Here is a 57,390-nt window from a genome sequence, read left to right on the forward strand (position 1 = left end):
CATGGGCCGGCGAGAACGATGCTCGGATGAGCTCGATCGTCTGAGCGTATGTCGACCGAAGAGCGCAAAGCCCAACGGCCTCATCCGACCGAACCTCATTTCGCAATAAGCGATTCCTTTATGAAAAACTGCAGGTAGAATAGCTGTATGACGAAAAGGGGAAGGAGCGTTCGAATGTGCGAAGAGTGCTATGTCGATGAGAGCAGGGCGACCCCGCTGCTGAATCCGCGGGACTGTCTGGAGAACCACACGCAGTACATCTGCGGGACGTGCGGCAGGTGCATATGCATCGAGCACGATCCTCATCGCGGACTGCAGCGGTGGAACTTCCCTTTCAAATCGCTTGAGATCGCGAAGCTGTACCTGCGCACCGCCGACTACAGCATGAAGAAACCGTGCGGCATTTACGAGATAGCGGGGGAGCGCGGCAGGCTTTCGTACAAGATCTTCGCGGACATCGAGGATCTGCGGTCGTACCTGAAGAAGAGCAAAGGGAAGTCGTGCGCGTCCCTGTCGCCTGCCTTCATCATGGATGAATACCGGGAATATGCGGGCACGCAGGTGCGGAGGCTCGCACCCGACGAGGTCGAGAGGTATATGTCGGAACGGTAGGCCGGGTTTTCGATTCCGGCATCAAAGAATCAGTTGAGAGCGGTTCCTTCGCCGAGATCGGAATTCGTTATCGTTGCCAAGAGCTAGAAAAAAAGAGTGACGAAATGGCCGCTGCCGTTGAAGAGTCGATCGTGCCTGCATTCATCCTCGTGTAATCCATTGCGATTCCTCTTCTAACCTGGATATCAACGCAGTCCATTTACCGGCTTTCCGCGAGACAGCTCAGGGAATCATAGCAGGTTCGCCCTCATGCATCCTGTCGATGGAGACCCAGTGCATCCAGGCAGCGGCCTCAAGGGAATCGGAATGGGCTTCCTGAAGAATTCTGAAACCGGGTCCCGATAGAGGCGCTGGCGGCGAAAGTCGGGATATCATGCCGGAAAACAATGCTCGCAAACTCTGATCAGGAGAACCCATGGAAACCGGCATCATAGGCGCGACGTTCGTCGCAGGACTGCTGTCCTTCTTCTCACCCTGCATACTGCCCCTGCTTCCTGTCTACATCGGACTGCTCACGTCCGATGCGAACGACCAGGAACTCGGCGGCGTGCAACGCGCGACGCGGACGGTCGCGTTCGTGCTGGGCATCTCGGCCACGTTCCTCGTCCTCGGACTGGGGGCCGGCGCCGTAGGGCACGCGCTCAGCAACGGCTACGTCGCCATCGCCTGCGGCGTCGTCATCTTCATCTTCGGCCTGCACCTTTCCGGATTGATCCAGATTCCTCTGTTGCAGCGGGAGAAACGCTTCGACACCAGCAAGCTGAACGTCCGCACGGTCGCAGGCGCCTTTCTGCTGGGACTCGGCTTCTCGTTCGGCTGGACGCCCTGCATAGGCCCTATCCTAGGCTCCGTCCTGGCGCTGGCGGCGCAGCAGGGCACCGCTGCGGCGGGCGCCGCGCTCACGCTGGTGTATTCGCTCGGCATGAGCATCCCGTTTTTGATCATCACCCTCGCTTCGAACGCGCTCATCGGCCGCGTGCGTTCGCTGAACCGCTACCTTCCCACCATCCAGCGCATCGGCGGCGCACTTATCGCCATCATGGGTCTCTGGATGATCTTCACCCAGGTGCACGATCTTTCCGCGCGCTCCACCTCCATGGATGACGCCGCGCAGGAACAGTCCGCCGACGAGGGGATGGACGATATGAAATCCGATACCGCCTCGAAAGACGACGCCATGACCGAGACCGGCTCTGGAGCCAAGAGCGATCAGCAGGCCGGCAAGGACGGCTGGCGCCATGTCAAGCTCCAGGATGCGCACGGAGAAACGCATGAGCTTGCCGACTACGCAGGCAAGCCCGTCTACCTTAAGTTCTGGGCCAGCTGGTGCCCGACCTGCGTAAGCGGCCTCGATAATCTGAAGGCCCTGGCCGCGCAGCATGAAGAGGCCGGAGACGTGCATGTCGTCACGGTCGTGGCCCCGGGGCTGTCGGGAGAGATGAGCCAAGACGAGTTCGCGCGCTGGGCTCAGGAACAGGGTCTGGACTTCGATATCCTGATGGACGGCCAGGCGCAGCTGTTCAGCGCATTCGGCGTGCGGGCGCTGCCCACTTCGGTGTTCCTGGACAGCCAGGGCAATGTGGTGCAGACGCGCACGGGAGATATCAAACCGCAGGAACTGGAGAAGATGATCTCGCAGCTTGAATAGCTTTGCGCGCAACGATGCAAGCGGGACGATGCGACCCTCGTCTACGCTCGTCGCAACCGCCATTCTTCCATCGCCGCATCGCACCTGCGCAAGGATCGGAAAGGATCAGGTCATGAACGCACGAACCCGCATACGCGCCTTCGCCGCCCTTGTATGCGCCGCTCTCTTCGCAACCGCCATGCTGAGCGGATGCGATGCCCAGAGCTATCTGAGCAAGGCGACGGATTCGCACGGCATGAAAGGCGTCTCATCCGAAAACCCTACCGATACGACCAAGGAGGCAGACGTGAACATCGACTACGACAACCTGCATGACATCTACTTCGCCGGAGGCTGCTTCTGGGGCGTGGAGGAATACTTCTCCCGCATTCCCGGCGTGGCCGATGCCGTATCCGGATACGCCAACGGAGACGCGAACGTCGCCCATCCCAGCTACGAGAAGGTATGCACCGACACCACCGGCTATGCGGAGACCGTGCATGTCTCGTACGATCCCAAGATCGTGAGCCTGGACACGCTGGTGCGCCAGTACTTCAAGATCATCGATCCTACTAGCGTGAACAAGCAGGGCAACGACCGCGGCAGCCAGTACCGCACCGGCGTGTATTACGTCGATGAGGATGATCGCGCCGCCATCGAGAAGGTGTTCGACGACGTGCGCGCTCAGTACGACCGGGATGTCGTCACCGAGCTGGAGCCGCTCGGCGCCTGGTGCGAAGCCGAAGACTATCATCAGGACTACCTCAAGAAGAACCCGAACGGCTACTGCCATATCGATTTCAGCAGCTTGGATGACGTGAAGCTCGAATCCGGCGCCGACGGGGCCGAACCCTATGGCTACAAGGACGAGAACGGACGCGTGCGTGTGAACGAAGCCGCGTTCAGCCGTCCGGACGATGACGAGATCGTCCGCATGCTGACCGACGCGCAGTACGACATCACCCAGCGCGACGGGACCGAGCGCGCCTTCACCGGCGATTACTTCGACAACAAAGAGCCGGGCATCTACGTGGACGTGGTGACGGGCGAGCCCCTGTTCTCTTCTGAAGACAAGTTCGAATCGGGATGCGGGTGGCCCAGCTTCACGGCGCCCATCGATCCCGACGTCATCGTGGAGAAGACCGATATGTCCCACGGTCTGATGCGTACCGAGGTGCGCAGCCGCGTCGGGGATTCGCATCTGGGTCACGTCTTCACCGACGGTCCCGCCAAGGCGGGCGGCCTGCGCTACTGCATCGACAGCGCCGCCCTGCGGTTCATCCCTCTCGACAAGATGGAGGAGCAGGGCTACGGCATATTCATGGATCGCTGCGATTCCTACGGAGAGAGCACGAAGTGACGGAAGCACGCCGAGAATGGTCATGGCGAAGAACGCTTAGAATGGGATTTTAGCCGGGTTCATCCGCCCAAGGCGCGCGAACGTTCTGAGGATCAGAGGAGTGCATGAAGGAACCGCCCCAGGCACAGCACCAGGCACGCATCCTGCTTGCCGACGACGACCCCGATATCCTCGAGGTCGTCAGCGTGCTGCTTGCGAGCGAGGGGTATCGGGTGGATGCCGCGCGCGACGGCCTGGAAGCGCTCGCTCTTGCGCGGCATCCTTTCGACCTGGCCATTCTCGATGTGATGATGCCCAAGGCCTCGGGTTTGGAGGTGTGCGAGCGTCTCCGCTTGTCCAGCAATGCGCCCATCCTGTTTCTGACCGCCTGCTCGCAGGATGCCGACAAAGTGGCCGGCCTTGCCGTGGGAGGCGATGACTACCTGGTCAAACCCTTTTCGACGCCCGAGCTTCTGGCTCGTGTGAGGGCCATGCTGCGCCGCTACCGTCAGTACGGCTCGGTCCAAGGCGCGCAGACGGGGGAAACGATCCAGGCAGGACCGGTGCTCATCGACACACGCGCGCGTCGCGTGAGCAAAGGCGAGACGCCCGTGGCGCTCACCGACCTGGAATACGAGGTCCTGCTCGCCCTCGCCCGCAACAGAGGCCGCGTCGTGTCTGCGCGCGAGCTGTACGAGAACGTGTGGCGCAGCATGTACCTTCCCCAATCGAACAACACCGTCATGGCGCACATAAAGAACCTGCGCAAGAAGCTCGAAGCCGATCCTCGCGATCCGCAGATCGTGCGCACGGTATGGGGGCGGGGATACACCATTGACTAATCCGATGAACAAGCTGGCCTACCGGCTCATCGCCTACGTAGCGATCGCGCTCGCCGTGGGGGCGGGGGTGTTTTTCGGTGCCAAGACCCTTGCGAACTGGGGAATCTCCTCCATCGTCGATACGCCGGCCGCCCAGGAGCAGCGCCTTGCGCGCGCAGCGGATTCGTTGCAAGACTACATCGACGAGCACGACGTCTCGCGTTCGGACAAGGCGGCGCTCGACGACTGGGTGACCCGCGAGCGGTATGTGATGCTGCAGGTCTACGGCGACGATCGCATCCTGTACGACTCCACCATGGACGAGAATCTGGCATCCCTGGATATACCCGGCGGCGATTCGATGCAGTGGCAGAAGACCTTCGACGTGCGTTTCTCCGATGGCGAAGGCGAGGCCATGTTCTACGAATACTACGCGATGGGCGACGAACTGGCCGCGACCGCGGCGTCCGGCGCTCTGGCGACCGCGGCTTTCGCGCTGGTGCTCGTGCTGCTGGTGTTTCGCAAGACGCGCTCCATCGGAACGCTTAACGACGAGGTCCATATCCTGGAGGGCGGCGATCTGGACTATCCGATCTCCGTTCAGGGAGATGACGAGCTGGGCGAGTTGGCCCGCAGCATCGACGATATGCGCAAGGCCGTCCTGGCCCGCCAGACCGATGAGGATGCGGCGCGCCGGCGCGACTACGAGCTCATCGCCTCGATGTCGCACGACCTGCGCAGCCCGCTCACGTCATTGATAGGCTATCTGGACATCCTGGCCATGGGCAGATGCACGTCGGAGCAGGATGAAAAGCGCTATCTGGAAAGCAGCAGGCAGAAGGCCTACCGCGTCAAGGAGATATCCGACGAGCTGTTCGAGCGCTTCCTCTCCCACGATGCCGATTCCTCGACCCGATCGCTCACGGAATGCGATTGCCGCTCGCTCATAGGCGCGCGCATCGAGGAAGGGGTTTTCGAGCTTCGAAGCATAGGCATGGAGGTTCAGGTAAGCGGAATGGAATGCCTCGAAGGGCTTTCCGTGCAGGCGGACCCCCGCGCGATCGCGCGCGCCTTCGACAACCTGTTCGGCAATATCAGGAACCATGGAGTCGCTCGGGGCACCGTGCGCATCGTGTGCTCGCGCGCCGAAGATGGCGCATGCGGCATGCGTGCTGCGACGATCACGCTGGTGAATAGCGTGCGGGGTGGGGAATCGTCCACGCATGAGGGAGCAGGGCTGGGCCTGCGGGTCGCCACGCGCATCTTCGCGCATGCGGGCTGGCGCCTCAGCGTTTTCCAGGCCGACCGCACGTTCGAAGCGCGTATCGACTTCGACGCACGGGAACGCGTCTGAAACATTGCGTTCTCCCCGGACCGATGCCGAAAAGGACCTTCATTCCCCTTTGTTCTTAATCCAATAGTCGCACTCGTCGAAGCCGTCTGCGACCGTATGATCCCGGTAAAGCGTTCCTCCGAGCGCTTCCATGACGGCCTTGTCCGTTTCGCAGAAATACGGCATGAGTTCTCCGTAACCGTTTTCCTTCGCGAAATCTGCGATGGGACATCCCACGAGATGGATGCTGATTCCCTCTTTGCGTCCCCGGGGGTTGATTCTCATTCCCCAGGCGTTGTTCCACGAGCTGTCTGCCTTGTGCTTGTTCAGCTTTCTCGCCCTCATGCCGAATAGGCCGTAGAAGAGCTTCTGTACCAGCTTGTTGTTGAGATCGAACCGTTCCAGCGGCTTCCTGCCGTTTCTCCCCGTCATCATCATGCCGTAGCACATGTCCGTGATTTCGTCGGGGGATAGGGAGCGTCCCATGCATTCGTAATAGGCGAATGCCGAAAGTGCGCCGTAGAAGTTCTTGGACATCGGGTTCTTCTCGCCGCCTATATAAGGGGCTTGATCGGCAAACGATTCATACATGCGGTTGATCTTTTCGAATTTTTCCTCAGCCTTTTCTTCGGTATAGCGTTCCGTTAAGCGCGCTCTGATCCATTCGGCGGATGCCGGCGGCATCGGGTAGGTCCCGATCGTCTCTTCCGATCGTTTCATCACGTTCCCTCCCTCATCAAAGCAAGGATGCCCTTTTCGTAGACCTTTCCTGTGGTCTCCATGCACCTTATGATCGTGTTCCTGTCCCTATCCGAAACGATGAGCCGGAAAAGGGTATGGATATAACCCTCCATCAGGACCTCGAGCGTCCGCCCTTCTATGTCGTGCATATCGCTTGATCCGGAGGATTCGGATGCGTTGACGATGGTCTTGGCGGCACGGCTCGCCAAGGCATCCAGGAATCCCTCGTATTTCGTTCCTTGAGAGCCGTTGACGATGAGGACCATGGCGTCTTTGTCCTGCAGAACCGCATCCACGATCTTTGGAATATGCCGGTAGTATGCCTCGCCCATCGTATGGAATCGCATCTTTTCAGGAAGGGCTTCTATTGCATCGCAAGCGCTGCCGAGCGCTTTCATCAATCGATCCGCCGTCGGGTCCGTGATGGCGTAGAACAGCTCTTCCTTAGAGGCGAAATAGCCGTACAATGCGCCGGATGTGAAACCTGCTTCCGAGGCGATCTTCCGCAAAGGAGCCGCTTGGAACCCGTAGGCAAGGAAATGCTTCCTCGCGCTTGCAAGTATCCTGTCCTTCGTTTCGATATCGCCGAGTTCCGATTGCTTTCGTCGTGCCATATCTCCTGCGCCGTTCCTCTCTATGTCGTGATATGCATCGTATGCGATCCATGCTTTAATGTATCTAAGTTATATAACTTAGATACATTAAAGCACGATATGTCGGCTTCTGAAAGGGAGAACCTAAGAAAACGATAGAACAGATCCTTGACGAATGAGGGAGATGCCGGCGGGTATCGGCCGCATCAAAGGTCGTCGAGGCAATACCCGCTGTCGCAGCATGCGGCCATGAACTCGCTGTCATGCGTGATGACCAGGATGCTTCTGCCCGTGCGTGCGGCCGCGGCAAGCTCATGCGCGATGATTTCCATGTTCGTGCCGTCGAGCCCGCTCGTCGGCTCGTCGAAGATGAGCACGTCGCGATTCGAAAGCAGGGCGCAGGCGATGGCGAGCCGTTGGCGCTGGCCGCCCGAGAGGGCCGCAGGGTGCGCGTCCTTGAACTCGTAGAGCCCTAATCGCTTGAGCGCCGCACGGGTGCGCTTTATGGTCTTGTCGGTCGGTTTCGCGTCCAGAAGCAGCTCGTCCGCCACCGAGCTCGTGAAGAACTGCGTGCCGGTATCGTTCGAGCAGAACCAGACGGACGTGCGTCGCTGCGCCCCACGCATCTTCTTGCCACGTATGAAGACGGCTCCTCCGTTGGGGCGCGCAAGTCCCGCGAGAATCATTCCGAGGGTCGTTTTCCCTGCGCCGTTGCGTCCTGTGATAGCGGTCACGCGCCCTGGGTAGAAATGCAGGTCAAGATCCTTCCAGATGATTCGCCCTCCTCGTCTGCACGAAAGCCCGGTCGTATGCATCGAGGGGTTCTCGCCGCGGGGAAGGGGCAGGTCGGGCTTGCATACGGGCATCGGCGCCCGCAAGCCGCGCTGCCGACGTTCCCCCTCGTCCATCGAGCGCATCTCATCGGGCGTGAATTCCGCCCGGATGCGTCCGTTCTCGAGATAGACGTAGCGATCGGCCACGCCGTCGAGCCAAGAGAGGCGATGCTCGGCGATGACCTGGGTGAACCCTTCATTCTTGAAACGCTTCACGATGCGTGCGAGCTGGCGTGCGCCTTCGGCGTCCAGGTTCGCGGTAGGTTCGTCGAATACGAGGGTCTTCGGCGCCGGGGCGCAGACCGAGGCGATGGCGACCCGCTGCTTCTCGCCGTTCGAAAGCGCATCGAGCGGACGGTCGCGGACGTAATCGAGTTCGAGATCGGCGATGGCGGCGTCGGTGCGGCGACGCACCTCGTCCTGATCCATTCCCAAGTTCTCGCAGGCGAAGGCTACCTCTCCAGGCAGCTCGGATGAGAAGAACTGGCTCTTAGGGTCTTGGAACACGCTGCCCACGTGCGCGCTCATCTTCCATGAAGGGGCGTCGGGCACTTCTTTGCCTTCAACCGTGACCGACCCTTCGAGCCTTCCTCGGTAGAAGCAGGGCGCAAGGCCGTTCATCAACCGCGTCAGCGTGGTCTTCCCGCAACCCGATGCGCCGCAGAGCACCACGCACGCGCCTTGGGGCACATGCAGGTCTATGTCGACGACGCCGTGGCTGCCGTCTCCGTATCGGAACGTGACGCGGTCGAGACGGATCACGGCTTTGCTCCGGTCACGAGCAAGAACAGGGCGGTTCCCGCCATCCAGACGGCAAGCCAGATCGCATCCCGTGCTTCGCACGGCCGCCCGTAATAGCTGCTTCGAATGCCGTTTCTTTCCGCTCCGCGCGCGATGGCCGACACGGTGAGCTGGTCAGCTATCTGCAGGCACCGCAGCATAAGGGGCACGATGACGTATTCGCCGCTTGCGGCGGGGTGGGCGATCATGCGGGCAGGAGCGGTGAGGGATCGATTGCGCATGGACCGCACGATGCTCGAGAGTTCGGAGGCCATGGTGGGGAAGAAGCGGAACACGACAAGCACTCCCAGGATGAGTGCCACGGGCGCGTGCATCTTGGATAGAAATGCCGAAAGATCGCCTGGCGGGGTGGTGATGAGATCCCATCCCACCACGATGACGGGCGACATGCTCCAGAGCAGAAGAACGTGGAATTCCGAGAACACGATCATATGCAGCCCGTGGAATCGGATGAGGAAGAGCAGGAGCGCGAGTACGGCGTAGGTCATCGCGAAGGATAGCGCCAGACGCGTCCTGCCTTGCATCGCTACGTAAATCAGCGACAGCAGCGTGGGAAGGTAGAGCATGGACAGGGCGCTCGTCAGCGTCGAACAGGCCAGCGCGCACGCGAATGCACAGAGCTTGACGGGGACTTTCAGCGAACGGCCGCCCGACACCTTACAGCACGCCTGCCTTCTTGAAATGCGCGCGCACGAGCCGCGTGCCGACGACTGCACCGAGAAATGCCAGGACCAGGGTGAATATCACGATGAACGTGATCCAGAACGGATCGGTATAGTAGTGCAGGTAGGCATTCACGTAGCTCTGCTCCATGCCCGATTTCATGGCGAAGGCGTAGTACGTATCCCAGAAGAACAGAATGGGAAGGAAGTTGGTGCCTTGGTGCAGAAGCCCGTTGACGGACCACGAGGCGATGACCTTTCGAGTGTCCTGATACGCATCCTTCTTGATCAGGATGAGTTCGGAGATGACGCCTACGAGGATGAACCAGGGGGCCAGATACCAGTTTCCCGATATCAGGTAGACGATGCCCACCATGGTGGCGTATATGAGCGTGCAGCCGTGCTTGCCCACGCGCGTCGCCAGGAGCACGTACACCACGCCGCATGCGAACGCGGAGAACGACGTCGACAGCACCATGCTCACGAAGTCGTTGGGCATGCACACGAGGTTGATCGCGATCTGGATGACGATCATCAGCATGCTGATGAGCACCGTGGAGATGACGTCCCTGATCGTCCATCTGCCATCGTTCATGCGGGGTCCTTTCTTTCGGGTATGGACGGTCGGCGCGTGCTACGTGAGTCTGATCAGCCCTTCCCATCCGCTGTTGAAGAATGCGGCCAGCTGCTGGACGTATTCGAGGGCCCGTTCGCGCGTCATATCGTGGACGACGGTCTCGAATACCGCCGTGAAGTAGGCGCTCGTGATCATGTGGTGCAGGTCATGGTCGACCTCGCCTTCGATCTTCCCCTGCTCGCGAAGCCGGCCGTAGTAACGTTCGGTCTGGTCCACGTCAAGCTCTACCAAGTCGTGCACGTAGGAGGAGAAACGGGTGCCGTCCGAGCAGCACAGCACCAGCTTGAACGCATCGAAGTTGTCGTAGACGTAGTTCACGAAATGCAGGAGGTATTCCGTCGACAGGCTGCGGCTTTCCGCCGCGCGATCGTCGGGTATGAGGTCGAAGTGCGCATCCTGGGCCGCTTTGAACTGATCGATCAGGTTATCGGCAGCGGGTCCGGCAAGGGCTTCGAACAGCGCCTCTTTGCTCGGGTAGTATCCGTAGAAGGCGCCTTGGGTGAACCCTGCCTTCTTCACGATGGCACGAAGCGAGGCGCCCTTGAAACCATGCTCGAGGAATTCTTCCTTGCCGACCGCGAGAATCTTCTTCTGCGTCGCGCTCAATTCGGCCATGGTTCGATCGCGCCTCTCTCCCTACGGATGTCCGCTACGGATATAGCACTGATATATATCAGTGCTATATCCGTGTGTCAAGGTTCGAGAAGATATCGTCGAGCATCGCCTTCATCGGTTAGGGGCGACGTTCGATCCTTCTTGTTCGCGCTGCCGAGCAAAACGCAGGGCGGCCGAAGGAAGCGGCGGCCGAGCGGACATTCCCGCCGGCCTTTCGCCTCCTTCGGCCGCCCCGATGCGGTCTTCGATGCCTCTACGTCAACGGCACAGGCACTGCCGCCATCACGATGAGGAAGCGCAGCAGGAAGCCGCCGATAAGCACGCCCGCATCCGCGGCAGCGCCCATGTAGCGCGCCGGGGAAGTTTCCTCGAACGCGGGCTTGGCGATGAACAGCAGCCACGTCTCGACCGCCGAGGGCGCTACAAGGCCCACCACGACGAAACCGAGCCAGAACACGGGCGCCCAGCTGCCGCATACGAGGCTTGCAACCGATTGCGCACCCGCGACCGAGTTGTAGCTCGTGATGAAGCACAGCGAAGCCACCAGCACGATCTCGACGATCGGGAAGACGTAGTGGAACTTCTTGAGCACACCCGCCTCGTCGAATTCCTCCGGGAACTTCAGCGCGCCCACGAGCAGCACCGAGGACATGCCCGTCGAAACCGCCGAAACCAAGAACAGGACGGGCAGCAGCGCGTTGTTCCACAAGGGGAACGTTCGGCATACGCCGAGCAAAGCTCCCGTGTATGCGCCCACGCAAACCGCGAACACGACGCCCGCGATTTCAAGCCATGCGGGCACGCGCTTTTTCAGGCAGTCGAGCAGAAGCGCGACGAGTGCGATGAGCACGAATGCTGCCAAGAACACGACGCCCCAAGTCATAACTGAAAACGGGTTATGCAGGAGCAGCGCGAAGCGCAGCGGGTTATGCAAACCCGCTTCCGCGTCGAACATCAGCAAGAGCAGGCCGACGATCACCACCGCAGGCGCGATGATATGCCCTGCGAAACGCATTCCTTCGGCTTCAGGATGCTTGAATCGCAGGAACGCCGACGCGATGAACGCGCCGCCGCCTAAGCCTGCAAGGAAGAGGTACCACGCAATAGGTGCGCCCCAAACCGGTTCGAATGACATGTTCGCCCACCTACCTTACGTAGAAGATCTTCGATTTGGTCGCATCGCCCAGAAGAGGGGTCGCATGCGTCGCGGCGAGCATCCTGGACACATCCGAATCCGGATCGTCCAGGTCGCCGAACGTGCGCACGCCTTCCGGGCACGCGGTCACGCAGGTCGACATCTCGGTGCCATGCAGCGCGCTCACGGTGCAGAACCGGCATTTGTCGACCGAGCCTGTGCGTTCGTCGACCACGCGCGCCCGGTACGGGCACGCCGCCATGCAGTATTTGCATCCGATGCAGCGGCCGTGGTCGATGCACACGATGCCGTCTTCGTTGGTATACGTCGCGCCCGTGGGGCAGACCGTCTGGCACGGCGCGTCTTCGCAATGCATGCATTGCGAAGGAATCACCTGCAAGGAAGCCGTGGGGTACGTTCCCGATTCGGCTTCGGAAAGTTTCACGAACGGCATGCTCGCAGGCACGTCGTTCTGGTTCTGGCACGCCAAGCGGCAGGCGCCGCAGCCGATGCACTTGGTCGTGTCGATCACCATTCCGTATCGGGCCATAACCTATGCACCGACCTTCCTGATCTCGACGGGCGTCTCGCATACCATGCCCGCGCCGGTCGCGGCTTCGCGTGCGCGCGGCACGATGTCCCACACGCTTGCGCCGAATCCGGCAGCGTGCGTCATCTCCTTCGAGCCGATGCCATAGTGAGGAGGCACATACACCGCTTCGGGGCTGATGAGGTCGGTCACGCGCACCTTCACGCGAATCGTGCCCGCGGAGGTGGAAAGCTCGGCCTCGTCGCCGTCGGCTATGCCGAGGCCATCCGCCGTCTGCGGATTGAGCCATGCGCGCTGGGCCGCCATGTCCTTCGCGAACGCCGCGATCGTTTCGGCATCGGCGGTATAGGTGCGCATCTGCATGCTCTGGGCACCCGTGATAAGGCGCGGCATGCCGTCGTCCGACGTCGTCTCGGGGTCGGTATATCGGGGAACGCGATCCAAGCCCGCCTGCGCGAACGCGTCGCCTGCGAACGGGATCCTGCCCGATTCGGTGCCGATGGCAGGCGCGTCGCCCGCATGCACGGCAGCGTTCGGGATGGCGCAGCATGCGGTATCCTTCAGGCCGTCGAGCGTAACGCCGTATGCCTTGCACAGCGCATCGTTCACGTCGTCGAGCCCGAAGGCGAAATCGTCGCCCTTGCCGCATGCCGTCGCCAGGTCGGTGAAAATCCGATGCACGGCGCGCGCTTCGCCTGCGGGCGCCACCACCCGGTTTCTCTTCTCGGCAAGCGACCACGCGGCGGCAACGGGAGCGACCACGCTTTCCGCCTCGAGGTACGTTGCAGCGGGCAGCACGTAGTCGGCCTTGTGCGCGGTTTCGGTGAGCACGGAGTCGACGACCACCTTGAAGCCGATGTTGTCAAGGTCTTCTTCCACCTTCGCGGAATCGGGCCAGTCGGCCGCAGGATCGCACTCCACGAACAGAGCGACGTCCGCGCCGCCCTTCGCGGCGGCTTCCAGGGCTTCTTGGCAGCTCGCGCCGCCGAGCCCGCTTGCCTGCGCGATGCTTTCGCCTGCGGTGGAGACCTTCGTGAACGGGGCGTTCTCGAAGACGCTCTCGTCGATCGCGGGAATCTTCGCGAGGAACATGCCGCCTGTCTGGTTCACCGCGCCAAGCATGGCGTTGAGCAGCACCGCGCAGCGAACCGTTTCGAAGCTCGTCGCATAGCCGCAGCCCAGAAGCATGCCCGGGCGAATATCCACGTGGCAATGCGGGGCGGCCTTCACAAGGCCTTGCGCGGCGGCGTGCACCGCGTGTTCCGCGACGCCGCATTGCTCGGCGGCCCATGCGGGCGTGTAGCGCAGCATCGCGCTGCGGAATTCTTCGAAGCCTTCGCCATAGCGCGCGACGAAGTCCGCGTCGAAGATGCCCTCGAGCGCCACCTCGCCTATGATGCCCAGCAAGAATGCCAGCTCAGAGCCGGGCCGTACGGCAACCCATTCGTCGGCGAGCATATCTGCGCCCGCATAGCGGGGATCGACGGCCACCACGGATCCGCCGTTTTCGCGCGCCTTCGCGAATTTCTCCACCTCGGCAGGGCGAACCGTCTCGTCGCCGCTTGCATCGAGCACGACGGTGTATTTCGAATTGGCCGTGTCGAACACCGGCGTGGCGCCCAAAAGCGCTGTATACGCCGCATTAATGTCGGCGTTCACGAGTGCGGAATCGTCGAAGTAATTCGGCGAACCCACGGCTGCCATGAAACGCTTGGCATACCACGCATCGGTTGCGCGGCCGTCTTGGAACAATGCCGTCTTTCCATCGGCGCCGGATATATGGTCGGCGATATCGGCAAGCGCATCGTCCCAGCTTACGTTCGTGAAGCCGCCCTTGCCGTCAGCCTTCAGGGGTTCGAGCACGCGGTCTTCGGAAGTCGTGAGCGACGGCAGTCCCTGCCCGCGGCCGCACAGGTATCCGCCGGAATGCGGATGGCCTTCGGCGCCCATGAAGCGCCACAGCTCCTCGTCGCGCACCCATGCTTCGATGCCGCATGCGTTCGCGCAGCCCGCGCATAGCGTCGCCGTCGTGTATGTGGCCAAGTCATCATCTGAATCCGAGGACTCAGGTTGCGAGGAAGAACAGCCCGTCGAGGCGCCCAGAGCGGCCAATGCCGCGCAGCTGGCACCCGCGGCGAGGAATCCTCGCCTCGTCATCATGTCGTCCATGATGCGTCCTTTCTCAAGCAAGTCGAATCGGTCGCGAGGTTAATCCTCGGGGAACAGCGTCGCCGTGCGGACGATTCCCTTGTCGATCGCCTCTTGGGCGATGTCTTGCCAATCGACGAACTTGATGGCCCCGTTGGGGCATTGCACGGCGCAGCGGCCGCACGCGATGCACTTCGTGGATTTGCCGCTGGCCGGATCGATCTGCGGCATATTCCACGGGCATGCTTCGTGGCACAGTCCGCAGCCGATGCATGCGTCGGTATCGACCACGCGCGCGCCGGTTTTGGGATCGGCGTAGATCGCGTGCACCGGACAGTTCCTCATGCAGGCGGCTTCCTTGCACTGCTTGCAGTGCTCGACGGTGAACTGGCAGTTGCGGTAGATTCCGTCAGGGCCGTTCGAACCTTCGCCGTAGTTGTAGTTCTGCCACACGCGCACGCGCGCGGTGGCCTGGCATGCGCGGCCGTCGTTGCGCAGCGAGCACATGAGCTCGCATCGCTGGCAGCCCGAGCACCGGGCGCGATCGGTCACGATGAGCTTGGTCGGCGTCACGTCGACGGCCACCTGGCCGCGTGCGATCGTATCTTCGACGACGCCCCATTTCGCCAATGCGCCGCCGGCGATGAGGCCGACGAGGCCGATGCCGACGCCTCCGGCGACGACTTGACGGCGGGTGAATTCCTTGGGTGATTCCTTGGCAGCAGGTTCGGCCTGCGGCTCTCCAGACAGAATCGTTTCCCCCTTCTCGTCCATCGAGAGTCCCTCCTTTTTGCGCTTCTCTTCGATTGACGCACGATTCCTTGCACGCTTCGCACGCATCGCATAGTGAGGGAATGCGCTCTGCGGATGTCCCCTCAATGGGGATAAAAGTCCTGTTGAATGCACAATACCCTACAACAAGGTACACGCATGGCGGGCCATGGGGCACACTAGGATCGACCGCATAAGGGGGTCAATCGCACACATGTCCTCGCACGCACGCTTCAATGTCACAGCAAAGACTTGGAGAAAGACATGGAAACCGAAAACGTCTCCTATGGCTGGCAGGGCAAAATAGCCCGTGTGAACCTGACCACGGGGGAAATCACCACCCAGTCAACCGACCCATACAAGTATTTCCTGGGCGGCATGGGTCTTGCGAATAAGATCATGTATGACGAAGTGCCTGCAGGCACCGATCCGTTCAGCCCGGAAAGCAAAGTGGTCATGGCCGTGGGTCCGCTCACCGCATCGGGCACGCCCTTGGCAGGCCGCACCACGTTCTCGCATCTGTCGACATTCACCACCGACCACCTGGTCGTGGATTCCCATTGCGGCGGCATGATCGGCGCGAAGCTCAAGCTGGCCGGCTGGGACGCCCTCGTCATCGAAGGCGCTTCCGACAAGCCCGTGTACATCAGGATCCTCGACGACCAGATCAGCATCGAAGACGCTTCCGACGTATGGGGCATGGGGACCCGTGCCGCCACCGAGGCGCTGTGCCGTCGCGAAGGCAACGGCTTCTGTGTGGCCACCATCGGGCCTGCCGGCGAAAATCTGCTGCCGTACGCCTGCCTCATCAATTCGCGCAATCATTCCGCAGGCGCCGGCCTGGGCTCCATTCTGGGTTCGAAGAAATGCAAGGCCATCGTCATCGAGGGCAACGGCAGCGTGAACGTGGCCCATCCGAAGGTCGTCGCCGCGCTTTCCGACTACATGATTTCCGGCATCGTGGGTTCGAACAACAACCATGTGGTGCCTTCCACCCAGCAGGAGTGGGCGGAATTCTACGACAAGGGTAGCCGTTGGACCGCACGCAAGGGTCTGTACTGGGCGCAAGCCGAAGGCGACCCGATCGAGACCGGCGAGCCGAAGCCCGGCGAGCTCAACACCGTGGGCTATCGCTGCATGAAGACGACCAAGGACGACGGCCCCGAAGCCGAGAAGTACACCATCAAGATGAACGGTTGCCACAGCTGCCCGATCCACTGCTATTCCGACATGCGCATTCCCGGTTCGGCCGAGCATGGCGGCTACGAGATCACGGGCAACACCTGCGTGCCGAATTTCCCGTTTAAGTACATGATCAAGATCCTCGGCGAGAACACCCAGGTCGAAGACAACTCCGAGGACTGCGTCATCTGGAACCAGGTCATCGGCTCCACGGTTGACGATCTGGGCCTGTGGTGCAACTACGCGCAGCTCTACCGCGACATCGCGCACTGCATTTCAAAGGGCATCTTCAAGCGCGTGCTGCCCGAAGAGGAGTACGACCTGTTCGATTGGGACGCCTTCAAGAACAACGATCCGTCCATCATGGTGAAGATCCTGCGTCACATCGCGCAGAACGACAACGAGATGAGCTATATCGCGCACGGCGACATCGTGTGGTGCGAACGCTGGGACGACATGGAATGGTTCGACACAACCGCGAGCTGCCTCATCAACTACCGCGGCTGGCCCGTACACCATGCGCACGAATGCTTCGGCCAGGTGGGCGCCGTGTACAACATGATGTTCAACCGTGACGACATGATCCATTCCGCCGTGAACTTCCAAGGTTGTGGCCTGCCTATCGAGAAGAAGCGCGAAATCGCAGCCGAGCTCTGGGGCGGCGAAGACGCCATCGACGAGACGAAGAACTACACGCCCATGAACGAGTCCAAGGCGAGGTTCTGCTGGTGGTCTATCGTGACCGACGTGCTGCACGATTCGCTCACGCTGTGCAACTGGGTGTGGCCGATGGCCATGAGCCCGTCGAAGTCCCGCGACTACCGCGGCGACCTGGACTTGGAAGCGAAGTTCTACAAGGCCGTGACCGGCGAGGACATTACGACCGAAGAGCTCTACAAGCGCGGTGCGGCCATCATGACCCTGCAGCGCGCCAACACGATGCGCGGCATGGGCACGAGCGACTTCCGCAACGTGCACGACGTCTACACCGAGTGGCCGTTCACGAAAGATCCCGATATTGAGCCCTTCACGGCCGGCACCGACAAAATGGAGAAGGAAGATTTCCAGACCGCCCTTACCATGGTGTACAAGGAATTCAGCTGGGATGAGAAGACCGGCGCTCCCACGGCGGAATGCCTCGATGGATACAACCTGACCGATGTGAAGGAAGACCTTCGGTCCAAGAATCTGCTCTAGCGAACCTCCTGCGGACGGCACCCCCCCATGCCGTCCGCATCCGGGGGTGCCGCGCCTTTAACGAGCGCGGCAGAAAGCCATCAGGGCGCAGAGAGGGCCTGCCGTGCAACGCGGCAGGCCCTTTGCGTGATAGAGACGTGTGGCGGGCAGGGGTCGGACGCAGCCCCTTTATGGCCGGAAACGCGCGATGTCGATAAGGTCGAAGTTCCGCAGCTGCTCAATGCAGCTTTTCAGGATCCGTAAGGTCTGGTCGATATCGGCCTCGCTGGTTTCGTCGGAAAGCGAGAACCGCAGGGCGCCTTGGGCACGCTCGGTAGAAAGCCCGAGCGCCGTAAGCACATGCGAGGGTTTGCCCTCGCGGCTTGCACAGGCGCTTCCGCCCGATGCGCATACGCCTCGCTCGTCGAGCAGCTCTACGAGCGAGGCGGAGTCAACGCCCTCGAACGACATGTCGAGTGTGCCCGGCACACGCGGTTCGGTACCGTTTATGCAGGTGCCGGAGATCTCTTCGAGAATACGCCGCTGCAGCTCGTTTCTCAGACGGGCGATACGTCGGGCATCCTCCGCCATGTTCGTGCAGGCTTCCTCGGCCGCCGCCGCCATACCGACGATGCCCGCTACGTTTTCGGTGCCGCCGCGCAGGCCGCGCTCTTGGCGCCCGCCGTCCATGAGGGGCTCCAGAGGCGCCCCATCGCGCGCATAGAGGAACCCCACGCCTTTGGGCCCGTGGAATTTATGGCCCGAGACGCTGAGGTAGTCGACGTCCAAATCGCGCACATCCACGGGAATATGGCCGAACGCCTGCACGGCGTCGCAATGGAAGCGTGCGCCTGCCGCATGCGCCGCGCGTGCGAGGCGCGCGACGGGCTGGATAGTGCCCACCTCGTTGTTCGCGAGCATCGCCGAAGCCAAGTCGGCACCGTGTCCGAGCGCCTCGGCGAAGGCGCGTTCGTCGACGAATCCCGTTTCGCCGACCGGCACGTAGGCAACGTCGAAGCCGTCTTCGCGCAAAGACCGCGCGCTGTTGAGCACGGCGGGGTGCTCGAATGCGGTGGTGACGAAACGGCCTTTGCGGCCCTTCGTCCGAGCCTGCGCATGCATGCAGCCCTTGATGGCCCAGTTGTCCGATTCCGTTCCGCATGAGGTGAAGTGCACCTCATGCGGGTCAGCGCCTATGAGCGCGGCGATGCCGGCGCGAGCCTGCTCGACGGCGGCCCGTGCCATGCGCGCCTCGGCATACAGGGACGAAGGGTTGCCGAACCCGCCGCGCAGGTACGGTTCCATGGCCGCGAACGCGGCATTCGATATGCGCGTGGTGGCGGCGTTATCCAAATAGACGCGTCGTTGCGCGCCGGCCCGATCGTCCATGGCGTCTATGCATCTGCTGCCGCACGATGGCGGTAGGCGATCTGCAGGTCGACCATGGCGTCGCGCAACGAGCAGTTCTCGCACATCACGCAATCGAGCGATGCATCGTCGCAGGCATGCGGACGCGCACCCATGTCTTCATAGGAAGCGCCCTGGCGTATGAGGAAATCGCCGCACATGCCGCGCACGGCGCAGGCCCCATAGCGCGCGGTGTACGACTTGTCGCGCGGCACGGCACCGCGGGCTTCGGCCAGCGTTTCGGCGGAGATGGCGGCAGCCTCTTCCACCGTCTTGCCTTCCATCCAATATGCGGCGGCGCAGCCCGAGGCGATCATCGCCAAGCAGCCGTGCGCGCGGTAGCCCGCCCGCTCGATCACGTGCGTTGCAGGATTCACGTGCGCGAACAGCTGCACGGCGATTACCCCGTGCTTGGCCGAGCCCGCCATGCCGATGGCGTTCGTCTCTTCGGGCACGCCTGTTTTCGCGACGTCGGCCACAAGCGCGAGCGCCTCATCGGAATAGCCCTCGGTGTCGCGGTCGTTGTCGGTCTGGAACACGTCGCGCGTGCGAATGTACGGTTTGCCGACGGGCGCGCCTCCGAGCATGTCTTCCGGTTTCATCGATTCCCCCTTTGCGACGCTTCGCATGCGCCGACTTCCCTCGTCCTTCGGCTCTGCCTGCGTGCGGATCCGAAGCGATGCATCGCGTCGCTTCCTTATACGTTCATGTACCGTTCGACCGAATACCATTCCGCCAAGGCCTTCGCCTGCGCGTCGGAAAGGTGGTCGGACGAATAGAAATACCGCTCCCCATTGCTTGCCGTGCACGTTCGGATGTCGGAGTAGGCATCCGATTCCTGCACGGCCTGCCACGCCTGCGCGATGCGCTCGGCATTCCAACGATACGGCTTGCTCGAAAGCGACGTCGCGAGCATCGGGCGCGGATACATGCGCGATTCGGCGCGCGCATTGTCGGCCAACGTGAGCGCATCGTCGCCTTCTTCGGCGAGGAAGGCCCAGTGGGCGTAGGCATCGGTCATGAAATCGGACGAATACAGATAGGTTTGCGCGCCTTCGAGCACCTTGATGTCGTCGAGCTGCCATGCGGGCGTCTCGGATTCGGATGCGCCGCGGTTGTCGTTGATATCGGCATTCTCTCCATCATCGATAAGCGTGTCGGAGGTTTCCGCGGTTCGGTCGTCTTCCGATGCTCGCGTGCCTTCTTGCCTGTCTCCGGCTTCGATGCTCTCGTCTGCCGCGCCCGCAGACGAAGCCTCCTCGCGCATCGCGGCCTGGGCGGCGATGATTTCATCGAAGACCAGGTCTGAAAATTCCACGGGCGTCAGATGCACGGGCACGATGCCCTCGGCAGCCCACGTGCCGGGCGTGGTGAGCTTTCCTGTATTCGAGCGTGTGCGAATCATGTCGAACGCCGCCGCAAAGGCATCGTGCTCGGCTTTCGCCTGCCGCTCTTCCGGCGAAAGCTCCTCTTCGAGCCGATTTGCCAGCTCCGCCTCCCGCTCGGGATCGCGCAGCCCCGCCTCTTCCAAGCTCGTCGCACCCGTTGCGGCGAGCATGCGTGCGAGGAATTCTTCTTCGGGCGTGCGTTCGAGGGGCGATGCCTCGGTGCTCTGCGGCGACTCTTCGGCAACATCCGTATCGAGCTCGGCCTTTTCAGGATCGTGGACGGTCTCATGCGATTCGATCACGAGCGTTCCCCCTTCCGCATTCGTGCTTCCATCCTGTCAAAACGTTTGAAAACGGAGCATTCTTCGATGTTTTCCATCGTGCCTGTCGCTACACTGCATCTGTACCCTCTTTAAGGGGTATTCGGGGGACATATGCCGACAAGGCATTCTTCAACAGGGTAGCTTGCAGGGTATACGGCAAACTGCCGAAAAGGGGACTTGGGGGAGTCACCATGAACGCAACCGCACCGAAGGCCGCTCCTGGCGAACGTCCGGATCATTTACGCGTGAGCCGCGAGCAGATAGCCGCGCTCGTGCCCACCATCCTGGGATTCATGATTTCGCGCTCAGGCGTGATCGTGTCGTCGTACAACAGCTATGCAAGCACCGATAACGGCCTGTTCACCGATGGAAGCACCCTCATCGTCATGATGCCGCTTCTGATCGCGCTTCTGTGCTTGGGAATCACGAACGCGATCGTTTCGAAGACGGTGACGATCACCATCACGCTCGTCTGCATCGCCTGCGAGAGCCTTGCCCTGTTCGGCATCGCGTTTCTGGAATGCATTCCCGGCTCGCAGGGGATCGAGTATCTCGTGCTGAGCTCCGTGTCGACGCTCAGCGCGTGGCTGTGCATGTTCTATTGGCTGCGTCGCTGCCGCAATACCACCTGCGCCGTGGCCATCATCGTGGTGTTCTCCGCCTTCGCCATCAGCGAGGCGTTGCTGTACGTGGCGTGTTTTCTTCCACGCGAACTGCAGTGCGGCATGTTCGGCGCGCTATGCCTCGTGCAGTACGCGCTCGTGCGCATGGCGCGCAAACGTCCGCTGCCCGAGACGTCGTCCATCGTGTCGAAGGCGCGCGGCTACTTCCATTTCGCCGAAAAGAAGGCCGACAGCGTGAGCTTCCTTGCCGTCATCGCGCTGGGCACCTTCATGATCTCCATCGTCATCGGCATCCTGAAAGGCTTTCCTTCCGGCGAGCCCATTCGCTTCGGCGCTTTCACGCGTCTGGCATACACCCTGATCACGATTTCCTTGCTCGCAAGTTTCATCGTGGGCATGATGCGCGGCAAGAATATGATGACCGTGTACATGTGGATCGCGATGCAGGTGTTGGGCGCATTGGCGCTCATCGCGTTCGCGGTGTTTCCCGAATCGCTCGACATCGGCGCCATCTTCGTGAATGCCATGAACATCCTCATGTCGTGCTTCATGTCGTATCTCATCATCGCGTTTTCAAGCCATGGGCATCGCGACTTCTATTACTATGCGTTCGGCGCCTGGGCCGTGTTCTTGCTGCCGCGCTCGCTCATGCGTGTTGCGAGCATCTTCACATTCGGCGATCTTCCTTCGACCGTCCTGCCTACCGCCATCGCGGGCAGCCTGCTGCTGCTTTCGGCGCAGTTCGTGTTCGTGCAGTTCCTTGGGATCGAGCGCGATGAAACCAAGGAGAGCAGGGCGGCGGCCAAAAACGTGCAGCGATTGCTGGGCATCAGGGAAGAGGCCGCGCCCGGCACCGAAATGAGAAAGGCCATCGTGCGCGAGAGCGCCAAGGCCATGCAGGAGCAATTCATGCTCTCCAACCGCGAAACCGAAGTGCTGGCGCTCTACGCCATGGGGCTCACGCAGGCGAAGATCGCCGAGGAGCTGCGCATCGCGCCCGGAACGGCGCATACGCATGTGAAGCGCATCTATTCGAAGACCGATCTGCATTCCCGCCAGGCGATCCTCGACTACATCGAGCAATACGCGGATTGATCGGTTTTGCTGCGTCATCCTTTTATTAAATCGCGCTACCCCCCCCAAGCATTCTTCGGGTCGTAGGCGCGCACATAGGCGTCCAGATGCTCGAGGTAGCGCTTCGCCATCTGCACGCAGGTGCATTTCATGGCATGGAACATGCCTTGTAAAGAATGAATCGAATCATATTCATGCGTGGAAGGGATTTCAGGGACTTTCGTTGTTCCGTTGCAACGTAAATGCAACGCAAACGTTTTCGTTGCATTTACGTTGCATGCGTTATACGAGAGGCGCGATAAACGGATGCCGTTAGATTCGGATATTCGATAAACGTAATGTTCGATCGCGTCGAGGTTTCCTCTCCGGGAGGTTTGCCGACCGGCTTGTCGGAGGAAGAATACCTTGCGGGTCGTGTATCGGTGCTCAGAAACCCGTTGCTTGCCGAAGCGTTCTTTCGCCTTGGATATATCGAGAAGTTCGGTACCGGTGTTCTTCGCATAAAGGAATCCTATCGAGGTACGCAAGAGACTCCGGTTTTCGAGGTCATGGGAAACTCGATTCCAGAAATCCCGCCTAGGCATCCTTCGGGTCGTAGGTGCGCACATAGGCGTCCAGATGCTCGAGGTAGCGCTTCGCCATCGGGCTGAGGGGGCGTCCCTCGGGCGAGATGTAGCCGATGCGCATGATCTCGTCGGATTCGAGCGGCACGGCCACGATGTCGGTGCCGTTCAGGTCGCTCGAGAGGATGCCGCTCGAAATCGTGTAGCCGTCCAGCCCGATAAGCAGGTTGAACAGCGTTGCGCGATCCGAAACGACGATGGCCTTCGGGCTGTCTTCGGTGATGTGCATCTCTTCGGCGAAGTAGAACGAATTCTCGACGCCCTGCTCGTAGCTCAAGCGCGGATAGGCGCGCAGCTCGTCGAGCGTGATGGAAGCGCGCTTCGAAAGCGGATTGCGCCTGCTGACGAAGACGTGCGGATGCGCTGTGAAGAGTTCGGTGAAGGCGAGGTCGGCATTGCCGAGGATGCGCGTGATCACATCGGCGTTGAACGAGCTCAGATAGATGACGCCCAGCTCGCTGCGGGCGAGCCGCACATCTTCGACGATATCGTGCGTGCGCCCCTCGCGCAGCGAGAACTCGTAGCGTTCCTCGCCGTATTCCCTGACCAGGTTGACGAAGGCGTTCACGACGAAGGCGTAGTGCTGCGACGATATGGCGAACACGCGCCGCTGGGACGTTCCGCCCTTGTACAGGCTTTCGAGCACGTCGGCCTGCTCGACCACCTGGCGGGCATAGGACAGGAACCGCATGCCGTCCTCGGTGAGCGTGACGCCGCGGCTCGTGCGGGTGAAGATGACGATGCCCATTTCGGCTTCCAGATCCTCGACCGTCTTCGAGAGGGTGGGCTGGCTTATATAGAGGGCTTGCGCCGCACGATTGATCGATCCGCTGCGGACGATCTGGATGAGGTATCTAAGCTGGTTGAGCTTCATTCCGTTCCTTCATGGTCGTTCGGTTCGGGCGCGTGCGGCGTGCTGCACGCCGCACGCGCCTTCGCGCATTCAGGGTAGCGTATCGGCTCGGGCCGCGCTCGGCTGGCCATCATGGCGAATATTCGATGCGTCGAGAATTTTCCATTGACAGGGATCGCCGTGCTCGTATACTGAGATTATCATATGAACAAATGCTCATATGTAGTTACGAGAATGCGGAGGGGACATGAGCGAAGGGCTTGAAGGCGTCGAAGCGGGCGAGACGCTTGACGAAGAGATGCTCTACGACCTTGCGGACCTGTTCAAGGTATTCGCCGACACCACGCGCATCAAGATTCTGTATGCGCTGATGGAAGCCGATCTTTGCGTCGCTGACCTGGCATCGGTCGTGGGCGTTTCGCAAAGCGCCGCGTCGCATCAGCTGCGGCTGCTCAAGCAGGCGCATCTGGTGAAGTTCCAGCGCGACGGCAAGCAGATCATCTACTCGCTGTCGGACGACCATGTCTACACGATGCTTTCGCAAGGCTTGACGCATATCTGCGAATAGCCGTTCTCGCTCGGAGCGTACGAAGTTCGAGGCGGACGTCCGCAGGGGCGTTCGTACGGGGAAGGAAGATCCATATGCGTAAGATCATGAAGCTCGAAGGCGAAATCTGCGCGAACTGCGCCGCCAAGATCCAGGACAAGATCAATCAGCTCGAAGGCGTGAACGACGCGAAGGTCAACTTCATGTTCCAGAAGTTCACGCTGGACGCGGCCGACGATCGATTTGACGACGTCTTGGACAAATCCGTCAAGATCTTCGGCGATATCGAGCCCGACTGCACGGTTCTCGTCTAACGTAAAGTTTTGGCATTCGGTGGCTGTCGGCATGAAGATGCCTGGTCGCTTCAGGCTGACGGCATGCATGAAGGAGCCGGCGTCGTCGGCTCCCTGGGTTCGTCGCTGCCAAGGCGACCGCTTCGGGCGCTTGTCCGAGCATGATGCTCAAACGAGGTATGACGCATGACGCATAAGCAGAAGAAGATGCTCGCACGCGTGGGCGCGGCTCTCGCGATATTCATCGTGGTGGAGATCATCGCGCACACCAGCCTGGTCGAAGGCGAACATGGCCTTTGGATCCAATTCGGCCTCTTCCTCGTGCCGTACCTCATCGCCGGCTATGACGTGCTGGGACGGGCGGTTCACGGCATCACGCACGGCCAGCCGTTCGATGAGAACCTGCTCATGTCCATCGCCACGATCGGTGCGTTCGCCCTCGTCTTCTTCCCCGAGGCCGAGCCGCATATGGCCGAAGGCGCTGCGGTCATGCTGTTCTACCAGGTAGGCGAATTCTTCGAGGAATACGCGGTCGGTCGCACGCGCAGGTCCATCACCGAGATGATGGATATCGCCCCTGATTACGCGAACATCATGCGCGATGGCGACCTCGTGCAGGTCGATCCGTACGAGGTCGCCATCGGCGACGAGATCGTCGTGAAGCCGGGCGAGCGCATCCCCTTGGACGGCATCGTCGTCGACGGGGCGTCTCAGCTGGATACATCCGCGCTGACGGGGGAATCGGTGCCGCGCGTCGTCGAGGCGGGCGTCGCGGTCGTGAGCGGCTGCGTCAATATGACGGGGGTTCTCACCGTGCGCGCTACCAAACCGTTCGACCAATCCACGGTTTCGCGCATCCTCGAGCTCGTCGAGGAGGCGAGCGAGAAGAAAGGCCGCACCGAGGCCTTCATCACGCGCTTCGCACGCTACTACACGCCCATCGTCGTGGGGTTGGCGGCCATCATCGCGTTCGCCTCCCCGGTGCTCTTCGGGCAGTCGTGGACCGACAGCATCAAGGGCGCGCTCATCTTCCTCGTCGTCAGCTGCCCCTGCGCCCTGGTCATCAGCGTGCCGCTCTCGTTCTTCAGCGGCATCGGCGCCGCATCGCGCGCCGGCATCATGGTGAAGGGCTCGGTCTACCTGGAAGCGCTCGCGGCGGCGGAGACGGTCGTCTTCGACAAGACCGGCACGCTCACGAACGGCACGTTCAACGTGGTCGCCGTGCACACGGCCGAAGGCGTTGCACCCGATCTGGTGCTGTCCTATGCGGCGCATGCCGAAGCGTATTCCGACCATCCGATCGCGCTGTCCGTCAAGGCGAGCTATAGCGGCGTGATAGACCGCGACCAGATCGCGCGCGTCGAGGAACGCAGCGGCATGGGCATCGCGGCCGATATCGATTCTCACGCGGTGCTCGTCGGAAACGACAAGCTCATGGAGGCGGAAGGCATCGACTTCAAGAACTGCGAGCTCGTCGGGACCATCCTCTATGTCGCGCTCGACGGACGTCACATCGGGCATATCGTCATCGCCGACGTGCTGAAAGACGATGCCGAGGCCGCCGTGCGCGACCTGCATGCGGTGGGCGTGAAGCGCATCGTCATGCTGACGGGCGATCGCGAGGAAGTCGCCGCCGCGGTTGCGGATCGTCTCGGCATCGATGAATTCCATGCGCAGCTTATGCCGGGCGACAAGGTTTCGCGGGTCGAACGTCTGATGGCGCGCAACGATGCCGCGAACGCTTCGTGCCCTGCTTCCGGCAAGGCCTCTTCCAAACGTTTCGGCGCGCGCTTCGGGCATCGTGAGGGAACGCTCGCCTTCGTCGGCGACGGCATCAACGACGCGCCGGTGCTCATGCGTTCCGATGTCGGCATCGCGATGGGCGCCATGGGTTCCGACGCCGCCATCGAAGCGGCCGACGTCGTGCTCATGGACGACAAGCCGTCGAATATCGCGCGCACGGTCACGATCGCTCGCAAGACCATGGCCATCGTTTGGCAGAACATTATCTTCGCCATAGGCGTCAAGGTGGTTATCATGATCCTTGCGCTGCCGTTCATCGGCATCGCGACGATGTGGCTCGCGGTCTTCGGCGATGTGGGCGTGGCCTGCCTGGCCATTCTCAACTCGATGAGGGCCCTTCGTCTCGGCAGATAGAAGGGGGCGTCATGAAAGAGGTTTCGGTCGATACCATCGCTCGGGAAATCGCGCGCATGTCGATCGAAGCCGCATGCGACCTTCCGAAGGACGTCGAGGCCGCGCTGCGCGCCGCCGCCGAGCAGGAGGAATCCGCGTTCGGAAAATATGCGATGGACAAGGTCTGCCGCAATTTCGAAATCGCGCGCGAGCAGGGCGTGCCTATGTGCCAGGATACGGGTATGGCCATCGTGTTCGCCGAGGTCGGACAGGACGTCCATATCGTAGGCGGCTCGTTCGAGGATGCGGTGAACGCAGGGATCGCCCAAGGCTATGCGGATGGCTATTTGCGGAAATCAACCGTGATCGACCCGTTGTTCGATCGGCGCAACGCCGGCGACAACACGCCCGCCATCATCTACACGCGGCTCGTCCCCGGAGATTCCCTCACGCTGACGCTCATGCCGAAGGGCGCCGGTTCCGAAAATATGTCGCGCCTGAAGATGCTCAAGCCGGCGGAGGGGCTTGCGGGCGTCAAGGACTTCGTGCTGCAGGCCGTCGTCGAGGCGGGAGGAAACCCATGCCCCCCGACCATCGTCGGCATCGGCATCGGCGGAAATGCCGACAAGGCGCTGCTGCTTTCCAAGCAGGCGCTTCGCCGCGAGGTGGGCGCGCCGAACCCGAATCCGGCGTATGCGCGGCTTGAGCAGGAATTGCTCGATGCCATCAATCGGACCGGCATCGGCCCGCAGGGCTTCGGAGGCCGCACCACCGCCCTGGCCGTGCATATCGAAACCTACCCGACGCATATCGCGATGCTGCCGGTAGGCGTGACGCTGAACTGCCATGCGGCCCGTCATCGGCAGGTCGTGCTGTAGGAGGGACGCGATCGATGGAGGCTCGGCGATGACCGATGTGCGACATATCGAAACCCCGCTGACCGACGGCGTCGTGCGCAGCCTGCATTGCGGCGACATGGTCAGCATCTCGGGCGTCATCTATACCGGCCGCGACGCCGCGCATAAGATCATGTGCGAGCGCATTGCGCGCGGCGAAAGCCTGCCTGTCGACTTCCATGGCCAGGTGATCTATTACGCAGGGCCTACGCCGACCAAGCCGGGCCATGTGATCGGGTCATGCGGCCCGACGACATCGGGACGCATGGACGCCTTCACGCCGACGATGATCGAGCGGGCCGGCCTCAAGGGCATGGTGGGGAAGGGTCCTCGCTCGCGCGAGGTCGTCGATTGCATGGTGAAGAACAACGTCGTCTATTTCGCCTCGATCGGAGGCGCTGCGGCTGTCATAGCATCTTCGGTGCGGGAATGCGAGGTCGTGGCCTACGACGAGCTCGGTCCGGAGGCGGTTCGCCGGCTGGTCGTGGAGGACTATCCTTGCATCGTCGCGATCGATTCGGCCGGGAACGACATCTACGAGCAGGGTCCGGCCCGATTCCGCATCGACTGACGGCAGACGCGGCGCATGCGGCGCACATAGCGGACGCGTTCGACTGAATCCGGCAAAAACCCCGAAGCGTTCGGCTCGGCCTGCAATCCACCATCGTTCTTCCTGGGAAAGCCGCCGGTGTATTCGCGATGGCGTCGGGGGCGTGCGTGGTTCTCATTGGCTACAATGCGGGTCGTGCGCGACGAGTGAAACGAGGCATTGTGAACATCTGCGTCTTCTGCGGTTCCGGCTCATCCATCGGCGAGCCGTATAGTTCGGCCGCATGCTCATTCGGGCAGGCCATGGCCGCTCGGGGTCATGCGCTCGTGTTCGGCGGATACGATACCGGGCTCATGGGCGTCGTCGCCCGCGCGGTTCATGATGCGGGCGGCCGCGTCGTCGGCGTCGTGCCGTCGGGGCTCGACGCATTTCGGGGGCGCCCCGCGTTTCCTTGCGACGACCTGATCGATGCGGCCGACCTTTCCGAACGCAAGGCGTTCATGTCGCAGCGCGCGGACGCGTTCGCGGCATTGCCCGGATCCTATGGCACGCTCGACGAGCTGTACAGCGAGCTTGCCAACCAGAAGATCGCGACGGAGAAGAAGCCTGTCGGCGTGCTGAATGTCGGTGGATTCTACGATACGCTCGAGACGCTGCATGCGACGATCGTGCGCGAGGGATTCATGACCGAATCGGACGGTCGCCTCGCCATGTTCGCGCAGGATCCCGACACCTTGCTCGACCTTCTCGAAGGACGTCGATGAACCATTCGACGCAGGTCCATGCGAACCCCGATATCTTTCTGGTCCGCGTTCCGTTTTCCCGGGTGGTCACCGGGTTCACGAACTGCTTCGTCGTGCGGGACTCCGGCGAGTTCCTCATCGTCGACGTCGGCGGCATCCCTCGTGGGTCGAGGGATGCGGACGGGGCGCAGGAGGCGATGCGCTCGGCGCTCCGGGAACTAGGCGTCGACTGGACGCGCACCAAAGTGTTTCTCACGCATCTGCACCTCGACCATGCCGGCCTTCTCGAGGACGTGGTCCCGAAGGGCGTTCCCGTGCATGTGAGCGGCCTGAACATCGATATCGCGCGCATGCAGGCATCGAAGGATTATTCCCAAGGCCTTCGCAGGAGGTTCTTCGAGGGAGGGTTCTCCGAGACGTTTCGCAGCGGGATCGAACGGACCTTTCCCTACGCGGGCTATGAAATCGACGCGGCGCGGCCTGTGCGCCGCGTGCGGGGCGGCGATGCGCTGACGGTCGGGCGCTACACGTTCGATGCGGTGGAGACGCCCGGTCATACGACGGGGCATACATCGCTTTTCGAATTCGAAAGCCGGTGCATGATCGGCGGAGACACGGTGCTGTTCGTGCTGAATCCGGTCATCGGCATCGATTTCGCCGACGCCTTTGCGCTTGCGAGCTATATCGCGGGGCTGCGACGCGTGCAGGGACTGGGGCTCCATCGGCTTCTCTATGCGCACGGGCCGATCACGCCTCTCGAGGCGCTCGGTCTGCCGAAGGGGAGCGAAGGGCGTTTCCAGGATGCCGACCCGCAGGGCATCGACGAGCGCATCCGGTTTTTGATCGACCATCATATGCAGCGTGCGGAAAACGCCCTCGAGGTCGTGCGGAGCCACCCCGGATCAACGGCGCGCAGCATCATCTTCGATATGGTATGGAGCGTCGGATCGCTCGATTGGGCGCGCGTGCCGTTCAGCATTCAGGTCTGCGTGGCAGCCGAGGGGTTCGCCGTCCTCGACCATTTGGTCGGCGAAGGCCTTGTGCGCTTCGACTTCGATTCCGAAGGCATCCGCCGCTACGTTCCCGCATAAGCTTCTCCGAAGCGTTCCGGCGAAGAAAGCCCTGGCATCCGATGGGCATCGGGCGCCAGGGCCGGTAAGGAAGGAAGCTCTTTACGGATGAGTTCCTTCGGGATCCATTCTAGCGAGCGATCTTCGTTCGCTTCGTCTAACGCACGCCGACAGGCCGCGGTTCGCCTCGCATCGGATGCCCCTCCGCGTTCAGCGGGTGCATTGCGTCCATCGAGCGCATTGAAAGGGAAGGGGGCCGAAGCCCCCTTCCCGCATCGTCGAGAATCGGATCTCGGTTTACGTTACTTCGCCGCCTGCTCGGCGTTGTAGTACACGTAGACGCCTTCGAATGCCGGGAACGGATAGTTTGCCGCATCCTTGGGGTTGTCCGGGTTGTACTCGCTCACGAATTTATCGGCGCTCGAGGCAACGCCCAAAATCTGGTCGCCCTCGTCGAGGAGCTTGTCGGCGCTGTCGAGCACGCTGGTGAACAGCTCGGGATTATGCGCGCCTTCGCTGTTCTCGGCAGCCGCGGAGTTCCAGTAAAACGCCGCTTCGCGCTGAATCTGCTGCAGGCGGGCAACGTCGTCGTCGCTGAGGCTTCCTTCGTCGATGGCGGCCTCGAAGTTCTTGATGAAGTTGGCGCAGCGCATGCCGATCTGGTGCGTACGGCCGTCGATATCGTCCTGAATGCCCTTGATCTCGCTCTTCAGATCCTTATGGCAGGTGTTGCACTTGGCGAGCATCTCCTCGTTGTCGAGGGGGCTCTGCCAGTAGTGGCTCGTGTAGGCAGTGCCGTCGTCGGCGGTCTGGATAGGCATGTGGCAGTCGGCGCATTCGTAACCCATCTTGACCATCGGGCTCTGGCTTCCGCCGAAGTTGTACTCGTATTCGGAGTGACGCACGGCGATCATCTTCGCCCCGGTGGATTCGTACGTCCAGTCGACGTATCCGTTGTCGTCGTACCATTTGAGCGCCTGATCGGGCGTCATGGTCGCAAGGCCGCCGTCATACGGACTCGTCGGGGTTCCGGTCTTCGCGTCCATGGAGTAGTCGCAGTGGCACTGGCCGCACACGGCGCTGCGCTTGTTCTTGTCCGTGTAGTCCGGCCCCATCGCGCGGACCCAGTCGGCGCGCATGGCGTTGAACTGCGTCGGATCGTCGTTCACGTGGCAGTTCGCGCAGGAAATGCCTTCGGTGTAGGTGTCCAGCACGTCATACATCGGACGCGTCCAGGCCGAATCGCCCATCTTCTGCACCTCGGCGTGGATGAGCGGCGTCTTGCAGGCGAGGCACTGGGCCTTCGTCTTATCCACGCTCACGCGGCCGTTGTTGGCGACGGTGTACAGGGAATACGTATGGCCGCCGGGCTCGGTGTAGAAGTTGGCGTAGCCGTAGCCCTTGCCAAGCGTGACGATTTCGGGATAGTGCTCGTTATCGTCGTAGTTGTGCTTGCCTTCGGGCCATTTGTTCGCTTCGTTGCCGACGAACGTGTTGTACTGATTGGGATACTGGTCGGCCCAGGACTCGGATTCGATGATGCCGAACTCGTCGGCTTCGGGAACGGTCGTAGGCGCAGCGGCGACCGGCCGCTCCATCGTGGTGCCGCCGGTGGCGGCGGGTTCTGTCGCCTCGGGCGCATCGTCTTTGGGCGTGCATCCTACGATGCCGACGACGAGGCACAGAGCTGCGGCGACGGAGACGACGATGGCCGTCTTCTTCCCCCTTTGCGTGCGAAACATAATGAATCCTCTCCCCTTGATTCCTGCTTACCTGCATCGCATCGCGACGATTATAGCAATGTATGAAGGTTCTGTGAACACACGGGCTATACATAATTGCTAGGTTCTACGTTTCGCCTGATGAATGATTGCTAGGAAGTGTATGGGCCGTTGGAATCGACCGATCGCTCGGTATGGAAATCGCACCAGGCATCGCGAGGGGCGGAACAGGAAAAATGAAACGTCATGCTTCGAAAGGGCGCGGCCCCGACGCTCGATCTGCCGAGCATCAGGGCCGCATTCGATCGGTCGACGGGCTCTGGAGCGCATCGCGAGAAAGCGCGATGCGGCATCGCCCGGATCTAGTCGGTGAAGTAGCGCACGCCTCCCTCGATGACAGGCTGGAAGGTACGGTCGGGAATGTTCAGGTACGTGCCTGTGCCGAACCGCTCCGAATGGCCCATCTTGCCGAACACGCGTCCGTCGGGACTCGTGATCCCCTCGATCGCCATGAGCGAGCCGTTAGGGTTCGTGTCCAGATCCATGGAAGGCATACCGTCGAGGCCGACGTACTGCGTCGCGACCTGTCCCGCTGCGACAAGGCGTTCGATCACGTGCGCGGGCGCCGTGAAGCGCCCCTCGCCGTGGCTGACGGCCACCGTGTGCACGTCGCCCACCTGGCATCGGGAAAGCCAGGGGCTCAAGGTCGATGCGATGCGGGTGCGCGCGATGCGCGACTGGTGGCGGCCGATCTCGTTGAACGTGAGGGTCGGGCATGCGGCGTCCATGGCGCGGATGTCGCCGAAGGGCACGAGCCCGAGTTTCACGAGGGCCTGGAAGCCGTTGCAGATGCCGAGCATCAGGCCGTCGCGCCTCTGCAGCAGGTCTTGCACCGCTTCGGTCACTTCCGGCGCGCGGAAGAACGCGGTGATGAATTTCGCCGATCCGTCAGGCTCATCGCCGCCTGAGAATCCGCCGGGGATCATGACGATCTGGCTTTTGGAAATCTCCTCGACGAGCGCGCGCGTGCTTTCGGCGACGCGTTCGGGCGTAAGGTTGTTGATGATGAGCGTGTGCGCCTCGGCTCCGGCGCGCTCGAATGCGCGAGCGGTATCGAACTCGCAGTTGTTGCCGGGAAACACGGGGATGATGACGCGCGGCTTCGCGACCGTGCCGGCCGTCGTGCGTGCACGGGGCGCTGCAGGCCGGAAGCTCACGGCCTCGACCGCGTCTCCTGCGCCGCGGTAGGGAAAGACGCTCTCCAGCGGACGTTCCCAGGCTTCCTGCAGATCGGCGAGATCGACGACGCCTTCGTTCGTGGCGATCTCGTACGCTGCGGTCGTCGTGCCGACCTCGGCGACCATGAACCCTCCGTTCTCGGGCGCATCGGTGCCTTCGGCGAGCTCGACGTAGAAGGTGCCGTACGCGGGAACGAACAGGCTGCCCGCATCGAATCCCTCTGTGGCCTCGAGGCCGATCGCGTTGCCGAGCGTCATCTTGAAGAGGGCTTCCGCGCCGCATCCGTATCCCGCCGTGCCGACGGCGAGCGCGCCGCCGTTCGCGATCAGGGCTTCGACGGCGTCGAGGACGGCGATCAGGCTGTCCGTCTCGGGCGTCAGGCCGTCTGCACGGTATGCGGGCGCGATGCGCACGACGCGGTGCCCTGCGCCCTTGAATTCAGGCGACGTGACCGTGCCGATCTTCCCGCATGCGGTGGCGAAGCTCACGAGCGTCGGTGGGACGTCGAGCGCCTCGAAGCTGCCGGACATGGAGTCCTTGCCGCCGATGGAGCCGACGCCCAGATCGATCTGGGCCATAAGCGCGCCCAGAAGCGAAGCGACGGGCTTGCCCCAGCGCTCCGGCACGTCGCGCAGGCTGCCGAAGTATTCCTGGAAGGTCAGGTACGTGCGTGCGCGCGAGAAGCCGGCCGAGACGAGCTTGCTCACGCTTTCGACGACGGCCAGATACGCGCCCGCGAACTGGTTCGCTTCGGATAGATAGGGGTTGTAGCCCCAGGCCATGCCCGAGCAGGTGGTCGTCTCTCCGTCGACGGGCAGCTTCGCGACCATGGCGTTCGCGGGTGTGAGCTGACGGATGCCGCCGAAGGGCATGAGCACCGTGGCTGCGCCGATCGTGGAGTCGAATCGTTCGGAAAGCCCCTTGTTCGAGCAGACGTTCAAATCGCGCACGACCGATTCCATGCGTTCGGCGAAGGTGGCGCCCGGCCATGCGGGGGCATAGGAACCCTGCGCGCTCACGTGGACGCGTGCGTGCTTGGGAACGCCGTTGGAATTCAAAAATGCGCGGCTCACGTCGACGATGACATCTCCGCGCCAGGTCATGCGGACGCGTGGCGTTTCGGTGACGGTGGCGATGACCGTGGCCTCGAGATTCTCCTCGGCCGCATAGCCCAAGAACTCGTCCACGTCTTCCGGCGCGACGGCGCAGGCCATGCGCTCCTGGCTTTCGGAGATGGCAAGCTCGGTGCCGTCGAGGCCGTCGTACTTCTTCGGAATGCGGTCCAGATCGATGTCCAGCCCGTCCGCGAGCTCTCCCACGGCGACCGAAACGCCGCCCGCGCCGAAGTCGTTGCAGCGCTTGATCAGGCGGCAGGCGTCGCCGCGGCGGAAGAGGCGCTGGATCTTGCGCTCGACGGGCGCGTTGCCTTTCTGCACTTCGGCGCCGCAGGTCTCGATGCTTTCCTCGGTGTGCGCCTTGGAAGAGCCCGTCGCGCCGCCGATGCCGTCGCGGCCGGTGCGTCCTCCGAGCAGGATGATCGCATCTCCCGGAAGCGGGGTCTCGCGGCGCACGTGGTCGGCCGGGGTGGCTCCCACGACGGCGCCGATTTCCATGCGCTTGGCGGCATATCCCGGATGATAGAGCTCGTTGACCTGGCCCGTTGCGAGGCCGATCTGGTTTCCGTAGGACGAATAGCCTGCCGCCGCCGCAGTGACGATCGTGCGCTGGGGCAGCTTGCCCGGCAGCGTCTCGGACACGGGGGCCAGCGGATTCGCCGCTCCGGTCACGCGCATGGCCTGGTAGACGTACGAACGTCCCGACAAGGGGTCGCGGATGCAGCCGCCGATGCAGGTCGCCGCGCCGCCGAACGGCTCGACCTCGGTGGGATGGTTGTGCGTTTCGTTCTTGAAGAGGAACAGCCAGTCCTCGTCGACGCCGTCCACGTCCACGGTGACGCGCACAGTGCAGGCGTTGATCTCCTCGGACTCGTCGAGGCCCGTCAGCTGTCCAGTGCGTTTCAGGTGCCGGGCGCCGATCGTGCCGATGTCCATCAGGCACAGGGGTTTCTCCTCGCGGCCGAGTTCGGCGCGCAGGGCCAGGTACGTATCGAAGGCTTTCTGCACGGCGGCATCGTCGATCGCGACCTCGTCGAGCATCGTGGAGAACGTGGTGTGGCGGCAATGGTCGGACCAGTAGGTGTCTATCATGCGGATCTCGGCGATCGTGGGATCGCGGCGCTCCTCGTCGCGGAAGTACGCGCGGCAGAACGCGATGTCGGCCGCATCCATCGCAAGGCCTCGCCCGGCGATGAACGCGGAAAGCTCCTCGTCGGAATACGCGGTGAAACCCTCGACGACCTCCACGGGCGCGGGCTCGGGGTAGGCCGCCTTCAGCGTGGCGACCTCATCGAGCGAGGCCTCGCGCGCCTCGACGGGATTGATGGCGTAACGCTTGATGGCGGCGATGTCCTCATCCGTAAGCGCGCCCGAGAGCAGCAGCACCTTGGCGGCATGCACGTCGGGACGCGCGCCTTGGCTGATGAGCTGGATGCATTCGCTTGCGGAATCGGAGCGCTGATCGAACTGGCCCGGCAGCGGCTCGACCGCGAAGACCGTCTCGCCTTCCCGGGCGGGCAGATCGAAGGCGACGTCGTCGGAGGGGGGCTCGCTGAAGACCGTCGGCACGCAGCGTGCGAACAGGTCCTCGTCGATGCCCTCCACATCGTAGCGGTTGACGAGCCTCACGGATTCGAGGCGTGCGATGCCGAGGATGTCGCGCAGCTCGCGTGCGAGCCGGCGCGCCTCGACATCGAACCCGGGTTTCTTCTCCACGTAGACGCGAGAGACCATGGAATCTGCCTTCCTATTCGTTGTTCTCGAGCTCAACCAGACGATCGGAGCCGCCGTAGGTCTTGCGGAGCAGCGGCTTCTCTATCTTGCCGGTGGGGTTGCGCGGCACGTCGGCGAAGATGTAGCGGCGCGGACGCTTGTAGCGCGGCAGCGCGGCGCAGAACTCCGCCAGGTCGTCCTCGGAAAGCGCATGGCCGGGCCTGACCTCGACCACGGCGGCGGCGATTTCCCCGAGGCGCGGGTCGGGCAGGCCGATGACCGCGACGTCCTTGACGGCGTCGTTGGTGCGCAGGTAGTTCTCGATCTGCACCGGATAGATGTTCTCGCCGCCGGTGATGATGACGTCTTTGCGACGGTCGACGAGCCAGATGAACCCGTCGGCGTCCACCTCGGCCATGTCTCCGGTGTAGAGCCAGCCGTCGCGCAGCGCTTCCGCGGTCGCCTGCGGATCGTTGTAGTAGCAGACCATCACGCCGTCTCCTTTGAGGCAGAGCTCGCCCACGTCGCCCGATCCGGCTTCGACGACGCTGCCGTCGTCCGCGCGCACTTCCGCCTGCCAGCCGTATCCGGCCTTGCCGATCGCGCCCACGTGGTCGATGTTCTCGACGCCGAGGTGCACGCTGCCGGGTCCGATGCCTTCGGACAGGCCGTAGTTGGTGTCGTACTGATGACGGGGGAAGACCGACTTCCAGCGCCTGATGAGGCTCGGCGGAACGGGCTGCGCGCCGATATGCATGAGGCGCCACTGGTCGAGGCGGTAATCGTCGAGGTCGACCTCGCCGGCATCGATCGCGTCCAGGATGTCCTGCGCCCACGGCACCAGCAGCCAGACGATCGTGCACTGCTCCTCGGACACGGTCCGCAGGATCCAATCGGGGCGCACGCCGCGCAGAATGACGGCTTTCGCTCCTTTGACCAGCCCTCCCATCCAATGCATCTTGGCGCCGACGTGATAGAGCGGCGGGATGCAGAGGAAATTGTCGTCATGGGTCTGGCCATGGTGCTTCTGCTCGGTGACGGCGGCGCGCATGAGGCTCGCATGCCGATGGAGGATGGCCTTCGGGAAGCCCGTCGTGCCGCTCGAGAAATAGATCGCGCCCAGATCGGCGTCCTCTATGCGCACGCGCGGCTCCTCGGGCGTGAAGTGGCCGATGCGCGCATCGTAGCTCTCGGCGAAGCCAGGGCAGCGCTCGCCGACGTAATAGAGACGCTTGACCTGCGGGATATCGTCGACGATGTCTTCGATGCGCCCGATGAATTCCTCGCCGAACACAAGCGTGTCCACCTCGGCGAGCTCCAGGCAGTACTTGATCTCGTCCGCGGCATAGCGGTAGTTGAGCGGAACCGCGATGGCGCCGCTCTTGAGCGTCCCCATGTAGACGGGAAGCCACTCCAGGCTGTTCATGAGCAGGATGGCCACCTTGCTGTCGCGCGTGACGCCGGCATCGAGGAGCAGATGCGAGAAGCGGTTCGCATGCTCGTTGAAGACGCGCCAGGTCATTTCACGACGATATCGCTTGGCCGGGCTGGTTTCGACCAGGTCGTATTCCAGCCACGACGTTCCGCGTCCCTCGCGAATCCGGGGATTCACCTCGACGAGCGCGACGTCGTCCGGATAGAAGGCGGCGTTCTTCGTGAGGAAATCGGTGATGGGCATAGGTCTTCTCGATTCTAGACGTCGGCGCTGCCTGCCGTGTCGGCGCGCGCGGGCTCGGCGTGAGCCGCCTTCCCTGCGGCCGGCTTCGCCGTCCCCTGAGCCGCGCGGCGACTCCGTGCAGGTGGTGAACCAGTATAGCCGTGCAGCGGGGCGAGGACGGCCGCGGCCCGCCGGTTTCCATCGTCGGTTGATTTCTGCCACAATGGGAATCCGTGCATTCCAAGACGCATAGAAAAGGTGCCTTCATGCCCAAACGCGCGATCAAGCTATCCGTGCTGGGAAAATACCAGAGCATCCTGCCGGTTCCCGGTCAGGATCCGGCGAAGTCCTATGCCGTCGTCTGGAATGGATGCCGCCAGCCCGAAGGGGGATGGGGCTATCTGATGGAGATGACGGGCAAGCGCGAAGGCATGCTTCTGGCCTGGCTCGACGCGGGCAACTGCGCCTACGCGTGCGACGAGCCCCTGGCTGCGCGGCCTGCGCGCACGCCCGATCTGGTGCTGTCCGGACCCGTCGGCCGCGGCGACGGCAGCGTGCTCATCCGCTCGACGGCCGGGTCCGACATGCTGCCGGTCGGCGGCTACGAAGTGAGCGCCGGCGCCACGGGCACGCTGCTGCGCTTCCGGGATTCCTATATGGAAATCGGTCCCTACGACCAAGGGTTCTATGACGTACGCACGTTTCTGGGCGTGTCGTTCCTCGCATATGTGCATCTTCCGCGCGAACGCGCGTCCCAGGCGAGCGATGCGGCCACGATCGCCGGCATCCTCGAGGATGCCCTGCCGCCGGCGCTGCCCCTGCCCGACGTGCTTGACGCCTTCGCGCTGCGTCCCTACGATTCCGCTTCGGTCAGCGGTTTCGAACGCTACGCCTCCGAGGCGCTTCTCGCCGCCGGCGCTCGGCGCATCAGGTCCATCGCCGCTCGGCACGATCTTCGTCTCGGGCTCATCTGGCTCACCGGGCTTTCCTGGATCCATGTCTATGACGAGCTGGATGATCAGGAGATGGCGACCGTCCTGGCGGTCGAAGGGGCGCTGAACCGCCTGCGCCTCATCGGGCTCGCGGCGCGCGCGATCGACGGGGCGGGCATGGCATCGCTTTTCGACGAGGGCGCGTGCTGCATCGAAGACTGGCGCTGCATCCGCAGCATCTGCCAGAGCATCCTCGAGGTCGCCCGCAAGGGCGATGAGGGCTACGGGCTTTCCGAGCTGTACGGGCATTCCTGCGCGAAGGGCGGGGAATGGGACGTGCGCATGCGGTTCGCGAGCGCCGTCGAGAGGCTGGCGCTGCCGTTTCGCATGGGATATTCATTCGACTGCGATGCCGCCTCCGGCATCTTCGCCATACGGTGCTCGCTTCCCGATGCCGAGGCGTTTCCCGACCGCTGGTTCGTGCGGTCATCTCATGGTGCATCCGGCGCACGGGGTGATGGCGCGCGCGGAACCTGGACCGACGTGTCCGAGAACCGAAACTGGGCTCGATCGGCCTATGCGGTCCGTCTCTCGGCGCTGCTCGCCGCCTGCGCCTTCACATCGAGCGTCGGCATCATGAAAGCGGTGGTGAACGCGAGCGGGCCCGCGGCGCGTGAAACCGACGAGGTCGAGCTCTCGATGTCGTTCGACCGCCTGTCGTTCATGCCGGTCTGCACGACGGGGCCTCGCCTCGACGAGATCGCATCCGAAGAGCTGACCTGGGACGCTCCGAGTCTCATCAACCTCGTGCGCCCGGTCGAATGCCATGTCTCCTTCGATGCGTCCGGAGCGCTGCGCCTCGTCGATCCCGTCGACGTCGATCTCGGCGCCCGTCGCGTCGACATAGCCGTCGACGATCGCCCCATTCCCGAAGAGGCAAAAAACCTCCTGCATGCCGACAAGGTCTGCGACTTGGATATATTCCTCGAAACCGATGAGGAGCGGCTGGCGAAGGCGCGCGTCTGGGAAGCCGTGCAGGATGCGGAGGATTCCCCGCTCGTGGCGAGCGCGCTTCTCGAAGAGATCCTCGACCAGGCACCGGTCAATCTCGAAGACGGACGCACGCCTCTGTACTGCCAGGATCTTGCCGGGCGCGAGATCGTCGGGCTGATGACGTCGAACGACGGCGAACGCTTCGTCAACGTGCCCGATTCCGTGTACGATGCCACGCTGCACCTCTCGCGGATCTATCGGTCGATGGGCGATGCCGAGGGGTCGATCGGGCGAGCGGAAGCGCTGGTCAGCATGTCGCCCTCTACGGTCCGGTCGTATCTCGAGCTCGTCAACGCCGTCGTCGAGGCGGGGGATTTCCAGAGGTCCGAGGAGATTCTGCGCAAGGCGATCGCCGTGTGCGTGAGCGCCGAGGAGCGTCAGGTCGTGAAGTACCGTCTCGCATTCGCGCTCTGGCAGAACGGCAAGCTCGACCACGCGTTGGCGCTGTATCAGACCGTAGGATCCCAAGGGCCGGTCGCGGGCGCTGCGCGCGAAGAGATGCGCGAGCTCATGGGTGAGATGGGCCGCGAAGAGGTTTTCCCCGAACGCGAGCGCGACGCCCTCCTGCGGCGTGCGGGCTTGCGCGACATTCCGCCGCAGGAGGCGGTATCCCGCATCGTGGGCGCAGCCATCGCGCTGCTCGATGCGAACCTGATCCTGCCGGCGCATGCGCTGGTCTCGGTATTGGCGGAATTCTCAGGCAGCGACGTGATCTTCTCCGTGGCGCGATCGCTCGTGTCGACGTTCGAACGCGCGCATGGGCAGGGGGATTCCGATACCGCAGCGGCCGATGCGCCCGCAGCGGACGCGGTCGGCGAAGGGCTCGGCGACCGGGACGATTCCGTCGCCGGAGGGTAGCGGGCCGCTAGTTCGCATGCCTCCCGATGCCGAAGTGGCAGTCGGGGCAGACGAGGGGCTGGTCTTCCTCGGGCGTGCCTTCGATATCGGCGATGCGGAGCCTGCGTTTCATGAACCAGCGGCGGCAGGACTCGCACTGCCCGTAGGGGAAGTCTTCAGGATGGGCCCTTTCCCAGAAACGACGTCCGATGAACGTGCCGACGCGCGTTTCCCGGCAGACCTCGGCGCCCCGGGCGTCCTTGTGCAGCCCGTCGGCCTCGGCCAGCGCCTCGCGCACGACATCGACGTCCATATCCAGGTCGCGTGCCAGCTGGGCGGGCGTGCGGCGGTCCGGTTCGGTCGCGGCCCCGTAGCGTGCCGGATCGAACGAGATGCCGCCGTGCGGCCAGAGGACATCCCAGTCCTCGAACATGATGCGAAACGATCCGACCTGCTTCGATGTATGGAAATGCCCGCAGTACCACTGTCGATAGGAAAGGCGGCGCTCGATATCGTCGAGCCATTTTTCGGTCGACGTGTCCACCATCGACTGATCTACGCCGGCGACGAAGACCTCGCGCGGCTCCAGATGGAACGGGCAGGTATGGGTGATCATCACGTCCACATCCCATCCGATCTCTTCAAGCCGCTCCTCGACCAGGCGCTTCGTGGCTTCGTCGGGCTGTTCGTCGGAAAACCAGCGCAGACCCGCCTTCAGACGCGTGCGCTTGTCGATGCTGTAGGCGCCGCCGACGACGAAGGCGCGCACGCCGTCGAAATCGAACAGTTCGCCGTCTTTCGCGAAGAGGAGGTTCGGCCAGGCGTCTTCGACGAACACCGTGCCGCCGCGCCATGAAGCCTCGCGATAGCAGGAAAGGCTTTGCGGGCGCATCTCATGGTTGCCGTGGATGCAGAAGAACGTCGGGGCGAGTCCGCCGAGCAGCGCGCGCGACGCACGGTCGCGGGCCGAGCCTTCGCCGAAATAGTTGACGCCGGCATCGCCGAGGATGATCACGACATCGTCGGACGTGAGCCCGTAGGCTTCGCAGAAGCGCGCGACGCGCTCGAAATGCCCGTGGGTGTCCCCGGTCAGATAGACGGTCATGCGGCGGTCTTACGCATTCGCGGGCTTGGAGGGAACGTAGGTCTGCACGTAGCTCGACACTTCGTCGATATCGTCGGGCGACGCCTCGAAGCAGATATAGGTGCATTCGCCCCGGGCATAGTCGATGAAGTACTCGCGATAGGCTTTGTCGTCAGCGGGATCGTCTCCGATATACGAGGACGCGACCATGATGGCGTCACGTCCGCCGACGACCGTCGCGCTCTGCTTGACGCCGGTATACATGCCCTGGGTTTCGTTGTACGACACGACTTGCGCGGCCATATCCTCTTTGCTCGAGTAGAAACCGGACATGCTCACGATGGTCGAGTATTCGACGCCGCCGTACCGAGGGGAGACGTAGGAGGTGTCGGGATCGCAGTAGGCGATGACGCCGCTCGCCGCCTCTTCATCCAGGGTGACGTCTTGGAAGGGCATCCAGGATTCGGGGATGTCGAGGTATCCGACGCCGTCTCCGCCGATCCACTGAAGATCGACGTTGGCGGGGATGGGCGAATGGGAGCCGTATACGCCGCCGTTCAGATCCGCGTCGAGGTCGCTCGTTATCTCATCGAGCGCATCGTCGAGCGCGCCGCTCTGCTCGGCCGAGATGAGGGCCGCCCCGAGCGCGCCGAAGATAAGCGCCATGACGAGCGCGAAAACGGTGACGACAGAGCCGACGACGATGCCGATGATGCCGATGATCTTGGTGGGCTTCGTCTTGGATGTGGCGCGTCCGGCCCTTTCCGCTGCCGAGGCCTTCGCGAGCGCGACGATGTCGCAGATGAGCCCCGGGATGCTGAGGGCGATGAGCGAAAGGATCAAACCGACGATGCTGAGGACGAACAGCCCGGTGCCGGTTTCCTGGGCAGGGCCGGCGCTCGGCGGGGCCGGCTGGCCGTACGGCTGCGGACCGAAACCCTGGCTGCAGGGCTGCTGATTGAAGCCTTGCCCATAGGGCTGCTGGTACGCCTGCGCGTAAGGCGATGCCGGGCCTGCGGCATGGTATCCGGCGGATGCCGGATCGGCGGGGGCCGCCCCATAGGGCTGCTGCGGCTGAGGGGCCGCATAGGCTCCGGCAGGAGGATAGGGAACCGCGTCAGGTGCCGGAGGGACGTTCTGGCCTTGATCGAAAGGCGTTCCCTGGTTCGTTGCGTCTGCCATGGGGCTCTCCTTCAGACGATGCGATGGCGAAGCGGGTTGCGCACGGTGCGGCGATGCCTCGGGCTCGCGCGTGCAGCGCGACCCTGCAGCGCATTCGGCGGCGATCTGCATCCGGACGCCCCGGATGCTCCCGATTATACACAGGTCATGAACGCTCCCGTTTCCGATGCGCCGATGCCCGGCGAAGGGTGGACGACGAGTGCGGGTGCGCGAGAATAATTTCCAAGAACCGCTTGACGCTTTAGAATAATTGCATACAATTGAATCGTTTCAAATTCAAATATCGCTCGGCGCATATGAAAGAAGGAGCCACGATGAGCTGCTACGATCACACGGTCACCGCCCAAGACGGATCAGAGGTCTCCCTGAAGGATTACGAGGGCAAGGTCCTGCTCATCGTGAACACGGCCACGGGCTGCGGCTTCACCCCTCAGTACAAAGATCTCGAGGCCCTCTATGCGAAGTATCGCGACAAAGGGTTCGAAATACTCGATTTCCCCTGCAACCAGTTCGCCAACCAGGCGCCCGAATCCGACGACGAGATCCATCGGTTCTGCACGATGAAATTCGGCACCGAATTCCCGCAGTTCAAGAAAACCGAGGTCAATGGCGAGAACGCCAATCCGCTCTTTGTCGCCCTCGCCGCCGAGAAGCCGTTCGAGGGATTCAACGGCCTGAAGGCGGTCGTGATGAACAGGGTCTCCAAGTCGGTCGACAAGGAATTCGGCGACAAGGCCTACATCAAGTGGAATTTCACGAAGTTCCTGATCAACCGCAAAGGAGAGGTTGTCGCTCGCTTCGAGCCCACCGCCAAGATGGACGACGTCGCATCCGCCGTCGCCGCGATTCTCTAACCCGTTTTCCGCATCCCGGCGCCGGGACCATATGCGAAGCGGATCCGAACGGCCTCGGCCGGGAAGGCTCGCCTTCCGCGTATGTGGGCACCTACGAGAAAGGCCCGTCATGACCTGCGATTCCAAAACCGATCGTCGTTTCGACCCCCTGCTTTTGAGCAATCAGCTGTGCTTTCCCCTGTACGCCGCCTCGAAAGAGGTCGTGCGCCGCTACACGCCCATGCTCAAGGACCTCGACCTGACGTATACCCAGTACATCGCCATGATGGTGATGTGGGAAGAGGAAACGATCACGGTGAAGGAGCTCGGCGAGCGGCTCTTCCTCGATTCGGGCACGTTGACGCCGCTGCTCAAGAAGATGGAGGCCAAGGGCCTGATAGAGCGCGAACGTTCCGATAAGGACGAGCGCAAGGTGGTCGTGACCATCACGCAGGAAGGCCGGGATCTGCGCGCCACGGCCATGAACGTGCCGCCCGAGATGGGCCGATGCGTCGGTTTGGATACCGAAGACGCCGTTCAGCTGCATAAACTGCTCGAGAAGGTCATCGAAAACGTGCGTGCATCCGAGTAGGCTGTACGGCGCCGTATAATCAAGGGCGATTCTCATCAGCCGCGGACGAGGCGGTTTCGGGGGAATTCCCGGCACCGCGCGGCCGCATGTCGAAGGAGCGCGCCATGGCGGAAATGCGCAGCGGTTACGTCGATTATCGGGGCTTCAAGACGTACTACGAGATCTACGGCGAATGCCGGCCGGGGAAGAAGCCTCTGCTCATCCTCCACGGAGGTCCGGGCGATACGCATCTCTATCTGCTGAACTACCGCGACATGGCCGACCTCTACGGCCGTCAGATCATCTTCTACGACCAGATCGGGTGCGGCAAGTCGAACATCCCGCACCAAGACGACGACTTCTACGGCTACGATCTGTGGATCGACGAGTTCTATACGATGCGCGATGCGCTCGGGCTCGACGATTTCCACCTGTTCGGCAATTCCTGGGGCGGCATGCTCGCGATGATGTGCGCCTGCAAGGACGATGCAGGAATTCGCTCCATGGTCATCAATGGGTCGCCGGTCAATATCGCAACCTGGCTTTCCGAAGCGAATCGCCTGATCGAATATATGCCGAAGGACATGCAGGAAGCCATTGCCGAAGCCGAGCGCACGGGCGATTACGACACGCCTGCCGCGAAGGCCGCGTACATGGAGTACTACCGACGCCATGTCGTCGGCGTCGAACCCTGGCCCGATTACGTCCAAGAGGCATTCAGCGAAGAGAACGTCGGCGAATGCTACATGGTCATGCAGGGCGCGAGCGAATTCGTCGTCACCGGCAAGATGCGCGATTTCGATATCCGCGAAGACGTCAAGAACATCAAGGTGCCGACCATGATGCTGTCCGGCACCAACGACGAGGCGTCGCCGTTGGTCGTCAAGGAAGGCTACGACCTCATTCCGAACTGCGAATGGACGCTCATCCAGGGCGCGGCGCATGTCGGCAACGCGACGCACGGCAAGGAATACATGGCCGCCGTCGAGGAGTTCATCAGCCGTCACGAATAAGGCGCACAAGGCGCGCCTTATGCGCGAAGGCTTCGCGCCTGATCCGCGCAATGACGCAGGAGGCCTCCGGACGATTCCGGAGGCCTCCCGGGTATCGCGCGCCTTTCGGCTCTAATCCAAGTCGGAGCGCTTGGTCTCGTAGCGAGGCTCGCAGCAGACGTTGATGCCGAGCGAGCGGTAGAGGCGTTCGTCCTCGTCGGTGATGATGGACGAGAAGTATGCGTCGCACCCGCGCAGGCCCTCCGCCGCTTCGATGCAGGTGGCGGCCAGGGGATTGGTGAGCGAGCTCACCGAAAGCGCGATGAGGGTCTCGTTCGGGTGCAGATGCGGGTTCTTGTGGCCGAGGCGCTCGGTGCGCAGGTAGCAGATGGGCTTGAGTGCGTCGTTGCTGATCACGTAGATGTCATCGGCGATGTCCGCCTGCGCTTTCAGGGCATTGAGCAGCACCGACGACGGCGCGTTGAGCAGCGCGGAGGTCTTGCCGGTCACGACGCGCCCGTCGGGCAGCTCGATGGCGCCCGCCTGCCCGCTGCTCGTCTCCGCCTTGAGCAGGGCGGCGCTGTGGGCGGGGGAGAGGTTCGTGTCGATGCCGGCCTTGCGCATGAGGAAGTCGAGCTTCGCAGTCTCCTCTTCGCCCGATCCGGTGCGGCGCATGGCCGCCGCGGCCTTGAAGTAGCGGCGCACGATCTCCTTCTCAGAGGCGGAGCGCACGGCATCGTCGTCGATGATGGCCGAGGCGATCGTGTTCACGCCCATGTCGGTGGGCGATTTGTACGGGCAGGTGCCCATGATCTTCTCCATGACGGCCTTGAGCACGGGGAAGACCTCGATGTCGCGATTGTAGTTGACCGCCGAGACCCCGTAGGATTCCAGATGGAAGGGGTCGATCGCGTTGACGTCGCCCAGATCGACCGTCGCAGCCTCGTAGGCGATGTTCACGGGATGGTCGAGCGAGAGGTTCCAGACGGGGAAGGTCTCGAACTTGGCGTATCCCGCCTTCACGCCGCGACGATACTCGTGGTAGAGCTGGGAGAGGCAGGTCGCCATCTTGCCGCTGCCGGGACCGGGGGCGGTGACGACGACCAGCGGGCGCTGGGTCTCGATGTAGTCGTTCGTGCCGTATCCCTCGTCGCTCACGATATGGTCGATGGCGTGCGGGTAGCCGGCGATGGGTCCGTGCACGTAGCACTTGATGCCGAGCGTCGAAAGGCGTGCGCGGAACGCGGCGGCGTTCGGCTGGCCGGTATAGCGCGTGATGCAGACGCTGCCCACGAAAAAGCCCATGTCGCGGAAGATGTCCACGAGACGGAGCAGGTCTTCGTCGTAGGTGATGCCCAGATCGCCGCGCACCTTGTCGCGCTCGATGTCGTTCGCATTGATGGCGAGGATGATTTCCACGTCGTCGACGAGCGCCTTGAGCATGCGCAGCTTGCTGTCGGGCTCGAAGCCGGGCAGCACGCGTGAGGCATGGTAGTCGTCGAAAAGCTTGCCGCCGAATTCAAGGTAGAGCTTGCCGCCGAATTCCCCGATGCGTTCGCGGATGCGCTTCGCTTGGATATCGATATAGCGGTCGTTGTCGAATCCGATCTGCATGGCGTGCGTTCCCCTTTCCGGGCGCCATCCGGCGCCGAGGCTTCTTCCCGAGGGGCGGCGGCCCCGAAGGCTTTTCGGTCGCGTCTCGCGGTGCGGCCCGGCGCCGGGGGCGCGAGCGCGACATGCCGATTATAGAGGGGCGGGGCTGCCCGGTCGAACGAATCGTCGGAATGCCGAAAGATTTCGCCTGATGTGCGGGACGACAGAGGGCGCCGACGTGCAGATAGGAAATTCACCAGGCATTATGCGTATGTCGACGTTATGTGGCGCATGGGGCGCGCCCGCCGTGGGTCGGCCGTGGCCGTCAGGCGCGTATGCTATATTCGGCACAGGACGAGAACGTTCGGCAGAAGGGCTGATGCGCGATGAAATGTCCCGAATGCGGGGTCGAGGCGGAAGAGGGGGCTCGAGGCTGCTACAACTGCGGCCATACGTTCGAGCGTCCCGCCCATGCGCGGCAGACCATGCTCTCGCGCATGCTTCCTGCCGACCATCGCCGCCGCCGCGCGGTTCTCATCGCGGCCTCTGCGGTCGTGCTGATGCTGGCCGTGGCGTTCATGGTGCTGGGGGCTCGCCACGATGCGGGCGAAGGCGATCCCGGTCCGTCCGGCACGGACTCGGCGCTCTCGGGGTTGCCGGCGCCGGCGGATTCCATGTCCAAGCCCGATTCTGCAGAGGAGGGCAGGCCGTCGTCGCCTGACGCGGCTGGCAAACCGCGGAAGACGGACGACGCATCGGCCGGCGTATCCCGCGGCGATGCCGCATCCGCGCCGTCTCCCGAGGATCCTGCCGCCGACATGGACGCATCGGGGCACGTCACGCTTTCCGCCGTCGCCCGCATGACGGGAACGGATTTCGCCGCGCTGCTCGATGCGCAGGGGTATGCGTACGACGATGCGCTTGCAGGGTGGGCGCGCAGCGACGGCGCGAACTTCGGCCTCGTCGTGCCGGCGAACGACCATGGCCGCGGCTTCTCGCCCGCGCCGAAGGGCGCTCTCGCCTCCGGCGTCCCGATGACCGGCTTGAATGCCGCATTCGTGCTGACGAGCCCCGGATACGGGACGGCATCGGATGCGCTTCGGGGGCTGTGTCCGCTCGCGATCGTCGATTCCATCCGTCCCGACGATGATTCCGTCGTCGCCGTCGCAGAGGCGAGCTCGGGTAAGAAATTCCTGGTCACATGCAGGATATCCGATGGAACGGCCTATTGTATGGCGGCCACCGACGAAGGCATCGGAAGCGGGCTGTTCGCACGCGTGCTCGGATGCGATCTCGGGTCTTCGGTCGAAGACGCCTGGCAGGCCGTGAGCGGCCATCCGCTCGGGGGATCGGCCTCGTGACGGCGCCGGCGCGGTGTCGTGCGGGTTGAGGGAAAGGCCCGGACGGCGACCGATCGGCGGCCTTCCGGCGGGTTCGGCCCGGCAGCTCCGGCTTCTCTGCCGGTTCCTGGATTTCCGAATGGTTCGAATAGTTCGATAAGGAGAAAGAGCAATGGCATACGTACCGGTGGCGCAAGAGACGCCATGGCAGCAGTCCGACAAGGTCGACCTGGCTCGTTGCGCCGTGGTCGTGGTGGATATCCTCGGCGGGTGCGAAGGGCCGACGCCCGGCACGGAAGCGGCGGCGGCGAATGCGGTGCGCATCGTGAAGGCGGCGCGCGCGAAGGGCGTTCCTGTCATCTTCTCCGACGATGCGCATGATTCCCGCTTCGATGCGGAGCTCGAGCTCTGGGGCGACCACGGCGTCGCAGGCAGCGAATCCGCCCAGCCGCTCGCGGATTTCGACCTGCAGCCGTCCGACATCGTCGTGCCTAAGCGCCGCTACGACGGATTCTTCCAGACCGATCTCGATCTGACGCTGCGCGAGCTCGGCGTGGACACGCTCATCGTGTTCGGCATGGATACCAACATCTGCGTGCAGCACACGCTTGCAGGCGCGTATTTCCGCACGTACAAGACGATCGTCGCGGGGGATGCCTGCGCGACGTTCCTCATCGGCACGCAGGAGGCGGGGCTCGAGTACTTCACGCGCTGCTATGATAGCCGTGTGGTCTCGACGGAAACGGTGCTCGGCTACCTGGCCTGACGGTTCTTGCGGCCGCTGCGCACGCGCGTCTCCCGATGCCTCGCCGCACGATCGCGCGCCGCGCCGTCGCCGCCGGCAGCGCGGCGTCGGGCGGGCGTCGGCGGTGCGGAATCTTGCGCGCGTGGTATGGTGCAGGGCGTCAAGAGAAGCGCCGGCGCGTCATCGTCGTCGGCGCGCTGCGAGAAAGGAGCCGGCTCATGCCGAATGCCGCTGTTTCATTCGAACTGATCGATCGCGCGAAAGAGGCGTTTCCCGTCGATCGTGCGAATATCGTCGCCAAGAACGCCGTTACGAGCAAAGGCATCCGTGCGGCCGCGCGCGTGCCCGAGGCCGTCGCCCGAAACACCACGACCTTCGACATCGAGGTCAAGCAGGGCGATCGCACCGACCAGCAGCGCTCGGGCCGATGCTGGATGTTCGCATCGCTCAACACGATGCGCGCGCGTGTCATCGGGAAATACGGTCTGAAGACCTTCGAGTTCTCGCAGGCCTACCCGCTGTTCTGGGACAAGCTCGAGAAGAGCAACTGGTTCCTGGAAAACATCATCGATACCGCCGACGAGCCGCGCGACGGCCGCCTGGTGGCCTTCCTGCTGACCGATCCTGTCGGCGACGGCGGGCAGTGGGATATGTTCCGCGCGCTCGTCAAGAAGTACGGCGCGGTGCCCAAAGAGGCCATGCCCGAGACCGCCTGCTCGAAAAACACGCATGAGATGGATGCGTATTTGACGCGCTATCTGAGGAAATGCGCTTCAGTTCTGCGTCGCGGCCACGACGGAGGCGCGGATACGGATGCCCTGCGCGCCCAAAAGGAAGAGATGCTCGCGCATATCCAGGACATGCTGACCATCTGCCTGGGCGAGCCCCCCGCGCGTTTCAGCGTCCGTCTGCGCGACAAAGACGACAAGCTCGTGCTCGCCGGATCGTTCACGCCCCAGGAATTCTTCGCCGAGACCGTCGATATGAACCTCGACGACTACATCTCGGTCATTTCCGCGCCGACGGCGGATAAGCCCTACGGGCGCACCTATACGGTCGATCGTTTGGGCAACGTGGTCGAGGCGGGCGGCGTCCGCTACGTCAATCTGGAGCCCGCCGCGCTGAAGGAAGCCGCCATCAAACAGCTCAAGGACGGGCTTCCGGTGTGGTTCGGATGCGACGTCGACCAGTCGTTCCTGCAGGCCGACGGTATCATGGACCTGACGTCCGTGGATGCGGATAGCCTGTTCGGCTTCGACGTGGATGCCGGCTTCTCGAAGGCCGACCGCCTGGACTTCGGAGAGTCGGTCATGACGCACGCGATGACGATCGAGGGCGTGAACCTGGACGCCGACGGCACGCCGTCGCTGTGGAAGGTCGAGAACAGCTGGGGCAAGGACCACGGCAAGGACGGCTTTGACACATTGGCCGACAGCTGGTTCGACGAATACGTCTACCAGGTGGTCGTCGACAAGAAGTACCTGTCCGACGAGGCCCGGACGGCCTATGAGTCGACCGAGCCCATCGTGCTCGCGCCTTGGGATCCGCTGGGCGCGCTGGCGTAAAGCGTGGAGCTGGGTGCAAAGCCTGAAACCGGCATAACATGCTTAAGGAAGAGATGAGGGGCGGCGGTTCTTGCGAGCCGCCGCCCCTTGCCATGCCTGACCGGTCCATAGGCTGCCATCGCGGCGCACGCGCCTCAACACCTTGGGGCATCGCCTGTTCAAGCACGGTTTTCCAGAAGCCTCGCCAGCCCGTCGATGAGCGCATCGACATTCTCGTGCGTGCAGGTCAAGGGCGGAAGGAAGCGCAGCGTATGCGAATCGGTGCAGTTCAGTACGAGTCCCGGCTCGCCCTTGAGCGCCGCGAGCACGAGCTTCGGGGCATCGATCGCGCCGTCGAATTCGACGGCATTCATGAGCCCCATGCCGCGCACCTCGTTGACGTGGGGAAGCGTTTCCAGCCGCTCACGCAGGTAGGCACCGACCTTTTCGGCGTTCTCGCCCACGTTCTGCGTCCGGATGTAGTCGAGCGTCGCGTTCGCCGCGGCCACGGCCAGGCAGCTTCCGCCGAAGGTCGTTCCGTGGTCGCCCGGGGCGAAGGTGAGCCCCAGATCGCCGCGCGCAGCGACGGCTCCCATGGGCATGCCGCCTCCGATCCCCTTCGCCATGGTGATGATGTCGGGGACCACGCCGAAATTCTGGAACGCGAACGGTAGGCCCGTGCGGTAGATGCCGCATTGCACCTCGTCGCAGATCATGAGCGCGCCTGAAGCCCTCGTGAGCGCACGGACCTCCTGCATGAATGCGGCCGTGCAGGGGTGTACGCCCGATTCTCCCTGGATGGGCTCGAGCATGACGGCGCAGATATCGCCTTCACGCGCGGCGAAAAGCTTTCGCAGCGCGCCGACGTCGTTGAGGAGCGTGTCGATGAATCCTGCGGGCAGCGGCTGGAAGGCTTCCTGCTTGGCGGGCTGCGCCGTGGCCGCGAGGGTCGCGAGCGTGCGTCCGTGGAAGCCGTTGCCGAGCGTGACCACGAGCGGGCCGAGTCCGACCCTCTTCGCATGCAGGCGCGCCAGCTTGATCGCGCATTCGTTGGACTCGGCTCCTGAATTGGAGAAGAAAACGCGCCAATTTCCGGCGGAGGCGCTTTCTGATGACGCTCTGGACTCGGTCATGGAGGATTCCGCGCCATTCATGGAAGCATCGCCTATGGACTTGCAGCCTGCGTTCGCCATGTCGGAAAGCGTGCGCGCGAGCTGTCCGCGCCCTTCGATGTAGTAGTAGTTGCTCACGTGCATGAGCGTGCGCGCCTGGTCGGCTATCGCATCGGCCAGCACGGGATTGCAGTGTCCGATGCTTATGACGCCGATGCCGCCGACGAAGTCCAGGTATGTCTTTCCCTCGTCGTCGGTCAGGGTCATGCCCGATCCGCCGACGAACTCGACCGGCTTGCGGGCGAATGTCGGCATGAGGTAGACGGATTCGAGGGATTGCTGCTCAGAGAGGCTCATGAGAGGCTCCTATTCCTTGGGAAGGTTTTCGATCAGGCGCGTCGCGATGCCGGCGAGCGCGTGGCGCTTCAGTTTCGCGTCGTCCGCGTTGTCCGATCGGGCGATCATCGTGCCGATGCCTTGGTCGGTCAACAGTTCGAGCAGAAGCGCATGGGGGATGGTGCCGTTGATGATATGCGCGCGCGGGATTCCTTCCCCAAGCGCGTGCGTGCAGGCTCGGATCTTCGGGATCATGCCGCTCGCGAGTTTCCCGGAATCGATGAGGCCCTCGACATCTTCCTGCGTCATGCTTGCGATCAAGGAACCCGGATCGGGATAGTTTTCATAGAGGCCGTCCACGTCGGTGAGGAAGATGATCTTATGGGCGTGGATGGCCGCGGCTATCTCTCCAGCTGCAACGTCGGCGTTGATGTTGAACACGCCCTCGTCATGCGGATCGGCCGCCGCAGCGAGACTCGCTATGATGGGAATGTAGTTTCCCTCGATCAGGTCCTCGACATGGCGCGTATCGACCTCGACGATGCGTCCCACGCGGCCGAGTTCGGGCGATATGGGTATGGCTTTCAGCGTTCCGGCATCGTTTCCGCACATGCCGACGGCGATGTTGCCATGCAGATTGAGCTCGTTGACGAGCTGGGAATTCACCTGGCCTTTCAGTACCATCTGCACGATATCCATCGTGGCGTCGTCGGTCACGCGCAGACCGCCTTCGAAGACGGATTCTATGCCGAGAGCGGCGAGCATCCGGTTGATGGCCTTGCCGCCTCCATGCACGATGACCGGATTGACCCCGATGAGCTTCAGCAGCAGGATATCGGTCATGACGCTGGTCATGAGCTCGGCATTCTCCATCGCGGCGCCGCCGTACTTGATGACGATGGTCTTGCCGGTGGCGCTCTTGATCCACGGCAGGCCCTGGATCAGCGTGTGCGCTCGTTCTTCGCCGCCTGCGCGATCGATATCCTTAGCGTATTGCATGGTGCCCCCTTAGATCCGTTAGCTGCGGTACGAACCGTTGATCGTGATGTATTCGTGGCTTAAATCGCAGGTCCAAATCGTGGCCTCTCCATTGCCGAGCGCCAGGTCGACGGAAATGAGGATCTCGTCGTCTCCGAAGAGCCCGAGCATGCGTTCCTCGTCGAAGGGGGCTGGAAGCCCCCGATCGAACACGCGGATGCCTAGGAAGTCGATTGAAATACGCGTTTGGTCCATATGCGCGCCGCTGCGTCCGATCGCGGCAGCGACGCGGCCCCAGTTGGCGTCATGTCCGAAGATAGCCGTCTTGACCAGCTCGGAATTCGCGACGGTACGTGCAGCGGCTTCGGCCTGCCCGTCGTTTTCAGCGCCCTTCACGTGTATGGTGACGAGCTTCGTGGCTCCTTCGCCGTCGGCCGCCATCGCGCGCGCGAGGGTGGTGCAGACGAGCTTGATCGCTGCGGCGGCCTCGGCATAGGCCCGGCTGCCCGGCTCGATCCATTCCGCGCCGGTTCCTTCGACGGCCGCACCGTTCGCGAGCAGCAGGCAGGTGTCGTTGGTGGAGGAATCCCCGTCGACGGTCACGCGGTTGAACGACGTATCGACCGCCGGATGCAGCGCCTGCCGGCAGGCCGTCTGGTCCAGCGGCGCATCGGTCGCGATCACGGCGATCATCGTGGCCATGTTCGGCATGATCATGCCCGACCCTTTCGCCATGCCGCCGACGGTGAACGTCGTGCCGGCGAAGGAGGGGTCTTTGGATTGCCAGCTCACGGCCAATTCCTTCGGATGCGTATCCGTGGTCATGATCGCGCAGGCCGCATCGTGGCCTCCGTCGGGGGATGCGTTACGTCCGGCCTCGTCGACGGCATCGCTCAGCTTGTCCATGCGCAGCTGCTGCCCGATGACTCCGGTCGAGGCGATGAGCACCTCTTCGGGAAGGCAGCCGATGGCCTCGGCGCCCATGCGGGCCATCTCCTCGGCGTTGCCGAGCCCGACGGTGCCGGTCGCGGCGTTGGCGCGACCTGAATTGACGATCACGCCGCGGGCGCTTCCCGCCGCTGCATGCGCGCGGCAGACGGCGACGGGTGCTGCGAAGAATTCGTTGCGCGTGAACATGCCGGCGCAGCGCGCGACCGTTTCGCTCCTGATGAGCGCCAGGTCGAGCCGTTCGGGTTCGTTTTCGCGGAAGCCTCCGGCGACGCCGGCCGCGCTAAATCCCCGCGCGCTCGTCACGCCGCCGCGCGCGAGCGGCTCGAACGCGACGCCCTCTGCTTCGACCTGCGCCTCAAGCATCAGATCGGAGATATCGTAGAAGTCCGTGGTGAAACTCATAGCGCCCTTGCCAATCCGAGCAGTCCTTCGCTCTCGTCGAAGCCGAATACGATGTTGGCGACTTGAACCGCCTGGCCGGCGGCGCCTTTGCCGAGGTTGTCGATGGCGCAGACCGCCGTCGCCCAGCCGTCCTTCCGATCGGGGAACAGCCCGATCCGGGCATCGTTGGTGCCCATGACCGAGGAGCTCCTCGGCGACGCGCCTTCCTTCAGCACGCGGACGAACGGGCTTGAGGCGTAGGCGTCTTCGTAGGCTCGTCTGAATCGCGTCGGGTCGGCATGGGAGCCGAGGCGCAGGTGCACGGTCGCGATCATGCCGCGCGACAGGGGAACGAGATGCGGCGTGAACATGACCCGCGGCGTTTTCGGCGCGGACGCCGAAAGGCCCGGCGCGTCCGCGCGGGAAGGCGGGCATCCCGGACGGTCGTCGCCCGGATCGCGAGGCAGCGCCAGGGAAAGCTCCATCTCCATCTCGGGCTCGTGACGGTGGCGCGGCAGCCCGTAGGCCTCCATGCTTTCGCTCGCCGTGCAGAAGCTTGTGCGCGCGGTCGGTTTCCTGCCGGCGCCCGACACGCCCGACAGGCAGTCGGCGATTACGGGGAAGGCAAGATCGATGAACCCTGCGCGCAAGGCAGGGGCGGCCGCAAGCGCGACGGCGGTGGGGAAGCATCCTGCGCACCCGACGATGACGGGAAATCCCGCGATACGGCGGTCGTGCATCTCATCAAGCGCATCGCGGTTGAGTTCCGGCTGGCCGAACGCCGCCTGTGCGAGCAGATCGGGACAGGTGTGCGCGGTTCGATAGGCGGCTTCGTAGGTTTCAAGCGGCAGGCGGAAGTCCGCAGACAGGTCGATCACGGCGACGCCCGATTCGACGAGGCGGCGCGCATGCTTCATGCCCGCGGTATGGGGGACGGCGAGGAAGGCCGCATCGCATTCGAGGGCCGCAGGGTCATCGTGCGGAGAGAAGGTGTCGGGCACGATGCCTTCAAGCGCGGGGTAGACGTCGGCGACAGGCATGCCTGCGTCGGCGTCTGATGTGATGACGCGCAGGTCGAACGAGGGATGTCGATCGAGAAGCCTTATGAGTTCCGCTCCTGCGTATCCGGCTCCGCCTATGATCGCTGCCGTAGCCATGGCCCTTCTTCCTTCTTTTCAGCGTCGCATCGACGAGAGGCGGTCGGCCTCAAGCCGGGAGTTCTCTCCCCGCGAAAGACCATCGCCTGTCGGTTCTGCGATCGCGCCGCTCGAACGTCTCTTCCAGGGATGCCTTCCATACACATGGATCATATCATTTTTTGATCAAGTGCATAAAAGTTTTATGTTTAAATAATAATAAAAATGAATAAAAATGTAATAATATTCAGTAATAATGCATATATACACACAAATTCGGTATGAATCGAACGGGGAACGGCATATTCGAGCGGTTTTTCAAGGAAGGCGTTCGTCCAGAAACCGAGAAGAGCTTCGTCTCTTTCTCCGCCCATCGATCTTCAAGGCTCATGGATTTCATGTGGGAAAGCATCGCGGCCCGATGCGATTCACGGCGCTTTTCATTGACGCTCGCGCAGCGAATTCATACAATGCTGAAGTTCGCTTTCAAAAGCCCCGTACACGCTGCGTACAGGACGCGATGCAAGAAGGAGTCCAGGCCTTCGACCATCGGCATCGGGGTGGGACCCGGGCGGTTCGGACGCGGCACTTTTGATTATGAACGCACCTATTGGAGGACATAGTGAAGACGTATTACGCAAAGCCGCAAGAGGTTGAGCGCGAGTGGGTCCTTATCGATGCGACCGACCAGGTTCTTGGCCGCGTCGCCACCAAGGCTGCCACCATCCTCAAGGGCAAGAACAAGCCGCAGTACACGCCTCATGTCGACACCGGTGACTTCGTCATCATCATCAACGCCGACAAGATCCGCGTCACCGGCACCAAGGTCACCAGCAAGGAATACTATCGCCATTCCGGCCATCCGGGCGGACTGAAGAAGGAAACCTTCCAGGAGGCTATGGAAAAGCATCCTGAGCGCGTCATCGAGCACGCGGTCAAGGGCATGCTCCCGAAGAACACGCTTGGTCGTGCCATGGGCATGAAGCTGAAGGTGTACGCCGGTGCCGAGCATCCGCATGCTGCTCAGAAGCCCCGCGAGATCAAGATTGAGGAGAACTAATCATGGCAGGTGAAGCAATGTATTACGGCACCGGCCGTCGCAAGAACGCCGTCGCACGCGTTCGTCTGGTTCCCGGTACCGGCAAGATCACGGTCAACGGCCGCGACGCCGCCATGTACTTCGGCCGCGAAGCCCTCGTCAGCTTCGCGTCGACCCCCTTCAAGGTGACCGACACCGTGGGTCATTTCGATGTCATCGCCCGCTGCAACGGCGGCGGGATCTCCGGCCAGGCCGGCGCTCTGCGCCACGGCATCAGCCGCGCCCTCCTGAATGCCGGCGATTATCGTGCCGAGCTCAAGAAGGCCGGTTTCCTCACGCGCGACCCCCGTATGGTCGAGCGCAAGAAGTACGGCCTGAAGAAAGCCCGCAAGCGCCCGCAGTTCAGCAAGCGCTAACGTGCATCGATCGCTGCCCTTGCAGTATCGAGAGCCCTCCTTCGGGAGGGCTCTTTTCGTATGCGGAGAAAACACAGGCAAGAACGATACGGGCTCCGGCTCAAGCTCGAGCCCCGCTTTTTTCGCAGCAACCTTGCCGGAGAAACCGGCGTTCAGCCTCGATGGCGTTGATCTCGGCGATTCGCCCGCCGTCGATTCGGCCTCCATGCCAGTCGCGTGCGCATCGGCTCAGTGACGAAGTCACCGACAGCGTTCCCTTTCCAGGCGCACAGTTGGATGCGTCGGAAAGACCGCGCCACGCGTCGAACCGCGCTGGATGCGCAGGGGAAGGGGGACGGCAATGGGCCGGGTAAGCCAGGATTTCGTACAGCAGCTCGTCGATATCGTAGGGGAAGGACGCGTGAGCGCCGACCCGCGCGAATGCAGGCTCTATTCTCGCGACATAGGTGTGATGCCGTCTCTGATAGGGCCTTTCGTCAATACAGGCACGGCAGGGGCGGTCGTGCGGCCGCGCACCGAAGACGATATCGTCGCGATTCTGCGAAAGGCCGGCGAGCACGCTGTGCCGGTCGTTCCTCGTGCGGCATCCACGAGCGGCTACGGCGGCGTCCAGCCTCGCGAGGGCGCGCTTGTCATGGATGTGTCGGGGCTCGACAGGATCCTGTCCGTCGATGCCGAAACGCTCGAAGTCACCTGCGAGGCAGGCGCGGTCTGGGAAGACATCGCCTATGAGATACGGGCGCAAGGGCTCGACCTCTGCATGTATCCTTCGAGCTTTCCCAGTTCGA

At 62.8% G+C, this 57,390-nt stretch carries 50 protein-coding genes (2 of these 50 running past the window's edge); 26 read left to right on the forward strand and 24 right to left on the reverse strand.

The features are described 5' to 3' along the window. The 6 genes from HMPREF1155_RS04545 to HMPREF1155_RS04570 form a co-directional block, all read left to right on the forward strand. Positions 1-30: the final stretch of a TetR/AcrR family transcriptional regulator gene (locus HMPREF1155_RS04545; RefSeq protein WP_009077800.1), read on the forward strand. The gene continues 549 nt to the left of window position 1, outside the view; the window shows 30 of its 579 coding nt (coding positions 550-579); its start codon lies off the left edge, out of view; the stop codon is at positions 28-30. A 144-nt stretch (positions 31-174) separates the two neighbouring features. Then, the gene (locus tag HMPREF1155_RS04550; protein ID WP_009077887.1) at positions 175-612 is read left to right on the forward strand and encodes a hypothetical protein; all 438 of its coding nucleotides are present in this window, start codon (positions 175-177) and stop codon (positions 610-612) included. 415 nt (positions 613-1,027) lie between these two features. Further along, entirely contained in the window at positions 1,028-2,260 is a 1,233-nt protein-coding gene (locus tag HMPREF1155_RS04555) for a cytochrome c biogenesis protein/redoxin (protein ID WP_009077874.1), read from the forward strand. A 112-nt stretch (positions 2,261-2,372) separates the two neighbouring features. Continuing rightward, positions 2,373-3,599: a peptide-methionine (R)-S-oxide reductase MsrB gene (gene msrB, locus HMPREF1155_RS04560; protein ID WP_009078061.1), complete on the forward strand. Its 1,227-nt coding sequence runs from the start codon at positions 2,373-2,375 to the stop codon at positions 3,597-3,599. Between the two features lie 104 nt (positions 3,600-3,703). Beyond that, a complete protein-coding gene (locus tag HMPREF1155_RS04565) occupies positions 3,704-4,420 on the forward strand; it encodes a response regulator transcription factor (RefSeq protein WP_009077891.1) in 717 nt (238 codons plus the stop codon). Continuing rightward, positions 4,413-5,753, forward strand: a complete 1,341-nt coding sequence (locus HMPREF1155_RS04570; RefSeq protein WP_238319107.1) for a HAMP domain-containing sensor histidine kinase — start codon at positions 4,413-4,415, stop codon at positions 5,751-5,753. The genes HMPREF1155_RS04565 and HMPREF1155_RS04570 overlap by 8 nt, the downstream gene beginning before the upstream one ends. 39 nt (positions 5,754-5,792) lie before the next feature. Here HMPREF1155_RS04570 and HMPREF1155_RS04575 read toward each other — a convergent pair whose 3' ends face one another. The 10 genes from HMPREF1155_RS04575 to HMPREF1155_RS04620 all read right to left on the reverse strand — a co-directional run bounded on the left by HMPREF1155_RS04575 (position 5,793) and on the right by HMPREF1155_RS04620 (position 15,221). Further along, on the reverse strand, positions 5,793-6,518 hold the full coding sequence (locus tag HMPREF1155_RS04575; RefSeq protein ID WP_238319109.1) for an L-2-amino-thiazoline-4-carboxylic acid hydrolase: 726 nt from the start codon (positions 6,516-6,518) through the stop codon (positions 5,793-5,795). Beyond that, complete coding sequence (locus HMPREF1155_RS04580; RefSeq protein WP_009077817.1) at positions 6,452-7,087, reverse strand: TetR/AcrR family transcriptional regulator; 636 nt, start codon at positions 7,085-7,087, stop codon at positions 6,452-6,454. The genes HMPREF1155_RS04575 and HMPREF1155_RS04580 overlap by 67 nt, the downstream gene beginning before the upstream one ends. A 185-nt stretch (positions 7,088-7,272) precedes the next feature. Then, positions 7,273-8,661, reverse strand: a complete 1,389-nt coding sequence (locus HMPREF1155_RS04585; RefSeq protein ID WP_009078014.1) for an ABC transporter ATP-binding protein — start codon at positions 8,659-8,661, stop codon at positions 7,273-7,275. Beyond that, entirely contained in the window at positions 8,658-9,356 is a 699-nt protein-coding gene (locus HMPREF1155_RS04590) for an energy-coupling factor transporter transmembrane protein EcfT (protein WP_009077851.1), read from the reverse strand. The genes HMPREF1155_RS04585 and HMPREF1155_RS04590 overlap by 4 nt, the downstream gene beginning before the upstream one ends. A 1-nt stretch (position 9,357) precedes the next feature. After that, positions 9,358-9,957, reverse strand: a complete 600-nt coding sequence (locus HMPREF1155_RS04595) for an MptD family putative ECF transporter S component (RefSeq protein ID WP_009077743.1) — start codon at positions 9,955-9,957, stop codon at positions 9,358-9,360. Positions 9,958-9,996: 39 nt separating this feature from the next. After that, positions 9,997-10,614, reverse strand: coding sequence for a TetR/AcrR family transcriptional regulator (locus tag HMPREF1155_RS04600; RefSeq protein WP_006363305.1), 618 nt, complete (start codon positions 10,612-10,614; stop codon positions 9,997-9,999). 253 nt (positions 10,615-10,867) lie between these two features. Beyond that, a complete protein-coding gene (gene nrfD, locus HMPREF1155_RS04605) occupies positions 10,868-11,749 on the reverse strand; it encodes an NrfD/PsrC family molybdoenzyme membrane anchor subunit (protein WP_009078083.1) in 882 nt (293 codons plus the stop codon). 10 nt (positions 11,750-11,759) lie between these two features. Then, entirely contained in the window at positions 11,760-12,299 is a 540-nt protein-coding gene (locus HMPREF1155_RS04610; protein WP_039993377.1) for a 4Fe-4S dicluster domain-containing protein, read from the reverse strand. A 3-nt stretch (positions 12,300-12,302) separates the two neighbouring features. Then, positions 12,303-14,468 (reverse strand): molybdopterin-dependent oxidoreductase, encoded by a 2,166-nt coding sequence (locus tag HMPREF1155_RS04615; protein WP_009077859.1) that lies wholly within the window; start codon positions 14,466-14,468, stop codon positions 12,303-12,305. 39 nt (positions 14,469-14,507) lie between these two features. Further along, positions 14,508-15,221, reverse strand: coding sequence for a 4Fe-4S binding protein (locus HMPREF1155_RS04620; RefSeq protein WP_009077854.1), 714 nt, complete (start codon positions 15,219-15,221; stop codon positions 14,508-14,510). Positions 15,222-15,482: 261 nt separating this feature from the next. Between HMPREF1155_RS04620 and HMPREF1155_RS04625 the strand changes: the two genes are divergently transcribed. Further along, the gene (locus HMPREF1155_RS04625; protein WP_039993379.1) at positions 15,483-17,597 is read left to right on the forward strand and encodes an aldehyde ferredoxin oxidoreductase; all 2,115 of its coding nucleotides are present in this window, start codon (positions 15,483-15,485) and stop codon (positions 17,595-17,597) included. 168 nt (positions 17,598-17,765) lie between these two features. Here the strand turns inward: HMPREF1155_RS04625 and HMPREF1155_RS04630 are convergent, their stop codons facing one another. From HMPREF1155_RS04630 to HMPREF1155_RS04640, 3 genes are all read right to left on the reverse strand, one after another. After that, complete coding sequence (locus tag HMPREF1155_RS04630; RefSeq protein WP_009078022.1) at positions 17,766-18,965, reverse strand: cysteine desulfurase family protein; 1,200 nt, start codon at positions 18,963-18,965, stop codon at positions 17,766-17,768. Positions 18,966-18,970: 5 nt separating this feature from the next. Beyond that, positions 18,971-19,585: an iron-sulfur cluster assembly scaffold protein gene (locus HMPREF1155_RS04635; RefSeq protein ID WP_238319111.1), complete on the reverse strand. Its 615-nt coding sequence runs from the start codon at positions 19,583-19,585 to the stop codon at positions 18,971-18,973. Between the two features lie 95 nt (positions 19,586-19,680). Next, entirely contained in the window at positions 19,681-20,673 is a 993-nt protein-coding gene (locus tag HMPREF1155_RS04640) for a hypothetical protein (protein WP_009078059.1), read from the reverse strand. Between the two features lie 212 nt (positions 20,674-20,885). Between HMPREF1155_RS04640 and HMPREF1155_RS04645 the strand changes: the two genes are divergently transcribed. Beyond that, complete coding sequence (locus HMPREF1155_RS04645; RefSeq protein WP_050999270.1) at positions 20,886-22,412, forward strand: LuxR family transcriptional regulator; 1,527 nt, start codon at positions 20,886-20,888, stop codon at positions 22,410-22,412. Between the two features lie 317 nt (positions 22,413-22,729). Beyond that, positions 22,730-23,041, forward strand: coding sequence for an ATP-binding protein (locus HMPREF1155_RS08880; RefSeq protein WP_081501523.1), 312 nt, complete (start codon positions 22,730-22,732; stop codon positions 23,039-23,041). Here HMPREF1155_RS08880 and HMPREF1155_RS04650 read toward each other — a convergent pair. Continuing rightward, positions 22,968-23,888, reverse strand: a complete 921-nt coding sequence (locus HMPREF1155_RS04650) for a LysR family transcriptional regulator (protein ID WP_009077828.1) — start codon at positions 23,886-23,888, stop codon at positions 22,968-22,970. The genes HMPREF1155_RS08880 and HMPREF1155_RS04650 overlap by 74 nt on opposite strands. A gap of 226 nt (positions 23,889-24,114) precedes the next feature. Here HMPREF1155_RS04650 and HMPREF1155_RS04655 point away from each other — a divergent pair, with 226 nt between their 5' ends. From HMPREF1155_RS04655 to HMPREF1155_RS04685, 7 genes are all read left to right on the forward strand, one after another. Then, complete coding sequence (locus HMPREF1155_RS04655; protein ID WP_009077841.1) at positions 24,115-24,435, forward strand: metalloregulator ArsR/SmtB family transcription factor; 321 nt, start codon at positions 24,115-24,117, stop codon at positions 24,433-24,435. Between the two features lie 74 nt (positions 24,436-24,509). Continuing rightward, complete coding sequence (locus HMPREF1155_RS04660; protein ID WP_009077945.1) at positions 24,510-24,728, forward strand: heavy-metal-associated domain-containing protein; 219 nt, start codon at positions 24,510-24,512, stop codon at positions 24,726-24,728. 165 nt (positions 24,729-24,893) lie between these two features. After that, complete coding sequence (locus HMPREF1155_RS04665) at positions 24,894-26,864, forward strand: heavy metal translocating P-type ATPase (RefSeq protein ID WP_009077876.1); 1,971 nt, start codon at positions 24,894-24,896, stop codon at positions 26,862-26,864. Between the two features lie 11 nt (positions 26,865-26,875). Further along, positions 26,876-27,721, forward strand: coding sequence for a fumarate hydratase (locus HMPREF1155_RS04670; protein WP_009078000.1), 846 nt, complete (start codon positions 26,876-26,878; stop codon positions 27,719-27,721). Between the two features lie 28 nt (positions 27,722-27,749). Continuing rightward, positions 27,750-28,310 carry a Fe-S-containing hydro-lyase gene (locus HMPREF1155_RS04675; protein WP_009077984.1) on the forward strand — a complete coding sequence of 187 codons (561 nt, stop codon included), beginning with the start codon at positions 27,750-27,752 and terminating at the stop codon, positions 28,308-28,310. A 200-nt stretch (positions 28,311-28,510) separates the two neighbouring features. Continuing rightward, a complete protein-coding gene (locus tag HMPREF1155_RS04680) occupies positions 28,511-29,053 on the forward strand; it encodes a TIGR00730 family Rossman fold protein (protein WP_009077918.1) in 543 nt (180 codons plus the stop codon). Further along, positions 29,050-30,123, forward strand: coding sequence for an MBL fold metallo-hydrolase (locus HMPREF1155_RS04685; RefSeq protein ID WP_009078085.1), 1,074 nt, complete (start codon positions 29,050-29,052; stop codon positions 30,121-30,123). The genes HMPREF1155_RS04680 and HMPREF1155_RS04685 overlap by 4 nt, the downstream gene beginning before the upstream one ends. A 281-nt stretch (positions 30,124-30,404) precedes the next feature. On the opposite strand, the gene HMPREF1155_RS04690 is transcribed toward HMPREF1155_RS04685, so the two are convergent. The 3 genes from HMPREF1155_RS04690 to HMPREF1155_RS04700 form a co-directional block, all read right to left on the reverse strand. After that, positions 30,405-31,844, reverse strand: a complete 1,440-nt coding sequence (locus tag HMPREF1155_RS04690) for an ammonia-forming cytochrome c nitrite reductase subunit c552 (RefSeq protein ID WP_009077847.1) — start codon at positions 31,842-31,844, stop codon at positions 30,405-30,407. 341 nt (positions 31,845-32,185) lie between these two features. Then, a complete protein-coding gene (locus HMPREF1155_RS04695) occupies positions 32,186-35,911 on the reverse strand; it encodes a phosphoribosylformylglycinamidine synthase (RefSeq protein WP_009077825.1) in 3,726 nt (1,241 codons plus the stop codon). A gap of 13 nt (positions 35,912-35,924) precedes the next feature. Then, positions 35,925-37,568, reverse strand: a complete 1,644-nt coding sequence (locus tag HMPREF1155_RS04700) for a class I adenylate-forming enzyme family protein (protein WP_009077845.1) — start codon at positions 37,566-37,568, stop codon at positions 35,925-35,927. A gap of 245 nt (positions 37,569-37,813) precedes the next feature. Between HMPREF1155_RS04700 and HMPREF1155_RS04705 the strand changes: the two genes are divergently transcribed. Continuing rightward, positions 37,814-40,390: a lipopolysaccharide assembly protein LapB gene (locus HMPREF1155_RS04705; protein ID WP_039993381.1), complete on the forward strand. Its 2,577-nt coding sequence runs from the start codon at positions 37,814-37,816 to the stop codon at positions 40,388-40,390. 7 nt (positions 40,391-40,397) lie between these two features. Here the strand turns inward: HMPREF1155_RS04705 and HMPREF1155_RS04710 are convergent, their stop codons facing one another. Both HMPREF1155_RS04710 and HMPREF1155_RS04715 read right to left on the reverse strand, forming a co-directional pair. After that, positions 40,398-41,474, reverse strand: a complete 1,077-nt coding sequence (locus HMPREF1155_RS04710; RefSeq protein WP_009077955.1) for a metallophosphoesterase — start codon at positions 41,472-41,474, stop codon at positions 40,398-40,400. 9 nt (positions 41,475-41,483) lie between these two features. Beyond that, positions 41,484-42,635 carry a hypothetical protein gene (locus tag HMPREF1155_RS04715; protein ID WP_009077797.1) on the reverse strand — a complete coding sequence of 384 codons (1,152 nt, stop codon included), beginning with the start codon at positions 42,633-42,635 and terminating at the stop codon, positions 41,484-41,486. A gap of 314 nt (positions 42,636-42,949) precedes the next feature. On the opposite strand from HMPREF1155_RS04715, the gene HMPREF1155_RS04720 reads away from it, so the two are divergent. The 3 genes from HMPREF1155_RS04720 to HMPREF1155_RS04730 all read left to right on the forward strand — a co-directional run bounded on the left by HMPREF1155_RS04720 (position 42,950) and on the right by HMPREF1155_RS04730 (position 45,052). Then, complete coding sequence (locus tag HMPREF1155_RS04720; RefSeq protein WP_039993382.1) at positions 42,950-43,489, forward strand: glutathione peroxidase; 540 nt, start codon at positions 42,950-42,952, stop codon at positions 43,487-43,489. A 109-nt stretch (positions 43,490-43,598) separates the two neighbouring features. Continuing rightward, entirely contained in the window at positions 43,599-44,060 is a 462-nt protein-coding gene (locus HMPREF1155_RS04725; RefSeq protein WP_006363273.1) for a MarR family winged helix-turn-helix transcriptional regulator, read from the forward strand. A 104-nt stretch (positions 44,061-44,164) separates the two neighbouring features. After that, complete coding sequence (locus tag HMPREF1155_RS04730) at positions 44,165-45,052, forward strand: proline iminopeptidase-family hydrolase (RefSeq protein WP_009078071.1); 888 nt, start codon at positions 44,165-44,167, stop codon at positions 45,050-45,052. A gap of 111 nt (positions 45,053-45,163) precedes the next feature. Here HMPREF1155_RS04730 and HMPREF1155_RS04735 read toward each other — a convergent pair whose 3' ends face one another. After that, entirely contained in the window at positions 45,164-46,645 is a 1,482-nt protein-coding gene (locus HMPREF1155_RS04735; protein WP_006363271.1) for a DUF1846 domain-containing protein, read from the reverse strand. A gap of 365 nt (positions 46,646-47,010) precedes the next feature. Between HMPREF1155_RS04735 and HMPREF1155_RS04740 the strand changes: the two genes are divergently transcribed. From HMPREF1155_RS04740 to HMPREF1155_RS04750, 3 genes are all read left to right on the forward strand, one after another. Further along, complete coding sequence (locus HMPREF1155_RS04740) at positions 47,011-47,985, forward strand: zinc ribbon domain-containing protein (RefSeq protein WP_009077738.1); 975 nt, start codon at positions 47,011-47,013, stop codon at positions 47,983-47,985. Positions 47,986-48,136: 151 nt separating this feature from the next. Further along, positions 48,137-48,730 carry a cysteine hydrolase family protein gene (locus tag HMPREF1155_RS04745; RefSeq protein WP_009077907.1) on the forward strand — a complete coding sequence of 198 codons (594 nt, stop codon included), beginning with the start codon at positions 48,137-48,139 and terminating at the stop codon, positions 48,728-48,730. A gap of 197 nt (positions 48,731-48,927) precedes the next feature. Further along, positions 48,928-50,274, forward strand: a complete 1,347-nt coding sequence (locus tag HMPREF1155_RS04750; RefSeq protein WP_039993402.1) for an aminopeptidase C — start codon at positions 48,928-48,930, stop codon at positions 50,272-50,274. A 158-nt stretch (positions 50,275-50,432) separates the two neighbouring features. Here HMPREF1155_RS04750 and HMPREF1155_RS04755 read toward each other — a convergent pair whose 3' ends face one another. From HMPREF1155_RS04755 to HMPREF1155_RS04770, 4 genes are read right to left on the reverse strand one after another with little or no spacing between them, the layout of a single operon-like run. Beyond that, complete coding sequence (locus HMPREF1155_RS04755; protein WP_009077821.1) at positions 50,433-51,722, reverse strand: aspartate aminotransferase family protein; 1,290 nt, start codon at positions 51,720-51,722, stop codon at positions 50,433-50,435. Positions 51,723-51,731: 9 nt separating this feature from the next. After that, the gene (argB, locus tag HMPREF1155_RS04760; protein ID WP_009077843.1) at positions 51,732-52,700 is read right to left on the reverse strand and encodes an acetylglutamate kinase; all 969 of its coding nucleotides are present in this window, start codon (positions 52,698-52,700) and stop codon (positions 51,732-51,734) included. A gap of 18 nt (positions 52,701-52,718) precedes the next feature. Beyond that, a complete protein-coding gene (gene argJ, locus HMPREF1155_RS04765; RefSeq protein WP_009077819.1) occupies positions 52,719-54,032 on the reverse strand; it encodes a bifunctional glutamate N-acetyltransferase/amino-acid acetyltransferase ArgJ in 1,314 nt (437 codons plus the stop codon). Beyond that, positions 54,029-55,168 carry an N-acetyl-gamma-glutamyl-phosphate reductase gene (locus HMPREF1155_RS04770; protein WP_009077912.1) on the reverse strand — a complete coding sequence of 380 codons (1,140 nt, stop codon included), beginning with the start codon at positions 55,166-55,168 and terminating at the stop codon, positions 54,029-54,031. Before HMPREF1155_RS04770 ends, argJ begins: the two co-directional genes overlap by 4 nt. Positions 55,169-55,769: 601 nt before the next feature. Between HMPREF1155_RS04770 and rplM the strand changes: the two genes are divergently transcribed. From rplM to HMPREF1155_RS04785, 3 genes are all read left to right on the forward strand, one after another. Further along, complete coding sequence (gene rplM / locus HMPREF1155_RS04775) at positions 55,770-56,207, forward strand: 50S ribosomal protein L13 (protein WP_039993404.1); 438 nt, start codon at positions 55,770-55,772, stop codon at positions 56,205-56,207. A 2-nt stretch (positions 56,208-56,209) separates the two neighbouring features. After that, complete coding sequence (rpsI, locus tag HMPREF1155_RS04780; RefSeq protein ID WP_006363259.1) at positions 56,210-56,602, forward strand: 30S ribosomal protein S9; 393 nt, start codon at positions 56,210-56,212, stop codon at positions 56,600-56,602. A 340-nt stretch (positions 56,603-56,942) separates the two neighbouring features. After that, on the forward strand, positions 56,943-57,390 hold the 5' end (the start) of the coding sequence (locus tag HMPREF1155_RS04785) for an FAD-binding and (Fe-S)-binding domain-containing protein (protein WP_009077970.1). Its footprint extends 2,726 nt past the window's final position; the window shows 448 of its 3,174 coding nt (coding positions 1-448); it begins with the start codon at positions 56,943-56,945; the stop codon falls past the right edge of the window.

The organism is Slackia sp. CM382, assembly GCF_000293015.1.
Classification (GTDB): Bacteria; Actinomycetota; Coriobacteriia; order Coriobacteriales; family Eggerthellaceae; genus Slackia; species Slackia exigua.

Excerpts from the sequence above, each read along its gene's own strand:
- HMPREF1155_RS04550 (WP_009077887.1), top strand. The coding sequence starts at position 175 with ATGTGCGAAGAGTGCTATGTCGATGAGAGCAGGGCGACCCCGCTGCTG.
- HMPREF1155_RS04555 (WP_009077874.1), top strand. The coding sequence starts at position 1,028 with ATGGAAACCGGCATCATAGGCGCGACGTTCGTCGCAGGACTGCTGTCC.
- msrB (WP_009078061.1), top strand. The coding sequence starts at position 2,373 with ATGAACGCACGAACCCGCATACGCGCCTTCGCCGCCCTTGTATGCGCC.
- HMPREF1155_RS04565 (WP_009077891.1), top strand. The coding sequence starts at position 3,704 with ATGAAGGAACCGCCCCAGGCACAGCACCAGGCACGCATCCTGCTTGCC.
- HMPREF1155_RS04580 (WP_009077817.1), bottom strand. The coding sequence starts at position 7,087 with ATGGCACGACGAAAGCAATCGGAACTCGGCGATATCGAAACGAAGGAC.
- HMPREF1155_RS04595 (WP_009077743.1), bottom strand. The coding sequence starts at position 9,957 with ATGAACGATGGCAGATGGACGATCAGGGACGTCATCTCCACGGTGCTC.
- HMPREF1155_RS04600 (WP_006363305.1), bottom strand. The coding sequence starts at position 10,614 with ATGGCCGAATTGAGCGCGACGCAGAAGAAGATTCTCGCGGTCGGCAAG.
- nrfD (WP_009078083.1), bottom strand. The coding sequence starts at position 11,749 with ATGTCATTCGAACCGGTTTGGGGCGCACCTATTGCGTGGTACCTCTTC.
- HMPREF1155_RS04610 (WP_039993377.1), bottom strand. The coding sequence starts at position 12,299 with ATGGCCCGATACGGAATGGTGATCGACACGACCAAGTGCATCGGCTGC.
- HMPREF1155_RS04615 (WP_009077859.1), bottom strand. The coding sequence starts at position 14,468 with ATGGACGACATGATGACGAGGCGAGGATTCCTCGCCGCGGGTGCCAGC.
- HMPREF1155_RS04620 (WP_009077854.1), bottom strand. The coding sequence starts at position 15,221 with ATGGACGAGAAGGGGGAAACGATTCTGTCTGGAGAGCCGCAGGCCGAA.
- HMPREF1155_RS04625 (WP_039993379.1), top strand. The coding sequence starts at position 15,483 with ATGGAAACCGAAAACGTCTCCTATGGCTGGCAGGGCAAAATAGCCCGT.
- HMPREF1155_RS04630 (WP_009078022.1), bottom strand. The coding sequence starts at position 18,965 with ATGGACGATCGGGCCGGCGCGCAACGACGCGTCTATTTGGATAACGCC.
- HMPREF1155_RS04635 (WP_238319111.1), bottom strand. The coding sequence starts at position 19,585 with ATGAAACCGGAAGACATGCTCGGAGGCGCGCCCGTCGGCAAACCGTAC.
- HMPREF1155_RS04645 (WP_050999270.1), top strand. The coding sequence starts at position 20,886 with ATGAACGCAACCGCACCGAAGGCCGCTCCTGGCGAACGTCCGGATCAT.
- HMPREF1155_RS08880 (WP_081501523.1), top strand. The coding sequence starts at position 22,730 with ATGTTCGATCGCGTCGAGGTTTCCTCTCCGGGAGGTTTGCCGACCGGC.
- HMPREF1155_RS04650 (WP_009077828.1), bottom strand. The coding sequence starts at position 23,888 with ATGAAGCTCAACCAGCTTAGATACCTCATCCAGATCGTCCGCAGCGGA.
- HMPREF1155_RS04655 (WP_009077841.1), top strand. The coding sequence starts at position 24,115 with ATGAGCGAAGGGCTTGAAGGCGTCGAAGCGGGCGAGACGCTTGACGAA.
- HMPREF1155_RS04660 (WP_009077945.1), top strand. The coding sequence starts at position 24,510 with ATGCGTAAGATCATGAAGCTCGAAGGCGAAATCTGCGCGAACTGCGCC.
- HMPREF1155_RS04665 (WP_009077876.1), top strand. The coding sequence starts at position 24,894 with ATGACGCATAAGCAGAAGAAGATGCTCGCACGCGTGGGCGCGGCTCTC.
- HMPREF1155_RS04670 (WP_009078000.1), top strand. The coding sequence starts at position 26,876 with ATGAAAGAGGTTTCGGTCGATACCATCGCTCGGGAAATCGCGCGCATG.
- HMPREF1155_RS04675 (WP_009077984.1), top strand. The coding sequence starts at position 27,750 with ATGACCGATGTGCGACATATCGAAACCCCGCTGACCGACGGCGTCGTG.
- HMPREF1155_RS04685 (WP_009078085.1), top strand. The coding sequence starts at position 29,050 with ATGAACCATTCGACGCAGGTCCATGCGAACCCCGATATCTTTCTGGTC.
- HMPREF1155_RS04690 (WP_009077847.1), bottom strand. The coding sequence starts at position 31,844 with ATGTTTCGCACGCAAAGGGGGAAGAAGACGGCCATCGTCGTCTCCGTC.
- HMPREF1155_RS04695 (WP_009077825.1), bottom strand. The coding sequence starts at position 35,911 with ATGGTCTCTCGCGTCTACGTGGAGAAGAAACCCGGGTTCGATGTCGAG.
- HMPREF1155_RS04700 (WP_009077845.1), bottom strand. The coding sequence starts at position 37,568 with ATGCCCATCACCGATTTCCTCACGAAGAACGCCGCCTTCTATCCGGAC.
- HMPREF1155_RS04705 (WP_039993381.1), top strand. The coding sequence starts at position 37,814 with ATGCCCAAACGCGCGATCAAGCTATCCGTGCTGGGAAAATACCAGAGC.
- HMPREF1155_RS04710 (WP_009077955.1), bottom strand. The coding sequence starts at position 41,474 with ATGACCGTCTATCTGACCGGGGACACCCACGGGCATTTCGAGCGCGTC.
- HMPREF1155_RS04715 (WP_009077797.1), bottom strand. The coding sequence starts at position 42,635 with ATGGCAGACGCAACGAACCAGGGAACGCCTTTCGATCAAGGCCAGAAC.
- HMPREF1155_RS04720 (WP_039993382.1), top strand. The coding sequence starts at position 42,950 with ATGAGCTGCTACGATCACACGGTCACCGCCCAAGACGGATCAGAGGTC.
- HMPREF1155_RS04725 (WP_006363273.1), top strand. The coding sequence starts at position 43,599 with ATGACCTGCGATTCCAAAACCGATCGTCGTTTCGACCCCCTGCTTTTG.
- HMPREF1155_RS04730 (WP_009078071.1), top strand. The coding sequence starts at position 44,165 with ATGGCGGAAATGCGCAGCGGTTACGTCGATTATCGGGGCTTCAAGACG.
- HMPREF1155_RS04735 (WP_006363271.1), bottom strand. The coding sequence starts at position 46,645 with ATGCAGATCGGATTCGACAACGACCGCTATATCGATATCCAAGCGAAG.
- HMPREF1155_RS04740 (WP_009077738.1), top strand. The coding sequence starts at position 47,011 with ATGAAATGTCCCGAATGCGGGGTCGAGGCGGAAGAGGGGGCTCGAGGC.
- HMPREF1155_RS04745 (WP_009077907.1), top strand. The coding sequence starts at position 48,137 with ATGGCATACGTACCGGTGGCGCAAGAGACGCCATGGCAGCAGTCCGAC.
- HMPREF1155_RS04750 (WP_039993402.1), top strand. The coding sequence starts at position 48,928 with ATGCCGAATGCCGCTGTTTCATTCGAACTGATCGATCGCGCGAAAGAG.
- HMPREF1155_RS04755 (WP_009077821.1), bottom strand. The coding sequence starts at position 51,722 with ATGAGCCTCTCTGAGCAGCAATCCCTCGAATCCGTCTACCTCATGCCG.
- argB (WP_009077843.1), bottom strand. The coding sequence starts at position 52,700 with ATGCAATACGCTAAGGATATCGATCGCGCAGGCGGCGAAGAACGAGCG.
- argJ (WP_009077819.1), bottom strand. The coding sequence starts at position 54,032 with ATGAGTTTCACCACGGACTTCTACGATATCTCCGATCTGATGCTTGAG.
- HMPREF1155_RS04770 (WP_009077912.1), bottom strand. The coding sequence starts at position 55,168 with ATGGCTACGGCAGCGATCATAGGCGGAGCCGGATACGCAGGAGCGGAA.
- rpsI (WP_006363259.1), top strand. The coding sequence starts at position 56,210 with ATGGCAGGTGAAGCAATGTATTACGGCACCGGCCGTCGCAAGAACGCC.